Origin of the sequence: Sphingopyxis flava (genome assembly GCF_900168005.1) — a bacterium.
Classification (GTDB): Bacteria; Pseudomonadota; Alphaproteobacteria; order Sphingomonadales; family Sphingomonadaceae; genus Sphingopyxis; species Sphingopyxis flava.
Map to the genome: position 1 here is coordinate 1 of NZ_FUYP01000021.1, position 54,208 is coordinate 54,208.

At 63.2% G+C, this 54,208-nt stretch carries 60 protein-coding genes and 4 pseudogenes; 31 read left to right on the forward strand and 33 right to left on the reverse strand.

Annotated elements, in window-relative coordinates:
* A pseudogene (locus B5X69_RS21715) lies at window positions 1-214 on the forward strand (hypothetical protein); the annotation flags it as partial.
* A 332-nt stretch (window positions 215-546) separates the two neighbouring features.
* Here B5X69_RS21715 and B5X69_RS21545 read toward each other — a convergent pair.
* From B5X69_RS21545 to B5X69_RS14945, 4 genes are all read right to left on the reverse strand, one after another.
* A complete protein-coding gene (locus B5X69_RS21545; RefSeq protein ID WP_158500939.1) occupies window positions 547-1,386 on the reverse strand; it encodes a JAB domain-containing protein in 840 nt (279 codons plus the stop codon).
* A 122-nt stretch (window positions 1,387-1,508) separates the two neighbouring features.
* Window positions 1,509-1,982 (reverse strand): hypothetical protein, encoded by a 474-nt coding sequence (locus B5X69_RS21550; RefSeq protein WP_020818528.1) that lies wholly within the window; start codon window positions 1,980-1,982, stop codon window positions 1,509-1,511.
* Between the two features lie 41 nt (window positions 1,983-2,023).
* Window positions 2,024-2,332, reverse strand: coding sequence for a hypothetical protein (locus tag B5X69_RS14940; RefSeq protein ID WP_020818527.1), 309 nt, complete (start codon window positions 2,330-2,332; stop codon window positions 2,024-2,026).
* An 83-nt stretch (window positions 2,333-2,415) separates the two neighbouring features.
* Window positions 2,416-2,943 (reverse strand): helix-turn-helix transcriptional regulator, encoded by a 528-nt coding sequence (locus B5X69_RS14945; protein WP_020818526.1) that lies wholly within the window; start codon window positions 2,941-2,943, stop codon window positions 2,416-2,418.
* A 688-nt stretch (window positions 2,944-3,631) separates the two neighbouring features.
* Here B5X69_RS14945 and B5X69_RS14950 point away from each other — a divergent pair.
* The 3 genes from B5X69_RS14950 to B5X69_RS21720 all read left to right on the forward strand — a co-directional run bounded on the left by B5X69_RS14950 (window position 3,632) and on the right by B5X69_RS21720 (window position 6,870).
* Window positions 3,632-5,800: a TonB-dependent receptor gene (locus B5X69_RS14950; RefSeq protein WP_079639519.1), complete on the forward strand. Its 2,169-nt coding sequence runs from the start codon at window positions 3,632-3,634 to the stop codon at window positions 5,798-5,800.
* Between the two features lie 167 nt (window positions 5,801-5,967).
* Window positions 5,968-6,180 carry a hypothetical protein gene (locus B5X69_RS14955; protein ID WP_020818524.1) on the forward strand — a complete coding sequence of 71 codons (213 nt, stop codon included), beginning with the start codon at window positions 5,968-5,970 and terminating at the stop codon, window positions 6,178-6,180.
* Window positions 6,181-6,606: 426 nt separating this feature from the next.
* Window positions 6,607-6,870, forward strand: a complete 264-nt coding sequence (locus tag B5X69_RS21720; RefSeq protein WP_197672745.1) for a hypothetical protein — start codon at window positions 6,607-6,609, stop codon at window positions 6,868-6,870.
* Between the two features lie 10 nt (window positions 6,871-6,880).
* Here B5X69_RS21720 and B5X69_RS14965 read toward each other — a convergent pair.
* The 10 genes and pseudogenes from B5X69_RS14965 to B5X69_RS15010 all read right to left on the reverse strand — a co-directional run bounded on the left by B5X69_RS14965 (window position 6,881) and on the right by B5X69_RS15010 (window position 12,187).
* Window positions 6,881-7,854 (reverse strand): annotated as a pseudogene (locus B5X69_RS14965) (tyrosine-type recombinase/integrase).
* Entirely contained in the window at window positions 7,851-8,111 is a 261-nt protein-coding gene (locus B5X69_RS14970; RefSeq protein WP_020818521.1) for a hypothetical protein, read from the reverse strand. Before B5X69_RS14970 ends, B5X69_RS14965 begins: the two are co-directional and overlap by 4 nt.
* Window positions 8,108-8,479: an antitoxin PaaA2 family protein gene (locus B5X69_RS14975; RefSeq protein WP_020818520.1), complete on the reverse strand. Its 372-nt coding sequence runs from the start codon at window positions 8,477-8,479 to the stop codon at window positions 8,108-8,110. Before B5X69_RS14975 ends, B5X69_RS14970 begins: the two co-directional genes overlap by 4 nt.
* Before the next feature lie 37 nt (window positions 8,480-8,516).
* The gene (locus B5X69_RS14980) at window positions 8,517-8,885 is read right to left on the reverse strand and encodes a DUF7673 family protein (RefSeq protein ID WP_020818519.1); all 369 of its coding nucleotides are present in this window, start codon (window positions 8,883-8,885) and stop codon (window positions 8,517-8,519) included.
* On the reverse strand, window positions 8,882-9,064 hold the full coding sequence (locus B5X69_RS22010) for a hypothetical protein (RefSeq protein ID WP_020818518.1): 183 nt from the start codon (window positions 9,062-9,064) through the stop codon (window positions 8,882-8,884). Before B5X69_RS22010 ends, B5X69_RS14980 begins: the two co-directional genes overlap by 4 nt.
* A gap of 31 nt (window positions 9,065-9,095) precedes the next feature.
* Window positions 9,096-9,377: a type II toxin-antitoxin system YafQ family toxin gene (locus B5X69_RS14990; RefSeq protein ID WP_020818517.1), complete on the reverse strand. Its 282-nt coding sequence runs from the start codon at window positions 9,375-9,377 to the stop codon at window positions 9,096-9,098.
* A complete protein-coding gene (locus B5X69_RS14995) occupies window positions 9,364-9,627 on the reverse strand; it encodes a type II toxin-antitoxin system RelB/DinJ family antitoxin (RefSeq protein ID WP_021224639.1) in 264 nt (87 codons plus the stop codon). Before B5X69_RS14995 ends, B5X69_RS14990 begins: the two co-directional genes overlap by 14 nt.
* 280 nt (window positions 9,628-9,907) lie before the next feature.
* Window positions 9,908-9,982: pseudogene (locus B5X69_RS22445) on the reverse strand (hypothetical protein); the annotation flags it as partial.
* 284 nt (window positions 9,983-10,266) lie between these two features.
* Entirely contained in the window at window positions 10,267-10,791 is a 525-nt protein-coding gene (locus B5X69_RS15005) for a hypothetical protein (RefSeq protein WP_037485683.1), read from the reverse strand.
* A gap of 100 nt (window positions 10,792-10,891) precedes the next feature.
* Window positions 10,892-12,187: a hypothetical protein gene (locus B5X69_RS15010; protein WP_020818513.1), complete on the reverse strand. Its 1,296-nt coding sequence runs from the start codon at window positions 12,185-12,187 to the stop codon at window positions 10,892-10,894.
* Window positions 12,188-12,297: 110 nt separating this feature from the next.
* On the opposite strand from B5X69_RS15010, the gene B5X69_RS15015 reads away from it, so the two are divergent.
* The gene (locus B5X69_RS15015; protein WP_021223069.1) at window positions 12,298-13,251 is read left to right on the forward strand and encodes a lytic transglycosylase domain-containing protein; all 954 of its coding nucleotides are present in this window, start codon (window positions 12,298-12,300) and stop codon (window positions 13,249-13,251) included.
* A gap of 40 nt (window positions 13,252-13,291) precedes the next feature.
* Here the strand turns inward: B5X69_RS15015 and B5X69_RS15020 are convergent, their stop codons facing one another.
* Entirely contained in the window at window positions 13,292-13,726 is a 435-nt protein-coding gene (locus B5X69_RS15020) for an XRE family transcriptional regulator (RefSeq protein WP_226870387.1), read from the reverse strand.
* Between the two features lie 227 nt (window positions 13,727-13,953).
* A complete protein-coding gene (locus tag B5X69_RS15025; protein WP_020818510.1) occupies window positions 13,954-14,403 on the reverse strand; it encodes a hypothetical protein in 450 nt (149 codons plus the stop codon).
* A gap of 349 nt (window positions 14,404-14,752) precedes the next feature.
* Between B5X69_RS15025 and B5X69_RS15030 the strand changes: the two genes are divergently transcribed.
* From B5X69_RS15030 to B5X69_RS15120, 19 genes are all read left to right on the forward strand, one after another.
* A complete protein-coding gene (locus B5X69_RS15030; RefSeq protein WP_020818509.1) occupies window positions 14,753-15,073 on the forward strand; it encodes a TrbC/VirB2 family protein in 321 nt (106 codons plus the stop codon).
* Between the two features lie 58 nt (window positions 15,074-15,131).
* A complete protein-coding gene (traL, locus tag B5X69_RS15035) occupies window positions 15,132-15,422 on the forward strand; it encodes a type IV conjugative transfer system protein TraL (protein ID WP_020818508.1) in 291 nt (96 codons plus the stop codon).
* A gap of 1 nt (window position 15,423) precedes the next feature.
* On the forward strand, window positions 15,424-15,990 hold the full coding sequence (locus B5X69_RS15040; protein ID WP_020818507.1) for a type IV conjugative transfer system protein TraE: 567 nt from the start codon (window positions 15,424-15,426) through the stop codon (window positions 15,988-15,990).
* Window positions 15,987-16,787, forward strand: coding sequence for a type-F conjugative transfer system secretin TraK (locus B5X69_RS15045; RefSeq protein ID WP_021223067.1), 801 nt, complete (start codon window positions 15,987-15,989; stop codon window positions 16,785-16,787). Before B5X69_RS15040 ends, B5X69_RS15045 begins: the two co-directional genes overlap by 4 nt.
* Before the next feature lie 4 nt (window positions 16,788-16,791).
* A complete protein-coding gene (locus B5X69_RS15050) occupies window positions 16,792-18,117 on the forward strand; it encodes a TraB/VirB10 family protein (protein ID WP_020818505.1) in 1,326 nt (441 codons plus the stop codon).
* Entirely contained in the window at window positions 18,104-18,976 is an 873-nt protein-coding gene (locus B5X69_RS15055) for a DsbC family protein (RefSeq protein ID WP_020818504.1), read from the forward strand. The genes B5X69_RS15050 and B5X69_RS15055 overlap by 14 nt, the downstream gene beginning before the upstream one ends.
* On the forward strand, window positions 18,973-19,953 hold the full coding sequence (locus B5X69_RS15060; RefSeq protein ID WP_245798764.1) for a TraV family lipoprotein: 981 nt from the start codon (window positions 18,973-18,975) through the stop codon (window positions 19,951-19,953). Before B5X69_RS15055 ends, B5X69_RS15060 begins: the two co-directional genes overlap by 4 nt.
* Window position 19,954: 1 nt before the next feature.
* Window positions 19,955-22,546 (forward strand): type IV secretion system protein TraC, encoded by a 2,592-nt coding sequence (gene traC, locus B5X69_RS15065; RefSeq protein WP_020818502.1) that lies wholly within the window; start codon window positions 19,955-19,957, stop codon window positions 22,544-22,546.
* A gap of 3 nt (window positions 22,547-22,549) precedes the next feature.
* A complete protein-coding gene (locus B5X69_RS15070; RefSeq protein ID WP_020818501.1) occupies window positions 22,550-22,909 on the forward strand; it encodes a hypothetical protein in 360 nt (119 codons plus the stop codon).
* Complete coding sequence (locus tag B5X69_RS15075; protein WP_020818500.1) at window positions 22,902-23,555, forward strand: type-F conjugative transfer system protein TrbI; 654 nt, start codon at window positions 22,902-22,904, stop codon at window positions 23,553-23,555. The genes B5X69_RS15070 and B5X69_RS15075 overlap by 8 nt, the downstream gene beginning before the upstream one ends.
* Window positions 23,536-24,072, forward strand: a complete 537-nt coding sequence (locus tag B5X69_RS15080) for a S26 family signal peptidase (RefSeq protein ID WP_020818499.1) — start codon at window positions 23,536-23,538, stop codon at window positions 24,070-24,072. The genes B5X69_RS15075 and B5X69_RS15080 overlap by 20 nt, the downstream gene beginning before the upstream one ends.
* 47 nt (window positions 24,073-24,119) lie before the next feature.
* On the forward strand, window positions 24,120-24,725 hold the full coding sequence (traW, locus tag B5X69_RS15085) for a type-F conjugative transfer system protein TraW (RefSeq protein WP_021223066.1): 606 nt from the start codon (window positions 24,120-24,122) through the stop codon (window positions 24,723-24,725).
* A complete protein-coding gene (locus B5X69_RS15090; protein WP_020818497.1) occupies window positions 24,725-24,994 on the forward strand; it encodes a hypothetical protein in 270 nt (89 codons plus the stop codon). The genes traW and B5X69_RS15090 overlap by 1 nt, the downstream gene beginning before the upstream one ends.
* The gene (gene traU / locus B5X69_RS15095) at window positions 24,991-26,013 is read left to right on the forward strand and encodes a conjugal transfer pilus assembly protein TraU (RefSeq protein ID WP_020818496.1); all 1,023 of its coding nucleotides are present in this window, start codon (window positions 24,991-24,993) and stop codon (window positions 26,011-26,013) included. Before B5X69_RS15090 ends, traU begins: the two co-directional genes overlap by 4 nt.
* An 11-nt stretch (window positions 26,014-26,024) precedes the next feature.
* A complete protein-coding gene (gene trbC, locus B5X69_RS15100; protein WP_020818495.1) occupies window positions 26,025-26,771 on the forward strand; it encodes a type-F conjugative transfer system pilin assembly protein TrbC in 747 nt (248 codons plus the stop codon).
* A gap of 17 nt (window positions 26,772-26,788) precedes the next feature.
* A complete protein-coding gene (locus B5X69_RS15105; protein ID WP_029986356.1) occupies window positions 26,789-28,603 on the forward strand; it encodes a conjugal transfer protein TraN in 1,815 nt (604 codons plus the stop codon).
* Between the two features lie 145 nt (window positions 28,604-28,748).
* Window positions 28,749-29,570, forward strand: a complete 822-nt coding sequence (locus tag B5X69_RS15110; RefSeq protein ID WP_025160430.1) for a conjugal transfer protein TraF — start codon at window positions 28,749-28,751, stop codon at window positions 29,568-29,570.
* On the forward strand, window positions 29,570-31,036 hold the full coding sequence (locus B5X69_RS15115; RefSeq protein WP_020818492.1) for a conjugal transfer protein TraH: 1,467 nt from the start codon (window positions 29,570-29,572) through the stop codon (window positions 31,034-31,036). The genes B5X69_RS15110 and B5X69_RS15115 overlap by 1 nt, the downstream gene beginning before the upstream one ends.
* Window positions 31,037-31,052: 16 nt before the next feature.
* The gene (locus B5X69_RS15120) at window positions 31,053-33,854 is read left to right on the forward strand and encodes a conjugal transfer protein TraG N-terminal domain-containing protein (protein ID WP_020818491.1); all 2,802 of its coding nucleotides are present in this window, start codon (window positions 31,053-31,055) and stop codon (window positions 33,852-33,854) included.
* Between the two features lie 6 nt (window positions 33,855-33,860).
* On the opposite strand, the gene B5X69_RS15125 is transcribed toward B5X69_RS15120, so the two are convergent.
* The 5 genes from B5X69_RS15125 to groES all read right to left on the reverse strand — a co-directional run bounded on the left by B5X69_RS15125 (window position 33,861) and on the right by groES (window position 37,213).
* On the reverse strand, window positions 33,861-34,067 hold the full coding sequence (locus tag B5X69_RS15125) for a hypothetical protein (protein ID WP_020818490.1): 207 nt from the start codon (window positions 34,065-34,067) through the stop codon (window positions 33,861-33,863).
* 93 nt (window positions 34,068-34,160) lie between these two features.
* Entirely contained in the window at window positions 34,161-34,580 is a 420-nt protein-coding gene (locus tag B5X69_RS21035; protein WP_139375815.1) for a hypothetical protein, read from the reverse strand.
* A gap of 97 nt (window positions 34,581-34,677) precedes the next feature.
* Window positions 34,678-35,064, reverse strand: a complete 387-nt coding sequence (locus B5X69_RS15135) for a SpoIIAA family protein (RefSeq protein ID WP_020818488.1) — start codon at window positions 35,062-35,064, stop codon at window positions 34,678-34,680.
* A 158-nt stretch (window positions 35,065-35,222) separates the two neighbouring features.
* The gene (gene groL, locus B5X69_RS15140; RefSeq protein WP_020818487.1) at window positions 35,223-36,842 is read right to left on the reverse strand and encodes a chaperonin GroEL; all 1,620 of its coding nucleotides are present in this window, start codon (window positions 36,840-36,842) and stop codon (window positions 35,223-35,225) included.
* Between the two features lie 56 nt (window positions 36,843-36,898).
* A complete protein-coding gene (gene groES, locus B5X69_RS15145) occupies window positions 36,899-37,213 on the reverse strand; it encodes a co-chaperone GroES (RefSeq protein ID WP_020818486.1) in 315 nt (104 codons plus the stop codon).
* Between the two features lie 272 nt (window positions 37,214-37,485).
* Between groES and B5X69_RS22020 the strand changes: the two genes are divergently transcribed.
* From B5X69_RS22020 to B5X69_RS15160, 3 genes are read left to right on the forward strand one after another with little or no spacing between them, the layout of a single operon-like run.
* Window positions 37,486-37,722 (forward strand): hypothetical protein, encoded by a 237-nt coding sequence (locus tag B5X69_RS22020; RefSeq protein ID WP_021224284.1) that lies wholly within the window; start codon window positions 37,486-37,488, stop codon window positions 37,720-37,722.
* Window positions 37,719-37,988 (forward strand): usg protein, encoded by a 270-nt coding sequence (locus B5X69_RS15155; RefSeq protein ID WP_020818485.1) that lies wholly within the window; start codon window positions 37,719-37,721, stop codon window positions 37,986-37,988. Before B5X69_RS22020 ends, B5X69_RS15155 begins: the two co-directional genes overlap by 4 nt.
* The gene (locus B5X69_RS15160) at window positions 37,952-38,368 is read left to right on the forward strand and encodes a hypothetical protein (protein WP_100239607.1); all 417 of its coding nucleotides are present in this window, start codon (window positions 37,952-37,954) and stop codon (window positions 38,366-38,368) included. Before B5X69_RS15155 ends, B5X69_RS15160 begins: the two co-directional genes overlap by 37 nt.
* Before the next feature lie 123 nt (window positions 38,369-38,491).
* Here B5X69_RS15160 and B5X69_RS15165 read toward each other — a convergent pair whose 3' ends face one another.
* The 3 genes from B5X69_RS15165 to B5X69_RS15175 form a co-directional block, all read right to left on the reverse strand.
* Window positions 38,492-39,010 (reverse strand): Hsp20/alpha crystallin family protein, encoded by a 519-nt coding sequence (locus tag B5X69_RS15165; RefSeq protein ID WP_025160432.1) that lies wholly within the window; start codon window positions 39,008-39,010, stop codon window positions 38,492-38,494.
* Window positions 39,011-39,114: 104 nt separating this feature from the next.
* Window positions 39,115-39,588: an Hsp20 family protein gene (locus B5X69_RS15170; protein ID WP_020818482.1), complete on the reverse strand. Its 474-nt coding sequence runs from the start codon at window positions 39,586-39,588 to the stop codon at window positions 39,115-39,117.
* 282 nt (window positions 39,589-39,870) lie between these two features.
* Window positions 39,871-40,797: a hypothetical protein gene (locus B5X69_RS15175; RefSeq protein WP_217699138.1), complete on the reverse strand. Its 927-nt coding sequence runs from the start codon at window positions 40,795-40,797 to the stop codon at window positions 39,871-39,873.
* 172 nt (window positions 40,798-40,969) lie between these two features.
* Here B5X69_RS15175 and B5X69_RS15180 point away from each other — a divergent pair, with 172 nt between their 5' ends.
* Window positions 40,970-41,569 carry a hypothetical protein gene (locus tag B5X69_RS15180; RefSeq protein WP_020818480.1) on the forward strand — a complete coding sequence of 200 codons (600 nt, stop codon included), beginning with the start codon at window positions 40,970-40,972 and terminating at the stop codon, window positions 41,567-41,569.
* A 20-nt stretch (window positions 41,570-41,589) separates the two neighbouring features.
* Here the strand turns inward: B5X69_RS15180 and B5X69_RS15185 are convergent, their stop codons facing one another.
* Window positions 41,590-42,453 carry a nucleotidyl transferase AbiEii/AbiGii toxin family protein gene (locus B5X69_RS15185; RefSeq protein ID WP_020818479.1) on the reverse strand — a complete coding sequence of 288 codons (864 nt, stop codon included), beginning with the start codon at window positions 42,451-42,453 and terminating at the stop codon, window positions 41,590-41,592.
* Window positions 42,446-43,120 carry a type IV toxin-antitoxin system AbiEi family antitoxin domain-containing protein gene (locus B5X69_RS15190; protein ID WP_020818478.1) on the reverse strand — a complete coding sequence of 225 codons (675 nt, stop codon included), beginning with the start codon at window positions 43,118-43,120 and terminating at the stop codon, window positions 42,446-42,448. Before B5X69_RS15190 ends, B5X69_RS15185 begins: the two co-directional genes overlap by 8 nt.
* A gap of 132 nt (window positions 43,121-43,252) precedes the next feature.
* Here B5X69_RS15190 and B5X69_RS22025 point away from each other — a divergent pair, with 132 nt between their 5' ends.
* Both B5X69_RS22025 and B5X69_RS15205 read left to right on the forward strand, forming a co-directional pair.
* Window positions 43,253-43,783, forward strand: coding sequence for a ribbon-helix-helix domain-containing protein (locus B5X69_RS22025; protein ID WP_063619123.1), 531 nt, complete (start codon window positions 43,253-43,255; stop codon window positions 43,781-43,783).
* Window positions 43,784-43,928: 145 nt separating this feature from the next.
* A complete protein-coding gene (locus B5X69_RS15205; protein WP_079639518.1) occupies window positions 43,929-45,128 on the forward strand; it encodes a tyrosine-type recombinase/integrase in 1,200 nt (399 codons plus the stop codon).
* A gap of 20 nt (window positions 45,129-45,148) precedes the next feature.
* Here B5X69_RS15205 and B5X69_RS15210 read toward each other — a convergent pair whose 3' ends face one another.
* From B5X69_RS15210 to B5X69_RS15230, 5 genes are all read right to left on the reverse strand, one after another.
* The gene (locus B5X69_RS15210) at window positions 45,149-45,802 is read right to left on the reverse strand and encodes a hypothetical protein (protein WP_020818476.1); all 654 of its coding nucleotides are present in this window, start codon (window positions 45,800-45,802) and stop codon (window positions 45,149-45,151) included.
* Between the two features lie 71 nt (window positions 45,803-45,873).
* Window positions 45,874-46,074, reverse strand: a complete 201-nt coding sequence (locus B5X69_RS15215; RefSeq protein ID WP_020818475.1) for a hypothetical protein — start codon at window positions 46,072-46,074, stop codon at window positions 45,874-45,876.
* Between the two features lie 49 nt (window positions 46,075-46,123).
* Window positions 46,124-49,195, reverse strand: a complete 3,072-nt coding sequence (gene mobF / locus B5X69_RS15220) for a MobF family relaxase (RefSeq protein ID WP_020818474.1) — start codon at window positions 49,193-49,195, stop codon at window positions 46,124-46,126.
* Window positions 49,195-51,501 (reverse strand): type IV secretion system DNA-binding domain-containing protein, encoded by a 2,307-nt coding sequence (locus B5X69_RS15225; protein WP_020818473.1) that lies wholly within the window; start codon window positions 51,499-51,501, stop codon window positions 49,195-49,197. The genes mobF and B5X69_RS15225 overlap by 1 nt, the downstream gene beginning before the upstream one ends.
* Window positions 51,491-51,781, reverse strand: coding sequence for a hypothetical protein (locus B5X69_RS15230; RefSeq protein ID WP_025160433.1), 291 nt, complete (start codon window positions 51,779-51,781; stop codon window positions 51,491-51,493). Before B5X69_RS15230 ends, B5X69_RS15225 begins: the two co-directional genes overlap by 11 nt.
* Window positions 51,782-52,335: 554 nt before the next feature.
* On the opposite strand from B5X69_RS15230, the gene B5X69_RS15235 reads away from it, so the two are divergent.
* A complete protein-coding gene (locus B5X69_RS15235; protein WP_020818471.1) occupies window positions 52,336-52,554 on the forward strand; it encodes a hypothetical protein in 219 nt (72 codons plus the stop codon).
* 119 nt (window positions 52,555-52,673) lie between these two features.
* On the opposite strand, the pseudogene B5X69_RS22030 reads toward B5X69_RS15235, so the two are convergent.
* Window positions 52,674-52,897: pseudogene (locus tag B5X69_RS22030) on the reverse strand (hypothetical protein).
* Between the two features lie 366 nt (window positions 52,898-53,263).
* The gene (locus tag B5X69_RS15245) at window positions 53,264-53,755 is read right to left on the reverse strand and encodes a hypothetical protein (protein WP_020818469.1); all 492 of its coding nucleotides are present in this window, start codon (window positions 53,753-53,755) and stop codon (window positions 53,264-53,266) included.
* Window positions 53,756-54,208: the final 453 nt, after the last annotated feature.

Genomic DNA, 54,208 nt, shown 5'->3' on the forward strand with positions numbered 1-54,208 from the left:
CCATGGGCATGCTCAACCACCATTTCGCAGCAGCCGCCTGATCGGCGCAGAGCGACAGCCTACCTCTGACTGCCGCCAATCTTTGCAACAGAGCCGTTATCTGCTCGAATTAAGCGCGTCCATCGGTGAAAATGATACGGCGAACAGTCCAATAATCGATTGCAACCGAGGCCAGGTCGCTTTGAAGCGGCGCTTTATCCTGTCCGCCGGCTAATGCTGGTTCGTAGCGCCATTCGCCATTTGCCTGCCGACCGCTCGCCCGGACCTGGTTTGGCGATCGGTGCGCCGCGCGAGATGATTCAGCCCGGTGCGGTAGGCCCGAAGTGCGCCCGGCGCTTCGAATGATCAGTCCCTGATGTCATTGCCTGATTGGCAGGTCGCGTTACCCCCACACCGCGACCTGCCGCTGGCCCCCTTGCCTCGAAATAGGACAGGATGGTTAACAGCAATTTAACGTCGCGAGCCGGCGGCAATGCGATCGTGAACCTCTCCGGGATTCTCCTCCCCCCAACGCTGCGCCCGTCCAATCCATTTCCAGACGGCGCCTCAACCCTCCTGCATCCCTCCCTCATCCGCGCCAAAATAGTTTTCGAGACGCGCGGCCGTGTCGGGCGTCAGTTCGACAAACTGGCGCCTGCCATCGTCGGGATCGTCTATCTTCACGAGCAGCTTTGCCTCGCAAAGCTTGTTGACCAGCCGCAGCGCAGTGCTGGGAGGCGCGGTCGAAGCGAGGCAAAGGGCGCTCGTTGCCACCTTCTTGCCCTCGCTTTCGTGAATGAAGAGGTCGATCAGCATGTCCCAGGCCGGTTCGCCGAAGAGCTTTGGCGACCCGATCAGCTCTCGGCGGAACTGGCGGCGCTTATAGGCTCGGCGCGCATTTGCGAGCGCGGTTGACGCACTTTGCTGTTGTCCGCCGCCTCCCGACCCGGGATTGTCGCGCAGAACATGGGCGCAGGCGGGCGCACGATCAGATCCTATGCGCCCGCTCGCTGCGACGCGCTGGGCGTGGGTCGCCGTGACGACAATATGATCGACGATCTCGATATCGAGCGATCGACCAAGGTCGGAAAGCCTGCGCGTCGCGACGATGTCGTTTTCGCTCGGGGTCGCGTCGCCGCTCGGGTGATTGTGGACGAGAATGAGTCCGGTGGCGCCGTGCTCGATCGCGCGCCGAAAGATCGTTCTGGGATAAAGCTCGAGCTGCCGGACGGACCCATGGTGCAATTGCTCGTCCGCGATCAGGCGGTAGGAAGCGTCCAGGAAAAGGATGCGCAGCACCTCGTCCGGCAGCGATCCCATCGAGGCCATGAGATATTGGCCGAGCTTGGGGCAGGCAGGGTCGACCGGCTGCGTTGTCAGGTCGGCCTGCAGACCCTCAAGGAACATGTCCCGGGCGCCGAGCAGGATATCCGCGATCGAAGGGTGGTGACCCAGAACCCGCTCGAGCGCTTCTGGCGTTTGGGCCAGGATCCGTCCGATGCTGCGGAATTCCTGCAGCAGCGCGGCGGCTAGCCGCTCACCGTCATTCGGCTCGATGGACGCCAGAAAACGTGCCAGGACGGATCGCTGCCGCTGCGCCGCAAGCGCTGCTGGTGCCGCCAGGTTGCGAGGATGAGAAGGGGCGGGAGCAGCCAGGACGAAGCGACCTGCATCGTGAGATAGGCAATCGGGTTCATCGAGACGTCGAGCGCCCGGCTGATGTGCGCCAGCAGCGGCAGGACATGGAGGACGGCAACGATCATGGGCCAGAAGCGATGCGCCAGAAGCGCCAAGGCGATGGTCGCCGCCGAACCAATCAGGTCGATCACCAGGTAACCCAGGTCGACCGAATGATATTCCACCTGACCTGTCGAGACCAGCAGGCGATCGAGCAGGACCATCAGGATGGCAATCCCCACCATGACCCGCTCCGGAGCACCGCCCCGCCAGGCGGCGTAGCCGAGAGCCACCAACAGAAGGGCGATGAAGATTGCTATGCGCATCGTTCCCGCTTTTCATGCCAGTCGCTCCCGGTCAATCGCCGTCAGGCTACGGCCGCGAGATGCGGGGTCGTTTCCGCCGAGCCGGAGGGGCAATCGCGCAGATCGTAACTGCCCATTTCCTTGCCGATTTCGAGCAGGTCGCCATGGATCCGCAGGACGTCGCTGCTCACATCGACAAGCGACATCTGCGCCTTGGCGAGGCGCAGGATGGTCGCCTGGCCGGTCTTCGCGGGCGCACCGCTTTCGCGCCGCGCGGTCACCATGCTCGTCATCAGCGACGACAGGGCGATGATGGCGTCGTCGACCTTGGATTCAGCAGTCGGCACGTCGCGCTGCAGGCGGGCGGCCATCAGAGGTATGGATTGAGGCATAAGTTCTCCTTTGCCGGGCGCGCACCCGCGCGCCGGCGAACCGTGGGTCAAGTTGAACAGGTTCAGTTGGAGACGAGCCGCGTCAGCGCTTCCGCGATGCCGAGCCCCAGGAAAACGACGATGACCAAGGCGACGAGAATTCCCACCATGATCATGACGCGCGCCTGAATGCTGTGATCGTGTCTCCATCCGTCCCGGAACGGCAGGAAGAAGTCCCTCGATCCCTGGCCGGCGCCGAAGGTGGGCGCCGCACTGTCGCTCAGCTTCAGGACCGGTTCGGGATCGCCGTCCGGAAAGTCGGATGGCACCAGCGTCGGCGGCGAGGGAACCTGCACCGAGTCATATGTGATCCGGTCATATAGCTGTTTGAGACGCGCGTAGATGAGAGCTGCCTCGTCGCGATTGGCCGCGCCGAGGATGATCCGGGCAGCGGTGATGCGCTGGTCCACGGTCGGCTTGGAAATTCCGAGGATCCGAGCGATCTCTTTCGAGGTCTTACGCTCGATGAGCAGGTCGAGACAGGCGCGCTGCTTTTCGGTCAGGCGCAGCCAGCGTGCCAGGTCGTCATCTTCGTGCATCGTCATCGACATCACCGTCTTCGTTCTCGCCGAGGAGCGATCATAGGGGTGGCGCGAGGCTGCGCGGTCCCGCTGACGGCTTCGGGCAGGCCCGTCCGGAAGGATGCGTTCGACAAGACATGGCGGCGACGTAATCCGATTTTGCTCCTGATCGCCACCCCTTGGCATGTGAGCAAAGCCATGATGGCTCGTGCGGGTGCGCAAGAGACCGAGAACGCGCCATCGGCGGTGAGGCCTGACAAGCGGCTCCCCCGATGCACAGGCGGAAAGACCTTTTGTCGGCCATTCATCGGCTATTTCTTCCCGCCGCAAAGGCTATGGGTCGACTATTCAAGATTCCCCCCTTCGAATTCTCGGGCAATGCGACCGTCCCGGTTCGCATCATTGACGATAGTCAAGTTGCGAACAAGATTTGCTGTAGCCTCTCCAGCTACGCTCCCCAAAGCGGGTCTGGTCTCGCCGTCACCGCAAAAAGTCACGGATTGCACGGGCTGAAACACAGGTCGCGCGGGCAATCGCCGAACCTTTCATCAATCCTGTTGCAAGCGGGCGACGCCTTTATCTACTGGCGAAGGATTTGCTTTGGGGGGCCATCGTGGTGCGTTGTTTGTTGTGGGGAGTGGTGGGTCTGGCCGCTCTGTCTTGGAGTGGCTTTGCGCGTGCGCAGGAGCGCCATGTCGGCACCTACTCCGAAATCATCGTGACAGGGGAGAAAGCACGGAGATCCCTGCAGGACACGCCCAGCAGCGTGGCCGTGACCACCGCTCGGCGCATCGAGGAGGAGAATCTGTTATCACTCCAGGAGGTGTACGCGCGCACGGCGAATGTGACGGAGACGTTCAGCGCCGGCGGGTTCACTATCCGAGGCATCGCCGACCGCGGGATCATGGGCGGCGAGGGGGCAGCTCTCGCCACGATATTTGTCGATGGAGCTGCCGTGCCGGCCGCCATGGTTCATGCGTCGCCGGCGGATATGTGGGACGTCCGCCAGGTCGAGATTATGCGAGGCCCACAGTCGACCTTGCTAGGGCTGAACGCCCTGGCCGGGGCGGTCATCATGCGGACAGCCGAACCGACAATGGAATGGGAGCTGCGCGCTCGCGCCATGATAACGGACGCCGATGAGACGCAGTTCGCCGCCGCGCTGGGCGGTCCGATCGTATCCGGAGAGCTCGCATTCCGCGTCAGCGTGGAAAAGCGAGACGCCGACGGATTTACCTGGAATCCGACACGGCGCGCGCACGAGAATCCTCTTGATACGACCCAGGTCCGAGCAAAGCTCTTGTGGACGCCGACGGCCGTTCCGGGCTTCGAGGCGCGGTTCGGCTACACGCGCTATGACCGCTACAGCGGCTATTCGTTCAGCTTCACCGATACGTCTGTGCCCGACTTTTTCGACCGTCGGTGGAACTTCTCCGACAGTCCTAACGACAGTGAGGCGAGCACCGATATCGCGACCGCGGATCTGCGCTTCGATTTGGGCGCAGGTCTCTCCCTGACGGCGATCACGGCCTTCAATGAGATTAGCGAGTTCAATCGCTCCGACAACGACATGACGGCCGCCGATGGGGGCGCCTACGACCAGCAGAATCGCTATCGGACGTTCTCCCAGGAACTCCGGCTGAACTATGAGGGGGATCGCCTCAGCGGATTGATGGGGGCATTCTTCTACGATCGAAGGAACCGAAGCGCGACGGCGAGCGATGACAGCGTTCCGACGCCGGTCGACACGATAAGCGCATTGCTGCGAAGCAGTGGCATCGACGCGCCGACTGCGCAGTTGGTTGCCGGACTCTACAGCCGGGCGCTGGCAGCGATTCCGGTCGATTTCTCAGCGGATGCCTCTGGTCACGTGCGATCTTATGCCCTGTTCGGCGATGTTCAATTCAGGCTGACCGAGAGGCTCATGTTCACCGTGGGGTTTCGCTACGACCACGAAACGAACAGCTTGGGCATCGATCAGACCGCGCGGTTCGCGGGGGCCTATCCTGATCCGAGGGCTTTCGGCTCCACCGGGTCGCCGCTGTACCGCGCGGTGGTTGCAATCAACCAGGGCGTTGCCGGCATCGTAGCCCAAGCGAGCGGTTCGGCCGCCGCTACCGATCGGACCTTCGATGCGTTCTTGCCGAAGGCGGGGATCCAAATGGCCTGGACGCCGAACCTCAAGACTGGTTTCACGGTCCAACGAGGCTATCGGTCAGGCGGCTCGAGCGGCAATATCGCGCGTTCGGCGACCTTTTCCTACGATCCTGAATTCACCTGGAACTACGAGCTGTCGCTGCGTTCCGCGTGGCTCGATGGGCGGCTGACATTGAATGCCAACGCCTTCTATGTCGACTGGAAGGATCAGCAGGTTTCAGCGAACTTCGGCATGAGCATATACGACACGCATATCGTCAATGCCGGCTCGTCCCATCTCTATGGGTTCGAGATCGAGGCGACGCACAGCCCCAGCGGCGCTTTCGACTGGTACGCCTCGGTGGGCTACTCGCGCACGAGGTTCGATGAATTTGCCACGACGGTCGGCAGCGTGACGGACTATGACGGCCTTGAATTCGCTCATGCTCCGCGCTGGACGCTCGCCGGCGGCGTCAACATTCGTCCCGTCGATCGAGTGGCCATTAACTTGAACGCCAGCCATCGTTCAGCGGTTTTTACCGAGGTTCGCCTACCACAAAGCGCATCGCGGGCCAGCGGACGCACGCTGGTGAACGCGCGGGTCGCCTATGAGACAGGGCACTGGACGATGTCCGCTTTTGCCAGCAACCTTTTCGACGATCGATATTATCACTATCGCCTCGACGGGCTACCGCGTGCGGTCCTTGGAAACCCGCGCGTGCTGGGGATCGCGCTCGAGGCGCGGTGGTGATTTTGCGGCATGAGTAATGCCATAGATCGACAACCGGTCGTGGTACACGGCAGACGTACCGTTTGCTCTAGGCCGAACATCTGGATCCCCGCGCGCTGCCTCATCATCCCCTGCGCTCTGACGGCGGAATCGACGTTCAGCGCCTCGATGCTGACGGGGCCGGACATGTGCAGATAAGGCTTTACGCGAGCGGCGCGGGCAGCGTTGATCTGCTGCGCCGCCAGTTCCGGCTTCCAAACGGTCTTATTGCCAACGGAGTGGCCGAAATACGTCCCCTTGCCATCAAGGAGGTTTTCATAGCTCTGCGCGTGGCGAAGCTGTCTGACGTCGCGCGCCTCAAGCCTTGCGGTAACTTCCTCAGCGGTGAAGCGTCCATTTGATGCCTTGACCGATAATTCAATCTGGGCGGCGCGATTTTATATAGGGCATCGCGCTGGTAGCTGCACCGATCGTCGTCACTTCAAGGCCCCCGGCGAAAATAGTCTACCCGTGAACAATGCGACCGCGCGGGGCGATACTTAAGGTCCGGTCTCTCGCCGGCTCAAATCCCACGCCGTTTCACCTGAAATTAACCATGTCCTGCAATCGTCCGCGATTGGCTTGGCGGAAAGGGCGTTCTCGTGCGAATTGAAACAGCGAACAACTATCTGGCCGCGAGTCAGCGTCCATCATCGGCCGATCGCACCAGCTCGTCCTCATTCTCGGCGGCTCTCTCCACCGCGCCGGCAAGCACCGCTCAAACCGGGCCAGGCAGCGCCGCGCCGCCTGATTTCACCAGCATGACGCGCCAGGAGCTGTTCGACTGGATGAACGGCAAGATCAAAAGAGGCGAAATGTCGCTGGATGACAGCTCGGCGTTTCTCGGAATGACGGTGAAGATACCCGTTGGGACAGGGCAGGGCGCACCGATCGCGCTCGATGATTGGGAACGGGTCAACTTCGTGCAGCTCGCGCGGGACGGCATTGCAGGCGCCCAATCCCGAAACGACGCCATGACCCTGGCGATGCTACAGAGCGCCATGCAGATGATGCAAGGCGACCACGGCGCGAATATCAGCCGCCACGCCTGATCCTGCCGGCTCAAATCAACACCCGCTCCACTTCGTCCAGCGTCACGTCATCGGATCGCCGGTGGTAGAGCTGCGTCGTGCGGGTGGAGCTGTGGTTCGCCATAGTCGCGGCCGTCTCCAAGGTGCCGCCGTTCTTCAAATAGGTCGTGATGCCGGTCGCGCGGAACGAGTGGTTGCCGATCGCGGTGCCGATGCCCGCCGCGGTCGCGCGGCGGCGCACCATCAAGAAAGCATTGGCTTGGGCGAGGGGGGCATCGCTTAGGCGCTTAGTGCCGCGCGCGATCGTGCGGAACAGCGGCCCCCTGGCGCGCTCGCGCAAGCCGCAGCCGTCGATATAGGCGAGCAGATATTCCTCAAGGTTGTGGTGGCACGGCATTTCGTGCCGCTTGCCGCCCTTTTCGTGCAGGCGGACCCATAGGCGGCGGTTCTGGACGAAAGCATCGTCAACGGTCATGGCGACGGCCGCGCCGATCCGCGCGAAGCTATAGACCATGAGGCCGATAAGCGCGCGGTCGCGCAAGCCGGCATGGGTGGCAACGTCTATGGTGTCGAGTATCTGGCGCGCCTCGTCGGGGGCGAGAACGGGCGTCTTGCCGCGCCGCGCGCTGTGCGCCGGCCCGCGCACCGACGCGGCGGGGTTCACCGGCACGGCCTGGCCTGTCACCAGCCAGTCGAACAGGCGGCGCACGCCGGCGAGCTGCTGCTTGACGCTGGGCGGGGCCAGCTCGCCGCCTAGCGCCTCGATCCAGTCCGCGAAGTGGAGCGGCTGCACCTGGGCGAGCGAGGCGACACCGCGCGCCTCACACCAGGCCAGGAACTCGCCCGCCGCGCGCATATAGGCGCGGCGCGTGTGGGGATTGCGGATCGCAACGGCGAAGAACTCAAGGAATCGAAGCTGCGCGCGCTCGTCGGCCGCCGCGATCAACGCCGGCAGCGCCAGCGCAGCGACGATGCAGGCGAGGCCAGGGGGGCGAGCTGATTCATCGCGCGCGCTCCTGGCGGGCCGCGTCGATCGCCCGCTCGATCGCGCCGCGCGCCATCGGACTGTTCGACCAGCAGCTTGCGCCCAGCATCGCCGCGATGCGCCGGCACACCTCGTCCGCGCCCTGGCACGCCAGGGCTTCCATGCTGGCGATGCCAAGCGTTTCCAGGCGCTCAAGAACCGTGGGGCCGACGCCTTTCACGGCCAGCAGCACGGCGCGGTCCTCGGCGCTGAACCGGGCAGGGGAGGGCGCGGTCATTGCGCCGCCCTCTGCCACCGCGCCGGTTCGGGACGCGGCTTGGCGATCCATTGCTCTATTTTGGCGCAGACTTCTTCGTGCGGAATCCCCGGCCGCGGATCATCTATCGCGGCCTGAATACGACGCCGCAGCAACTCGTCGCGTAGATCGCCGTGCGGCTCCATTTCGATGAAGTTCTGGACGGTCAGGAACACCGCCTCGGAAGGATCGGCAAACCTGCCCCGTTCGATCTGCTCCAACAGCCAGTCGGCCTGATCTTTGGTAAGATACGCCTCGAAGCGCAAGCCCCCGGCGCGGGCCTGGTCGCGCAGCGCCGCCGCTTGGGCGCGCTCGGCCGCGTTGTCGTCCAGAAGCTCGTCGTCGGTCATATCGCCTCCCATTGATGGCGGTGGATCTCCGGCACGTTTAAACGGCCTCGGCCGGGTCGCCACGATAGCGCACCCAAAGGTCGCCCATCGCGTCGCGGTAGCCCCAGGCATCGGCGTAGGTCGTCGACTCCTGCGCCAGATAGGCCATGATCGTAAGCATATCCTCGGCAATAACGGCATCGACGTTGCACAAGTGGATGATCGGGAAATGCCCGCACTCGTCGCCGTTCCACCAGGCCAGGAGAAAATCCGCGACCTTCCATGATGCGCCGGTCTCGGCCGCGCGCGTCGGCGGCATGGCGATGGCGAGCAAGCGGCCGATCGCCGCGCCGGCCTCATCGAAGCTGACGTGCAGAATGACTGGGCGGCGCTGCGGGGGTGTCGTGGCCGAAGTGCCGGGGATCATTTCGGTAACCCGTTTTCGTCGTAGAGCAATTCGGCATGGTCAACATAGGGACGCTTCACATGCGCCGCGGCGCGGTCGGCGATAGTCAGCAGCTCGGCGCTGCGCCCACGCCGGGATGGCCTCATGCCAGCCATGAACGCTTCGTCCATCGGCGGATTGTCGGGTAGTTCATCGGTCATAGGGCCTCCATATCGGCGGCAAGCCATCTGCCTACAGATCGAGCTGCGAATGGGAGCCGAGACGGGCGAGGATCAGCCGGTCATCGTCAATGAGCCGGTAGATCAACACCAGGTCGGGCTTTACATGGCAGTCCCGATAGTCCTTCCAGTTGCCGGTCAAGGCATGATCCCGGTGCCGCGCTTCCAGCGGCGCATCCGTAGCCAGCGCCTCGATAATCCGCCGCAAATCGGTATCCAGCACATTGCGGCGCGGCCCTTTCGCCTCGCGCTTGAAGTCCCGGCGAAACGCCGTGGTGCGCTCAATCGTCCGCATGAAGATCGGCGAACAGCGCATCCACGGACGCAAACCGCTCGAGGCCGCCGCGCTCGACCTCGGCGAAGGCGGCCAGCGTTTCCGCGTTGGGCTGGAACAGCGCCGCCGGAATCTCCTTGTCCTGCGCGATCCGGGTCATCAACACGCGCACCACGTCGCTGACCGTCAGGCCCGAAGCCCGAATAACCTGACTGGCCGCATCCTGAATGTCGCCAGGAACGCGAGCCTGCACCATACGGCTTGCCGCCATGATAAACTCCTGCATCTGAAATCTGTATTTCAGTGTAATACACTTTGGGTGAAATTGCTAGAGGTGAATCCGGTTGCTGCATCGCACCCTGACATTGAGAGGCGTCCTCGCCGGCTTCGAGCTTCGCCAACCAGGCATCGGCTTCCTCAAGCGTCAGATGCAGGCCCGTCTGCTGATATTCGTCCCACACCCGTATGGCGTCCTGGCGGAATGCCTCGCGCTTTTCCTCACGTTCGACATACTGTGCGATGGCTTCGCGCATGATCCAATGCGAGCTGCGTCGACGCACTTCGGCCAGGTGCTGGACGCGCCCCTTAAGGGCGTCATCGAGTATGATTGATGTTGGCGCCACCATAGCGCGACCTCCGTAGCACCAGGCATACCTTGCGCTAAGCTACCTTATCTGGGCTGCGCCGACCAATTCTAGCGTCGACCGCGACGGCGAGTTCGATGTGTCCGCGTCAGTCTGGCTATGTCCGCTGTCAGGCTTCGTCAGGATGTTAGGGCCGGGGATTTCGGATGCTTTTCGGACCACATTCCCAGAAGGCGAGCACGTTTGCGGAATTCGTGCCCACCGAGGGTGATAGCTTTGCGCCACTCTCCGCGCCCCTTCCCTAAGCTGCCGACGCCCGCCAACCCTCAAGGTGCAGCTCGCAAGGGCAGAGGCGTTCTGCGCCAGATCACATAGCCGAATATTTCGCGCCGGTGGGCGCGCAGCTTGGGCCAAGGCCATCTCGTCTCGTGCCACCAGGCAATTCCGTGGCGATGGTCGTGCGCCTCGAGCCAGTCGCGGATCGCGGCGGGCGGCTCCGGCAGCTCCTGACCAGATTTCTCTTCGATGCGGTAGGACAGGAAAAAGGCGAGCCAGATGGCTATGGCCGCAACAGGAGCCGCGGTCCAAAGCGGAACCTCTAGGATGAAGCCCAAATAGGGCGCGAGCGCGGTCGGCTCGAGCCATAGCATCCCATGAAACACGGCGATCGTTTCAGCGATCAGCATGAGCAGCATGCCGAGGTGCCGCACGAGCTGTCCGTGGTTGCCGGGCCGGCATCGGGCACGCTGATAGGCGATGATGGTGGCATCGATCTGGCGGGCGCCGTCGCCAGGATCGTCGGGATTGAGGTGAGCGGCGAGCGCCGCATAATCGGCGGACCGGTCCTGCACAGCGTTATCCTCCAGACAGAATGCCATGAACGGGCGATGAGAAAGCGGCAGGCGCCATCGGTCCGAGGCCGCTCTCTCGAAACGGAACGAGAGGGGCCGGTCACAAGCCGAACGCCTTCCGCACGAGCGGCGCGATCCGCGCCTCTTCCACGTCGTCCGGAGAGACGCACAGAACCGGGGCGATCTGCTGCATGCGGGGGTGGGTCACGGCTTTCGCGGCGAGATAGGTTTCATCGGTGGATCCCATTGCCTCGACGATGATCTCCCGCGTTTCGCCGGTGCTGCGCGAGCGCGCTTCCAACAGAAAATCCGGGCGGCATGATCCGATTGGCGTGAGCGTGTCGAACACGGGCTTTTCGAGGAGAAGGTCGAGCCCTGCGCGATCGAAGGACCAGCGCAGCCGCAGCAGGTCACGCAGCACCGCGCGCTCGAACTCGGAATCGACAGGGATGAAGCGCTTTCCCGAGTAGATCGGCTGGGCATAGCCGCGAAGCGGCGCATAGCCATGCGCTTCGGGATATTGGCCCGCCACGACGATCGTCAGATAGGGGCCCTTGATCGTGTTCCCGCGGATCGAGGGGGACTGGACGCGGTTCGCCAGCACGACAGGATCGCTCCCGGCGACATGGATCGTCGAACCTTCGAACTTCTGCGTGAAGAGCGCGAGGAAGCCCTGGGGCGCATGCCCGGGCGGCCAGACTCGGGAGAGCTCGCGCAAGCGGGCATAGATGCGCTTGCTGTGGAGCGCCTGTGCATGCGTCCAGAGGGCACGGCCGAGCTCGATGCCCGGTGCGATTTCGACGCGCTGCGCCGCGATGGCCAGCGTCTTGAACTCGTCGCTGATCGAATGTTCCGGGTTCTCGTCGGAGAGGCAGAGCGTACGATTGAGACCGGAGAGGTTGATAAGACGCCAGAGCAATCGGGCGAGCCTTGGCACCGAGGCCTGGCGCGTTCTGTCGTCGCTGCTTTCCTCTTCGGGACGCTGCGCCAGCTTCTCGGGCGCCGGGCGCAGCACCTCGAAATAGCCGGTCGGCGGATCGGCCGGGCTCTCCTGCGTTCGCACTTCGCTCAGCCGGTTGGTGGCCTGATCGCGGAAGAACGGGCAGTCCGCCCTGTGTTCGGGACGGTTAACGCTGGTGAGACGGCGCAGATAGTAGGTTTCTGCTTCCGACAGGAACGCCGGCGTCAGGATCGGGGGCGGAGCGTCGGCCGACAAACAGTCGCAGGCGATCCACCTCTCGCCGATGCGCGCCTGCTGGACAAGCATGATCCCCGCTTCCTCGTCGGCGCGCGAACCCTGTCCGACATACCAGCGGACGAGAGCCTCTCGGACGGGCGCGGGAAGCGCAATTCTCCCTGCGCGGGTCCCGTCCGTATTGCGCGGGATCAGCCACATCGGCGCCTCCTGATCTTGATTTTTGAGGCTGACACTGCTCGGGCACGCGGATTGACAACCCGGCGGCCGCTGATCTTCCCTTGGCCTGTTTCGGTAGCAGGGAGGGTGCAATGAGGGCGTTGGGGATCGGTTTCGGCATTGTGGCGCTGGTCGTGTCGGGGGGCGCGGCAGCCCAGGGGAAAGAGGCCAAGCCCGCGCGCAGAGTGCAGCTCATCACGATGACCGCGCCCGGGCCGGAGAGCCGGCCGGATGCAGCCGCCGAACCCCCGAGCGTGCCCAACCCGGTGTCGACCGGTGCCCGTCCGCCGGACTTTCGGGTGCATGACCTCAGCCGCCGGTGGGTGGAATTCCAGATGGCGAACAGCTTCACGAACAGCGGCGTTGCGCTCGAGCAGGCAGCAAGCGGAAGCGCCGGGAGTGAAGGCTCGGCCGCCTCCGCCGAATGGTTGCCGCCGGCGCCTGCCATCCCCGTTCCTGCGTGGATGCGCGGCGGCGCGAGCTTCGATTTCGCGGCCAATCGCTTCGAGCCAGGCTGCGGCGTCCTTCCCTATCGGCCGACAGGATTCTTGAGGGCGGACGCTGAGAGCAGGCGCGCCAGCTATTATCAGCTGATGAGCGGGATCGCGTGCGAATACGGCATTCCGGTCGGGTTGTTCGATGCGATGATCATTCGCGAAAGCCGCTATCGCACCGATGCGCTGTCGCCCAAGAACGCCTTCGGCCTGACCCAGCTGATGCCCGGGACGGCTGCCTCGCTGGGAGTGAACCGCTATAGCGTCGAGGATAATCTGCGCGGCGGAGCGAGATATCTTCGCCAGCAACTCGACAGGTTCGGCCATTATCATCTGGCGCTTGCCGCATACAATGCCGGGCCTGGCCGCGTCCGTGGCGGGCTCGTGCCGCGCATCGCCGAGACGCAGGCCTATGTCGACAATGTCCTCATGAACTGGGCGCGCTTGAGCGGCGTCTACCGGCAAGCAACCGTGCTGCCGCGCCAGACCGCAAGCGTCTTCCCGCCTCGGTCGGTGCCGCCCGCGCGCGTCGCGAGCGTCTCGCTCTTCTAGGAGCGCGGCGGGGAAGGGCCCGGCGCCGAATCCGGTCGGGCTAGATCCGGAAGTCATCGCTCTCGGCCAGGCGTGCACGGCGGGCCAGCTTGGCGCTCACCTCGTCCAGCAGTTTCCGGACGACGGCTCGCCTGACCGGCACCGCCCATTCCGGGCGGACTTCCGAGCCATCGATGCCTTCGAGTTCTTCGAGCAGAACGATCAGGCCTTCCGGCATGTCGACGAATGCGTCGCAGATCATTGTGAAGAGCACGTCATGGCGCTCGATCAGGGGCTGCGGGATCGTCCCGCTTGCCTTGATGCGCACATAGGCCGCGACGATGTCGGTTCCGAGCGCGTGCAGGATGATCTGAAGCTCGTCCACAGTCATGGGCGACCGCTTCGTGGGGTCGCTGTGCAGCAGCAGTCCCAGGCGCGTCTTGCTGATGCCGGTGAGGGCGGCGAGCTTGCGTTGCGGGATGTCCTTTCGGTCCATCATGCACCGAATGAGCGGTACGAAATCGCGCAGGATCGTTTCGTCATCCGGCTCGAGCACGAACTATGATCCAGCTGTGGCGCGAGACGACATTAGCCCCCGAACCTCCCCGTTAGGGGACAAGGCAAACACGGTGAATCCCGCTTTGCAAGCGTCGTTGGAGCCAGAGTGAGCGCAATATTCCAGCGCAGATACCGCGATATAGCTCGCGAAGATCGGGCGATTTCCTAGTTTAGCCGCGTGCTCGTGCGCCCCGGTTCGCCCCCGTCAAGGCGCTGCTCAAGCGACAACCGGTCCAGTATCTGCGAGGTCTTGAGCTCGACGACATAGTCGAACAGCAGCGCCGAAAGCGCGTCGCCGATCGTCAGTGTGGTGTCGAGGCGGCGGCCGAGAGCCTGCCGCATTTCCTCAAGCGCCTGGGCATTCGCATCAGAGAGCGGAAGCCGGATTTTCACGTCGCCATGGGTCGGAATCGCCGCGAAATGCTCGCGCATCGTGCGCACTTCATGCCTGCCCGCGGCACCCGGTTCGGCGAGCCGCGCCGCGACCAGCGATACGAGCGTCTGATGCTCGTTCGTCTCATTGGAGAATAGGCGCAGGCACTCGGTGGTCAGCCGAAAGAGATATCCGGAGACATCGAGCACAAAGCCTTCGTGTTCGGCGGCCGTCGTCCCCACGTCGAGATGAATCCTTCTTCCTGAAAGGCAGCATGGCGCTGACTACTGCGACGGAGCCTGGAGTCTCGATGGTTAATATCTGCTGAGTCGTAGCCCCGAGTCTACCGGGACGCCACCAGCGCCGCAATTTCCGGGGCAAGTTGTCCCGCATTCCGGGCCAGTCTGCCCCGTAATCCGGGGCGCCATGCCCCGAATGAGCGGGCAGGCCGCCCGGCGTTCGGGGGCAGGGCCTCGATCGGCGAAAGATTCTTCCCCCGTCACCCCGGCTGCCCGTGACGACCCGGCCGCGGGTTGGTCAGCTTTCCCTGGGCGCGGTTCTCGTCGCGTCTCCAATTGAAGGGAACCCAACATGCAGTCAGTCCTGAAAGAGACCGGGCGCGCAGAGTTGGCGATCGTCGTGATCGCCGCCCTCCTGTTCGCCTCCTTCTGGTTCGCCGGTCCGGCATTCGCCGGCGCCGACACGACCTTCGACACGGCGCTCAACAAGTTCACCGATTTCCTCGAGGGCTCGGGCGGCAAGATCATCACGGTGCTTTCGCTCGCGGGCGGCATCGTCGCGCTCGCCTCCGGTCGCTTCTCCATGGGCCAGATCGCCATCCCGGTCGGTGTCGGCGTCGGCGCCGGCACGGGCATTCCCATCGTCACGTCGACGGTCACCGCGACGATCTGATCATTCCTGCGGTCGGGCGAAGTAGCAGCTTTGACCGACCCAAGGAGAGGGTGGTGCAATGGCGGCGGATAAGTACGTCATCCCGACTCATCTGGATGATCCCGAGCTGATCGGGCTGTGGACCCTGGATGAGTTCCTGGCGATGGTCATCCCCTTCGTCTGGGGGATTCTGTCTCAGCACATCCTCATCGGCATGTTGCTTTCGGGTGCGGGCTGGTGGGGTCTCAGAAAAGCGAAGGCAGGCCGGGCGACGTCATGGCTTCTCCATCTGGCCTACTGGTTTCTTCCGGCCGGCTTCACCGGTCTGAGAGCCACGCCACCCTCGTACCTTCGATTGATGGCGGGGTGATATGGAACTTTCCTACAGCCATTCGCACAGCCAGCGGGTCTTGCGGCAGCGGAATCTGCTCGCGATCGTCGCCGTCGGCCTCTGCGCACTGACGATCCTGCTGCTTATCTTCACGGTGTCGCGGGACCGCGAAATCGTGCTGCAGCCGATCCTGCGATCGCCGGTCACGGTAAGCTCCGCCGGGGTCAGCCGCGAATATCTCGAGATGATCACGCGCGACACGGTGGTGCTCACCCTCAATCGCAGCCCGCAGAACCTCGAATACTGGATGAACGCGGTGCTCGATATCACGGCGCCGGCCTCCCAGGGCAAGGTCAAGGCGGACCTGCTCAAGATCGTGAACGAACAGCGTGGATCTTCGATTTCGCAGTTCTTCACGATCGAAAAGATGGAGCTCGACACGAAGGGGCTGCGCTCGGAGGTGACGGGCAGTCTGCATACGATCGTCGGCAATCGGGTCATCTCGAACGAGCGGCGGACCTTTCGGTACGACTGGGAATATTCCGGCCTGTCCCTGAAGCTGATCGGCTTCGGCATGGTGACGGCCGAGCAGGGGAAGGATCAATGATGTCCGTCTATGTCGTCGGCAGTGCCGCTGCGGGCACCGCCTTCCTCTCGCGCGTCAACTGTCATCTGAGCCGTTGCACGGGCGCTGCGCTGATAGGCATTGCCGTTCTGCTGAGCGCGCAGCCCGCCTGGGCCGATCAGACCATCATGGCGGCGGACAGCAGCCAGGTCGACTGCCAGGCGTCCGCCAAGGACCTGACGCGTATCAGCCTGGTCGAAGACGAGTTCGCGTCGGTCTCCAAGATCTCCACCGGCAATCCGACCGATGACTTCTCGGTCGTCAACGAGCCGGTCCGCGGCGACATCTACCTGTCCGTTCCCGACGGATTTGCCCGCCCGGCGCTCTCCTTCTTCGCCACGAGCAAGCGCGGCTATGTCTACAAGTTCGTCTGCCGGATCGGCGGCGACCAGGCCGCCCAGGTCTTCGTCTCCAATCCGGCGATCGCAAACGAACGCGCAGCGGAGAACGGTCCGGCCGAGAGGCTCGGGACCCACGATGCCGCGGTCGAGCTGGTGCAGGCGATGTATTCGAATGCGGTCGCCGACGGCTACGAGATGCGCCAGCGCGCCTTGCGGCCGGTCTATGTTGGCACCCTCAAGGTGCAGATGATCGCGGAATATCGCGGTTCGGAGCTCAGCGGCAAGGTCCTGCGCATCGAGAACAAGGGTCCGTCAGAGGTCGAGCTGACCGAAGCGATGGTCGCTCCAGCGAGCGCCCTGGCCGTGTCGATCGCCGAGAGCAAGCTCGCTCCGGGCAAGGTCACCACCGCCTACCTCGTGTCCCAGAACGGAAGGTGAGGACATGGCATTATTCGATTTCCTGAATCGCAAGCGTCCCGCTCTTGATGGGGCTTCGGACGAGGGCGTATCTCCTGTCGCCAGCGATCTCACCGCGAACGAAGCCGTTCGCCGCAAGCAGCGCCTGCTGCTGGCCGGGGTGGCGGGCGCCGGCCTGATCCTCTCCTCGTTCTGGATCTTCAGCGGCGATGAGAAGGGCGACAAGCTCGCCGACGACGGCACGAGCGAGGTCACCGTTTCGACCAAGGACCTGGTGAACCGCAATCTCTCGCAGCAGGAGTGGATGGCGCTCTCGGAGAACCGCTTCCAGTCCACCGAAAATCAGTTGAAGTCGATCGACGGCCAGAACCGCCGGCTGGAGATGCTGACCGCCCAGGTGGAGGCGCTCAAGGGCCAGAACCAGGCAATGCAGGCCGACGGCCAGCGCGTGCTGTCGGCCTATCAAGCCGAGAACGAGCAGCTGCGGCGGCAGATCAATGCGCGCCCGGCCGCCACGCCGCCCGCGCCCGGCCCGGCGGCGCTCTACGGCCCGAACGGACCGCAGGCTTACCAGCGTCCCGACGGTGCCCCAGGCGCCGCGGCGCGCGGACCGGTGGGCACCGCAAGCGAGGTGAAGCTTGTCAGCTTCAACACGGCGGAGACGGGGAACGCCACGCGGGTCGCCAAAGGCAACACCACCTACACGGACAGCGTCAATTATTTGCCGCCGAACAGCTTCGCGAGGGCGAAGGTGATCGTCGGCGTCGACGCGAGCGCCGGCGTGAACAGCCAGACCGACCCGCTTCCGGTGGTGCTCCGCGTTACGGGGCCCGCGCGTTCGGTCTATCAGAACGGCCGGCTGCTTACGACCAAGATCGAAGGCTGTCTCATCAACGGCGCGGCGCGCGGCGATCTTTCGAGCGAGAAAGTCTACGTCAAGCTGCAAAAGATGACCTGCCCGCAGCCGGGCGGCCGCTACGCCGTGTCGGAGGTGAAGGGATTCATTGCCTTCGGCGGCAAGACCGGCGTGCGGGGAAGGGTGGTGTCCCGCGAGGGCTCGCTCGTCACCCAGGCGTTCCTGGCCGGGCTCGCCGGCGGCTTCGGCCGCGGCTTCTCCGCGAATGCCAACAGCGTGTTCCAGGGAACGAACATCACCACGAACGGGCAGCGCGACAAGCTTTCGACGGGCGAAATCCTCGAAGGCGGCTTTGGCGAAGGCGTCGCGCAGTCGGGCGACATGGTGTCGAAATATCTGATCGAGCGCGCCGAGCAATATCAGCCGGTGATCGAAATGCCGACCGGGATCGATGTCGAAATTGTTTTCTTGGAGGGTGTCTATGTCCGCAATTGATCGTGTCCGCTCGCTCACTCGGCGATCGCGCCTTCTGGTTGCGACCGGCGCGGCCCTGAGCGTCGCGGGCATCGCGCTGGCCGCAGATGTGGGCAGCGCCGAAAGCCAGGTGCAGGCGCTCCTGAAGGCGCGGTTACCCAAGACTGCCGTGAGTGCGATCGACTGCGGCAAAATTGCGGGCCTGTGCGAGATCACCGCGGGCGAGAACCTATTCTATGTCGACACCAGCGCCCGCTATCTGGTGATCGGGCGCGTCTATGACATGCAGACCCGTCAGGACATAACGGCGGCGCGCCTGCTCGAGATGAACCCCGACATGCTGGTCGGCTCCTCCGCGCGGGCAAACGCGCTTGCCGCCGGCGGCGAGGAGGAGGCGGGCCAGCAGCTGGCGGCAGCACCTGCACGGCTCGAGCGGCCGGCAAGTCCCGCCAAGGCGCGAACGCTTTCGCTCTCGAGCCTGCCGAAGGATGGCGCGATCGTCTGGGGGAATCCGGCGGGCCCGACCGTCACGGTCTTTTCGGATTTTCGCTGCGGCTATTGCCGGGCGCTGACTGGCGTTCTCAAGGACATGAACGTGCGCGTGGTCGAGCGGCCGATCTCGGTGCTGGGAAGCCGGGATCTCGCCGACCGGGTTTACTGCGCCAAGAACCGCGAGGCTGCGCTCCATGCCGCCTATGCCGGGCAGCCGATAAAGGGCGAGGCTTCGTGCAACACGGCCGGCCTCGATGCGAACGAGGCCTTCGCGCAGCGGAACGGCCTCAATGGCACTCCCGTCATCGTGCGTAGCGATGGCGCGATGATCGAAGGATATCGCCCCCGGGCTTTCCTTGAAGCATGGCTTCGGGAGGCGCGGTCATGAGAAACGCTGCGTTGCATAGCCCCTGGCGCCGTCTCGGCGCGCCGCTGCTGCTTTCGACCGCTCTTGCGCTTGGAGGTTGCGCAGCGCTCGGCGGAAATGTGCGCGGCGACTTTTCCTGCGCTGCTCCTGATGGCGTCTGCGCGCCGAGCGCAACGATCGATGACCGCGCGCTTGCCATGATTACGGCAGATGCAGCTGAAGGGGTCGCGCTTCCGGCTGACGCTGCCCCGCGTTCCACCAGGGATCGGAGCCGTCTTGGCTCATCGAGGCGGACCGCCGCCACTGTCCCCGCCGATCCAGCCCGGACGCGCGAGAAGGTGCTCAGGATCGTCTTCCAGCCCTCCATCGACGAGCGCGGCCGCCTGCATGAGAAAAGCGCCATACATGCGGTCGTCGCGAGCGGTGAATGGCAGCAGAGCCTTGCGCAGACCGTCCCATCCAATGCGCGTCTGGACTACGCGCTAGGGGTCCCGGAGAGTCTGGCCGATGCCGTCGACCGCGTCGACCCGCCGGGTGGGTCGCCTGGTGTTGGGGATCCTGCTGCGCCGGATCCCGATGCCGTCGCTGCCGCGCGTGCGAGGAGAGGCGACCCGCTCGAGACAATCAAGGCGGATGTCGCCGCGCGGCTCGCGCAAAAGCAAAAAAGCCCAGCAGCCGCAGCCCCCGCGGATGGTGTTGCCCACGCACCATCCGTAACCGCCTCGCCGGCGCCCTTGTCCCCCTCTGGGGCGCCGGCGGGCGGCCATGCGAGGGAGCCGGCGGCTTCTGCGGCGCCGCCGACGACGATCTCTGCGGCGGGCGAAAAGGCCGTCGAACGGGTGAAAAGCGATCCCGCCTATCGGCAGATTGCCGGGTCCGCTGCGAAGGATGCGCGTGATGCCGCCGCTGATGGCACTCCCGTCGCCTCGAAGCCGAACCTATCTGCGCCGACCGTTCGCGCCGCGGACTTCCCCGCCTCAGTGCCGGAGGATCATTGAGATGGCGGGGAAGGGCGGCTTCTTCGAGAGCCTTCTTTCAGGGATCCTCGGCGACAGCCAGCGTCCCGATGCGGATCGGCCGGAGCTTGGCGTGCCCATGCTGGCCGACTGGCTCCCTTATCGCAGCTTCGACGCAAAGACGGGCGTGTTCTACAACAGCGCGTCGCGGGGCTTTGTGATCGAGGCAGCTCCCTTGATCGGTGCAGACGAACGGACAGGGGAGATCCTCACCCAGTTCCTTTCCGAAGCGATCCCCGCGCCGGGATGCCTGCAATTCCACCAGTGGATGAGTCCGCGCGTGTCCGAGCGTCTCTCGCGCTGGTATCTTCCGCGCTACTCGGCTCGCGGCGTCTACGAGCGCATGGCGAAGCACCGCATCGACTTCCTGACCGACGGGGTGTGGCGCTCGCTCTCCGCGGATGCGCCATTCTCGCTGCGGAACCACCGTGTGGCGATCTCCTACTCGACCCCGGAATCCTCGAGCGTGTCTGTCGAGGAAATCGTGGCGGTGATGGACGGTCTGATCTCGGCCCTCGCATCGATCAATGTGCCGGCCCGCAAGATGGATCCGACCGACCTCATCGGGTGGATCGACGACATAACCTCGCCGACCACTGCGGCGGGGGAGGACGTCGTCAACTACAATCCGCTCGATCCGATTGCGGACCAGGCGGTGCGCCGGGATGTGGAGCTTCACATCGAGCCCGATCGCATGCTGCTCAGAACCGAGCGATTTCGGCCAACCGGGGCGACGGTGGACGAGGCGCCCGAGATCGGTGAGATTCTGCCGGACGTCTTCGACGTTCGCTCATTCTCGGTCCGGAACCTGCCGAGCCGCTGGGCGCCGTGGGATGTCGCCCGGCTCATTGGCGACATGTTCACCGACAAGCTCAGGATGCCATGTCCGGTCGCGACAAATCTGTGCGTCGAGTTCCCCGATCCGCTGGCATCGTCGAACAAGGCGAGCTTCAAGTTCATGCGCACCACGAGCCTTGCGGACTCCAAGTCGGCGCGCTTCCTGCCGCAGCTGCGCGAGCAAAGCCAGGAATGGCGTTACGTCAACGACGAGCTGCGCCAGGGGCGCAAGCTGGTGCGTGTCTTCTTCAGCGTGACCTCCTTCTCGCCGAAGGGCAGGGGGGACGCCAACGAACGCGTGCTCAAATCGGTTTATCGCGCAGCGGGCTGGGACCTGCTCGACGATCGGTACCTGCAGGTGATGGGCCTTTTGTGCGCCATGCCCATGACAATGGCGAACGGGCTTGCACGCGACCTCGAGCGCATGAAGCGGATGCGCACATTGCTCACGACAACGGCGGCGAACCTGGCCCCGATCCAGGGCGAGTATCTCGGCGGCCAGGTGCCGCATCTCATGCTCATCGGTCGGCGTGGACAACCCTTCTTCTGGAGTCCGTTCGAGAATGCGGCGGGCAACCACAATGTCGCCGTCTTCGGCAAATCGGGGTCGGGCAAATCCGTGACGCTGCAGGAGCTCTGTGCCTCCCTTTGCGGTGCCGGCGCGCGCGTCGTCGTGATCGACGACGGTCGCTCCTTCGAGCACTCCGCCAAGCTCCAGGGCGGCGCGTTCGTCGAATTTACGATGTCGTCCGGCTTCTGCCTCAACCCCTTCAGCATGATCGATGAGGAGCTGGCCCGCAGCGACGAGGATTACCTGCTCGACTGCATGGCGATGCTCAAAGCCATCGTGAACCAGATGTCGCGCCACATCGACCGGCTGAACGATACCGAGCGTGGCCTCATCGACGGGGCCGTTAACAGCGTCTGGAGCGAAAAGGGACGCCAGGGCTCGATCGACGACGTGATCGCTGCGCTCGAAGCCACCGGAAATGGCCTTGCCATGGATCTTGGCATCGCCATGCGCCCCTTTTCGTCGGCAGGGACGTACGGGCGATTTTTCCAGGGCGAGGTATCGTTCGAACTGTCGGCGCAGCTCACGGTGTTCGAGCTCTCCGACCTTTCATCCCGCGAGGAACTGCGCAGCGTCGTGCTGACCGCGATCATGTTCATGTCGCAGCAGATGATGCGCAAAGTCGATCGTTCGGTCCCGAAGGCGCTGCTTCTGGATGAAGCGTGGCAGATGCTGCGCGGCGGTGCGATGGCCGATTTCATCGAGACCTATGCTCGCACCTGCCGGAAATATGGCGCGGCGCTGGTGACGGCGACGCAGTCCCTGAACGATTACTATAAGTCGGCCGGGTCCGTCGCGGCGCTGGAGAACTCCGACTGGTTCGTCATTCTCCAGCAGAAGCCCGAGACAATCGCGGACTTCAAGAAGCACGACCGCTTTGAGATGGACGACTATACCGACGCGCTGCTGCGGTCCTTGAAGATCAACGGCCGCGAATATTCCGACATCCTTATCAAGGGCCCCGAGACCCTGGCCGTCGGCAGGCTGGTGCTCGATCCGTTCTCGGCCACCGTCTATTCGTCGAGCCCGGCTATCTACGCGGCGATCGAGGCGCTGGTCGCGCGAGGGCTAAGCATGGATGAGGCGATCGAACGGGTCGCCTTCCCCGGCAATCCGGAAAAGTGGGCGTCGCACGAGCAAGTCGACGTTGCCGAGGCGGCGGAGTAGGCCATGGATGCCGCAGCGCACAGGAGGAATGGCGCGGACATCGCGGTCGGGCGACAGCCCGCCCTGCGGAGCTTGCTCCATTTCTATCTGCACTTGATCGGCTTCACGGCATCGACGCTCTTGCTGACCTGGGGGCTGTTCGCGCTCTTCTTCGTGGCGCTCGGGGGTTTCTCGCTCGATGGGCTCATGCACCAGCTCAACAATTTGACGGCCCGCTACGTCGCCGCGTCTCCTGACCGCATCGCGTCATTCAAGAACATCTTCATCGCCGCACATCTCCTGATTGCCGCCGGACTGATCGTTCTGCGCCGCGAGAAGATCGTGCCTGCGGCCCTGCCCGAAGGAAAAGCTGATCATGGCTGAACAGACCGAGCTCGACCTGCCGTCCCCTGCGCCCCAACCGGCGGCCGCAGCGAAGCGCGCAATTTTCGCGGGCTTCTCGTCCGTTCAGATCGTCGCGGGCCTTCTGGTCATTGGTGTCCTGATATGGGGGATGTGGGTCACAAAGGCGCTGATCACGCCCAAGCAGGAGCGGATCGTTTCCGCGCGGCTGTCCTCGATCGTCGGCGAGTATGTCCAGGCACAAGCGCGCTCCACCTCTCCGCCGGCGCAAGTCGAGGCGGAGATGCGCAAGTTCATGGCATCGCTGGACAAGGAGCTCGAGCGGCGAAGCTCGGGCGGTGAGATCGTGCTCGTCGGGGAAGCCGTTCTCACGAAGAATGTCCCCGACATCACCGACAAGCTGAAGGAGGCGGTCTATGCATCCGGCGTTGCTCGGCCGAAGCAAGCATCGGCTCTGGAGCTTCAGCAGCTCGAGCAGCAGGCCATGCTCGCGGCACAGCCGCAGCAGCCCATGACGGCGCAGCCCGCGGCGCCGGTCGGATACCCGGATCCCATGGCACCGGCGCCTATGATGCCCGGGGCGCCGGCCGCGTCAGCGCCCCAGTACGAGCCGCCGGCTGCCACCGTTTCAACCTTTGGAGGTCCCGATGGCAGCGGCGGTCAATGACGCGGCGAAGCGGGGCTGGCGACCGAACCCGAAGCTTTGGCTTCTGCTTGGCGCCTTCGTCGGCGGAAGCGTTGCCCTGACAGGGCTGGCAGATTGGAGCGACGACCACCTTTTCCTCGTCAATACGACGGACTCCCTGCCGAACTGGGCCTTCCTCATCGAGCGGGGCCGCCTGCCTGCCAAGGGAGAGTTCATATTTTTCGATCCGCCGGCGAGCGCGCTGTTGCGCCGCCATTTTGGCGCCAGGCCAAGGATGTTTGGAAAGAAGGTCTATGCTGTCGCGGGAGACGTGATCGCGCATGACGGCATGACGGTAACGATCAACGGCGTTCCGACTGTTCGCATGAAGCCCTTCACCAAGGCGGGCGAACGCCTTGTGCCCGGTGCGACGGGGGTCGTGCCCCCAGGCTGCTATTTCGCGGCGACGCCGCACAAGGACGGCTTCGACAGTCGCTATGCCGAGATCGGCTTTGTTTGCGGCCGGCAAGTCATCGGAACCGGGGAGCCGATCCTGTGAAAGCTGTTCTGACAAGCGGTGCCGGCATCGCTTCATTCGCGGCGGCCATGCTCCTCATCGGCCCTATCCCTGGCGAAGCCAGGGATTATGGCCATGTCGGCCAGGTCTTTCCCATCATCGAGCCGGATCTGCTGGCGACGATCGAGGCGCGGCTGCGGCGGGCGGAGGGCAGCGGCGAGCTTGCCCGCATGAACGAGCAGTTTGCCAGAAGGGTCGAACAGAGAGTTCGCCGGCCCAAGCCTGTCGACGGGATCACTCCGGCGCGCATGGCGCGAAGCTGGGATTATGATCCGACCATCGCGATCGAGCGCGACATTCGGGACCAGAAGGGTAATCTGATTGCGGGTGCCGGTCATCGCATCAATCCGCTCGATTTCGTCGAGATAAAGCAGGACCTCGTCTTCGTCGACGGCGACGATGCGACGCAACTCGCGTGGGCGACCTCGCGCTATACGGATCTCAAGGCCAAGATCATCTTCGTCAACGGTTCGCCGATCGATGCGATGACGGCGAAGAAGCGGCGCTTCTATTTCGACCAGGAAGGCAAGCTCACTGCAACGTTCGGGATCGAGCATACGCCTGCGGTGGTCAGCCAAAACGGCAGGACGATGCGCGTTTCCGAGATCGTGCTGAAGCCAGGGAAGTCCGGCTGATGGCGCTGTGGCTCGACATGCTCCGAACGCCGATGGCGGCGCCCGAGACGGCGAGGCTAAGGACCATGCGCCTGTCCTGGCTCGCTCTCTGCGTCACCCTGGCCGGCGCAGTGACTCTTCTCGACCAGCTGCGCGGTCGCATCGGCCGAGCCGCGCCCTGTTTGATCGCCGTGCTGCTCGCCACAGCGCTCGTGGTCACGGTCCTTTACCTTCGGGCGAAGCGGCGCGCCGACGCGGCGTATCTCGATCAACTGGCGGAGAGAGAATGATGCGCGGACTTCGACCGATTTTCGGCACGTTTCTCGTCGTCCTGTTCGCCATCATGCTGGCGCCACGCGCCGAGGCTGCCGGTCCCACCTGCAATGGGAAGTTCGTCAACCCGATTACCGACGTCTGCTGGTCATGCCTGTTTCCGCTGTCGGTGGGCGGATTGAAGATCTGGCCGAGCGGCCGACCCGACACGAAGAACCCGGCGTCTCCCATATGCGCCTGTGCAGATCCTCTACCGCGCATCGGCATTTCCGTGGGCTTCTGGGAGCCTGCCCGCCTGGCGGACGTCACCATGAAGCCCTGGTGTTTTCCCAATCTTGGCGGAGTGCGCATCGCTCCGGGCTTCGATATCGGTCAGGGCTATCTGGCCGGCCCTTCGATGGTCGGCGGCAGGTCGCAGAGCACGGCCAAATGGCATGTGCATTGGTATGTCTATCCGCTGCTCTACTGGATGGAGATCCTTACGGATTTCGTCTGCTTCGAGCAGGCGAGCTTCGACATCGCCTATATGACCGAGGTCGATCCGCTCTGGCAGGATGACTCGCTTGCGGCGCTCATCAACCCCGAAGCGATCATTTTCGCAAATCCGCTCGCCAAGGCAGCCTGTGCGGGCGACTGCGTCGCCGGCACGGTGAACCTGCCGCTCGACCAGCTATTCTGGTGCGCAGGTTGTCAGGGGTCCATGTATCCCCTGAACGGGAACATCCCGGCGTCGATCGGCCATGTCCAGTCCTCGCGGCTCGCATTGTCGCGCTTTGCCTACAAGATGCACCGGCAGGCGCTCGCCTGGGGCACGATGGGCTCGGAAGGGCTGTGCAAGAAGTACCTCATGCCAGTCATGCGCAAACAGCAGTACCGGTTTCAGATGACCAATCCGATTCCGACGGTGAGCGGGCGCTTCGCCTGCTCGGCGATCGGAGCTTCGACAATGCCGCCGGATGCCGGTCGTGCCTATCCCGCGGGGGGCGAGGACATGGGCTATCTGGTCTGGCGCAAGCGCAACTGCTGCGTGCTGTGAAGGAGGGAGCGATGCGACTTCTCATCTTGGGCGCCGTTGGCCTCGTCGCAGCCGCCAGCATGACCGCTCTCCTGGCCCAGACCGTCGATGGCATCGATGTTCAGGCCATCAAGAAGCGATCGGCGGACCTTCAGGCGGATGCCGAGGCGTTCGTCGATCAGATCAAGGACCGCGGTGACGCGTTTCGGGAAGAGGCGGTTACCGTTCGTGACAGCGGCATGGAAAACATGCGGCGCGTCGCGGCGACGGATCTGCCGAAAGGACCTGCAGGGGCTGTCGACTTCGATGAAATCGTGCAGGGTGCTGCGACGAACGCCAAAGTCGGCGGCGGGGAGGCGCCGCAGCTCATCGCGTTCGCCAGCCTCTCGATGCCCCCCAAGGCGCTTCGCCAGCTTATCGAGGACACGGCGAGGGCAGGGGGCGTCGTCGTTTTCCGCGGCTTTCCGAACAATTCGATGAAGGAGTTCTCGCAGGCTCTGGGCAAGATCGTCGACCGGGAGGACGATTTCGCCAACATCGGCATCGACCCGAGACTGTTCCGCGCCTTCGACGTACAGGCGGTGCCGACCTACGTCGCGGTCTCATCGGATTTCGACCTTTGCGCCGGCTTTTCATGCCGAACCAAGGTCCCGCCTCACGACCGGATGATCGGCAATGTGACCGTCGAATATGCGCTGTCGTCGTTCGCCGAGGGCAACGGTCCGGGCGCGCGCGTGGCGGCGGTGGGTCTCTCCAATCTAAGGAGAGCGTTGCCGTGAGCGTCCGCTTCTCGCTGATGCTGCTTATCGCGGGTCTTGCCGCCGCCTCCCCCGCTTCTGCCCAGATGTCGGTCGAGGAGGCCCGCCAGGAAGGGCGCTCGCTCGCCAATGAGAAACGGCAGGATACGACGCTGGTGCCGACCGACAATGCCCGCGCGGAAGCGGTGCCGGGCTATGGCGGCACGGCGCTGCCGCAAGGCGCCTATTTCGACGATCCGGAAAGAATGGAAGCGGAAGCCGCGGCGACAAAGGCGTCGAACGAGCAGTATCGCATCACCACGGACGCGGACCGGACACGGCCGACGTTCAGCAATTCCGAGATCCTCGAGACAACCGCTCGCGCCACGACCGTCGAGAATGATCCATCGGCCTACCTCGCCGGGGAGAGCATGGGGGGCAGCTCCGGCTCGTGCGTCCCGCTCCCGCCGGGCTCAGGATCTGAGGGCTATTACGAGGCGACCTGCAACAGCGGCACCAAGGTCGAGGACAGGCCCGAGACCTGCACCATCCGCATGGTGCCCGAGGTGCAAACCGTCGATAGCTACAAATACTATGTGGTGCCCGACAGCGCATATGGAACCCCGTTCGCGCGCTATGCCGCCATTGCCCCTCATATTTCCTCAGGAGTCTGCAAGCCGACAGGCGTTCGGAAACAGGCCTGCGCTGCCCATCGCGACTATGGCTGGCCCTGGCCTGACAACAAATATTGCGATGATTATTATGCGACGGAATATGAATGCACGGCGGATTTGCCGGTCGCGCTCAGCGTCAGCCCGCTCACCGGGGCGTCGTGGCATGCAAAGGGCAGCACGAGCACTGTCGTAACAAGAAGGGTCGACAGCTGCGGCAGTCTTGCCGGCGATGAGATGTGTTCGTTGCAGCCTGGCGGGGATGTTTGCACGGAAGGACCTGAAACGCGGATCATCGACGGCGTTCCGGTGACGCAAGCCTGCTGGGCGTGGAAACGCGACTATGTGTGTCATCGCTTCACGCCGGCAAACGATTGCGGCGATCTAGAAGCGAACGGAAGCTGCTCCTTTCTGCGCACCGAATGCCTCGACGAGGAGCGGGATGGCGCCTGCAAGGTTGAGGAGCGGGTCTACCGCTGCCCGACACCCGGCAGCGCGGTGACCGATGCACCGCAATATATCTGCGGAGACGACGTCTATTGCATCAATGGCGACTGCGAGCCGATCGTGCGCGAGGCGTCGACCGAGTTCAAGGATGCGCTGGTCGCTCTTCACTCCATCGACCAGGCCGGCAAGGAGTTCGACGAGAACAACTTCACGGTTTTCCAGGGCACGCGAGAGACCTGCCACAAGCCGGTATTCGGGCTGATCAACTGCTGTGCCGGCAAGGTGTCCGGCTTGTTGAGCGTGGGCGCGGGCGCAGCCGCGCTTGCCGGCGGCCCAGGCGCGATCGCGGCCCTCGCCACGCCGTTCCTCGCGCTCTTCGCATGCTCTCAGGACGAGATGAAGCTCGACATCAAGGATCGTATGGGCTTCTGCCACAAGGTCGGCACTTACTGTTCGTCGAGCTTTCTCGGAATCTGCAAGACCCGGCGAACGGCCTATTGCTGCTTTGAAAGCAAGCTCAGCCGCATCCTGCAGGAGCAGGGACGAATTCAGCTCAGCAAGCCCTGGGGCGCTCCCAAGAAGGAGCAGTGCCTTGGCTTTACGATCGAGGAATTCGCCAGGCTCGACCTTTCCCTCATGGATTTCACCGAGGTCTATGCCGAGTTCGTCGATGCCGCGCGGCTTCCGGACGAAGTCGAGACGATGACCCAGATCCAGCTGAAAATTCAGGGGTACTATGACCTGCACGGCAAATAGCATGGTCAAGGACGCGATGCGCAGCGTTTCGGTGGAATCGACCGGCGCGGCGCCTACGGACGTCTCCGCCGCGGCCGACCTTTCCCGTTCCCTCCCGCGCATGAGGCTCGTGGGTGAGAGCATCTATCAGAAAGGAAGTTTGTCCATGCATCCAATCATGGCGGCGCCGCTTCTGGCGCTTTCGCTCGCTGGCCTGGCTGTTCCCGCGGCGGCCCAGCCGCGCGATGGAGCGTCGGATGGCGTCGAGCGGGCCGATGCCGGCGATGACTTTTACTGTGCAGAACGCAGGCTCGGTCAATGGTTCTATTGCAGCAAGCCGCGAGCGACGGAGCCGGAGAAGCAAGCCGTCCCGGTCCCGTCGAGCGCGGTCGAGCGCATGTCCGCCATCACCCGCCAGCTCGACGAGCTCAAGGCACGGGCGATCCTCGATCCGACCGAGGAAAATGTCATCGCTTACGTCCGATTTCAGCGCGAGCAGCTCGACCGTGCTTCGACCTTCTCAGACACCTGGCAGCGCGCGCTGTGGCAGAACCCCGATCTCGACTACACGCTGCAGCGGCCTGTTTCGACGGTGGGCAAGCGAGCCTGGCTCGATAACCGGCGCGCCGATCGCGATGCGGTTATGGCGAACCTTAGCCAACGCTACGGGCTCTTCTACTTTTATGCGCAGAGCTGCGGCGCATGCGACCTGTTTTCACCGATCCTGCGATCGGTGGCCGACAGTCACGGCATGGCGGTGATGGCGGTTTCGATGGACGGCGGGCCGAGCCGCGATTTTCCAAATTATGTCGTCGATGCGGGCCAGCGCGCGCGCATGGGCGTCCCGGGTAACGAGACGCCGGCGCTCGTACTGTTCGACACCGTCACCAAACGCACGATTCCGGTGGGATATGGGATTCTCAGCGCCGACGAGATCATGGATCGCATTTTCGCGCTGACGAACACCAAGGTGGGGAGCGACTTCTGATGGAACAGGTTCGCCGTCGCGGCTTGATCGGCCGTGTGCTTCGCTCGTCCGCTGCCTGGGCGGGAATATTGGCTATGGCCAATCTCGCGTGCACCGGGACCGCCCGGGCCGACGTCGCCTCCGAGATGAACAGCTTCTTTTCGGACGTGGGCGGCGCGGCGAACGTCACCGGCCCATCGGCGTTTCAGGGTCAATCGGCGGGCTATTACTCGCTGGGTAATGTCTGGACCCGCTTCCCGCAGAAAAGCGTCCAGCCGTTCAATCTTCAGCTTCCGAGCGCGCGTGCGGGATGTGGAGGTATCGACCTCTTCAGTGGGAGCTTCTCCTTCATCAATGCCAGCGAGATCATCGCGATGCTGAAGGCGACCGCCAACAATGCGCTCGGCTTTGCCTTCAAGCTCGCCATCGATTCTGTTTCGCCGGAGATCGGCAAGGTGATGGACGAGTTCAGCCAGAAGGCGCAGCTCCTCAATCAGATGAACATCTCGAGCTGCGAGACGGCGCAGGCGCTGGTCGGCGGAATCTGGCCGCAGATGGAGACCACGCGCGCGACGATCTGCGAAGCCGTCGGCAACAGCCAGGGCGTATTCTCGGACTGGGCGGCAGCCCGCCAGGGTTGCAACAACGGCAACAGGCGGGATTCGACCATCGCGGGAAACACAGACGCGTCGATGAAAGACCAGCTGGTCGGAGAACCGCATAACTACACATGGGAGGCCCTTAAGAAATCGGCGAAGTTCGGCGCATTCGACAAGACATTCTCCGAATATATCATGACGCTGGTGGGAACGGTCGTGACCACGCCGTCGACCGATCCGAGCGTGGGCGGGAAGGTCGTGATGTTCGGACCTGCCGAAGAAGCGGTCGTCACTGCGTTGCTCGATGGCACGGCCGACGCGCCGCCCGTCAAGATACTGAAGTGCAACGACGAGAATTGCTACGATGTGGGGGAGCAGACGCTCTCCGTCCCCGCTTCGTCCGCGCTGCGGCCGCGGATCGCCACGATGATCAGGTCGATGAGCGACAAGATCCGCTCCGATACTCCGCTGGACGCCGCCGAGAAGCAGCTCCTCAACCTCGCCACGGTTCCGATCTATAAGATCCTGGGAGTTCAGGCCTATGCGCATTATGCGTTGACGGAAGGCGAGATCGAGACGCTGTCCGAGATCGTCGCCGTCGACCTGCTTTCGGCGATGCTCGACAATATGCTCGACCGGGTCGAGCAGGCGAAGGTTCATTATCAGACCTTCGATCAAGAGACCGCGACGCAGTGGAAACAGCAAATCGCGTCTACCCGGGCGAAATTCAGCCAACGGGACGTCCGGCTGAACAACAAGCTCCAGGTGACGATGCAGATCATCAACCGAAGCATTATGCTGGAATCGACGCTCCAGAATTCCATGACGCCCGGTATGGCGGCCGCGCTGAACTTTTCGCGCGGCCTCAACGCACAGGGTCTGAACTAGGCGCGGGGGCAGACCGATGCTTGAGGTCTTCACGGTTGGTGGCGGCGAGTATCTCGTAAACATCTTCAACGCAGTCGCGGCGTGGTCGGGAGGCGGTGGCTATCGCTCGCTCATCCGCGTCGTCATGGTCATGGGCCTCATCTATTCGCTGCTCGTGGTGGCCTTCACGCTCAACTATAAGGCGTGGCTGAACTGGTTCCTGCAAGCGACGGCCATTTATCTTTGCCTGATGGTCCCGACGGTGGACATCAAGGTAACGGATCGCATCAACCCGGGCCTGACGCCATCGACGGTCGACAATGTACCGATGGGATTGGGGGTGCTTGCGAGCTTCACGACACAGGTGGGCGATTGGCTGACGCGGACGGCCGAGACCGTCTTCGTCATGCCGAGCGAGCTCAACTACTCGACGAACGGCATGGTGTATGGCGCGCGACTGTTCGATGCGACGCGCAACTTCATCATTCGCGATGCGGAGTTCTCGACCAACCTCGAAAACCATTTCAAGAACTGCCTGTTCGGCGATGTGATGCTTTATCAGAAGTCGCTGACCAATCTTGCGAAGGCGCCCGATCTCTGGGCTGCGGTCGGGCCGGGCTCGGAAGCCCGATCGCAGCAATGGCTTGAGCGACAAGGTGACGGAACGGTTAACAGCTTCATCATCACTTGCCGGCAGGCGTACCAGGCGCTCGACGCGCAATGGGGTCCAATGATCGAGGCCAACGCGCCTCTTTGGGGCAAGGAGGTCTATCCCAAGCTCAGCAACGCTCTGGCGGCGGACAAGCTCAAACACGACGTTCCCATCGTCAGTGCGGCCTTCACGGGCACGAGCAACAACTTTGCTGAGGTGATGCGCCAGAACACAGCAATCAATGCTTTCATGCAGGCCCGAAATTCGATGTCCGGCGGGACGGGCGCCGCAGAGATCGACACCTTCGCGCAGACCCGTGCCGACATTCAGGCGCGCAACACCTATAATTCGATCGCTCAGCAGGCGATGGCATGGGTTCCGATTTTGAACATCGTGCTGACGGTGGTCTTCTTCGCCATGTTCCCGGTCGTTTTCCCGCTCTTCCTGATGCCTCAGACGGGCGTCTCGACGCTGAAGGGCTATGTGACAGGGTTCTTCTATCTCGCCGCATGGGGGCCGCTTTACGTCATCCTTCACATGATCTGCATGACGCGGGCGACGTCGGCAGCGACAGGCGTCGCGGAAGGCGGCGTTACGCTCGCAAGCTATGCGGGGATCGGGGCGGTGAATGGCGAGACCGCCACGATCGCTGGCTTCATGCTTATGAGCGTGCCCTTTCTCGCGGCAGGCCTCGCGCGCGGCGCGATGTCGATTGCCGGGCATTCCATGTCCATGCTCGCGCCGGCGCAGAACGCTGCGGAAGCGGCGGCGCTGGAACAGACGACCGGCAACTATTCGTATGGCAACGTGAGCTGGGCGAATGCCACGTCGAACATGCGGCAGGCCGATCAATGGTCGACGGCGCCCACCTATATGGGCGGCGGCGCCAGCTTCGGGTGGCGTCAGGACAATGGCGCCATGGTGACGGGGTTCGGCAACGGCCAGGAGGTATATGATACATCCGCGGCCATCTCGCGCCTTGGGTTCACGCCGACGATGACATCGGGATCGGTCGCTGAATGGCGCGAAATGGCCAGCGAGGCGCATCGCCAGGCGCGTGCCTATGAGAATGCCGCCAACGAGATTCTGACCGCGACCCATGCGAACCGCAGCACGTTCGGAAGCTCAACCGAGCATACGCGGGGTTGGGAATCGAGCAGCGGCAATCAGGCGAATGCCTCTGTAGAGCAGTTCGATCGGCGCACGGGCAGCAGTACCCAGGGCCTGGAAGAGCGATCGACGATTTCGCAAAGCGAGCGCGTTTCGGGGCGGCACGATCGCCAAGCGCAGATATCCGATCAGATCGGTGGAGCACTTTCGGCCGGCCTTGGCGGCCGCCGCGGTGGCGGCAACGGAGGCTCGGGTGGGCGCGGGCTGCCGGGGCTCGGAATCAATGTGTCCAAGTCGGGTAGCCAGATGGACACCATGAATTGGACGACGGACGATTCTCGGAGCAGTGAGAGCGGCAACACCTCGTCAAGCGGGGTTCGTGACGAGCATGCGAACGGTAGCGGCGCTTCGACGTCGGAAGGCACCTATGCTCGGAGCGGTGTCTTCGCCCGTGGCTCAAGGACGGATTCGTCGTCGGTCAGCACCGAAGATTCCCTGGCTCTGGCGAAATCCTATTCGGAAACCGCGCGACGGCTCGATGAGCTGTCGCAGCAGCTCTCGCGCGACGCGAGCTATGCGGAGACGCATGGAATGCAATTGAGCGAGAACCTGAGTCAGGATCTCGCCCAATGGTATCGCCACCAGCAGGTCGCAAATCCGGGGCTCGACGCGCCGGAGCTCTGGGCGACCGACTTGACCGATCAGCAGCGAGCGGTTCGGCAGGAGATGATCACGCGCTGGATGGACGAAAAGCAGGCGTCGATCCGGTCCGAGATCGAGGGCAGGCTCCATGCGCCCGATCTCGTCGATGTGCACCATCCCTCCGTCGATAGCGCTGCCGACGTTCGGGCGGCCTACCAGCCTCGCGGGCTAGCCGGAGTGCCGGCCGGTCCCGGAGGCGGCCAGTCATCGACGGCAGCGGACATAATCGAAGAGGGCAGGGCGGATATCGACCTGACGCGTGAGGCTGCCCAATCCATGCGCGGTCAACGCATCCAAGGCGCGGTCGATGTTCAAAGCGAGGTAAACCGGGGCAGGGACCATGGCTTCTTCCATGATCCCAAGCTGCGAGAATGAGGAGCTTTAGACGAACAGGACGAAATAGCCGACGCAGCCAGCCATGAGCAGATAGGCCAATGCATAGCCGATGCGACCGCCGAGCGTAGGATTGCCATCGTGATCGACAGCCGTCCCTATTTCGCAATATTCCTCGTCAACATGCGTGCAGACCGGCGTGCCCGAAGCCTTGGTCCTATTATAGGTTTCGATGTCGAATTTCACGGTTCGCATGGTGAACTCCCAGGAAGTTCACTAGCATGTTCAATCTTTGTTCACAAGGGGCGGCACTGTCCGAACGGCCATACGGCGCGCCGCTTTGCCCGATTAGGAATGGTCAAACGCAAGGTTGCGCGGAGGGGGTTCGAGATGAAATGGATGGCAGTTGTCATTGCCGGTAGCGCCCTCCTGGCCCAAGGTGGCCTTGCGACGGCAAAGGAGAGTGCGCTGCCACCACGGGAGTGCGCCGCCAAGGCACAGGCGGCGGCGATGAAACTCCGGGATATGGCCTCTGCGATCGAAGCGGAGGCTGCTTATGCCGAGCGGCACGGCGGGGCGTTTTCGCCCGAGCTCACCCAGGAATTCGTTCAATGGTATCGCGCGCAGAGCGCGAAAGCCGGAAGCGAATTGCCGGATCTGGGAAAGACGGATCTCACAGTTGATGAGGCTCGGGCGCGGCAAGCGGCGGTTGACCGCTTTCAGCGGGAGAGAAGCGACCGCCAAAATGCCATGGTTGCCGCGATCCATCGCGAGGCTGCGAGGGGATGTCCGGTGCTTGATCGCCCCGCGTCAAGATAGCAGGGATCGTGGACCAAGCGGCCGATCTCAGTGCTGCAGCTCGTGTTCAGGCCCCGCTTTGCGTCTTCGCAGGGTCAACCCAGGCGAGTGCCTCGGCGCGCTGATCGGGCTCGAACACGCGGTAGCTGATGAACGGGAGAATTGCGCTTTCAAGGCGGCTGGCCAAGCGAATCCAGGCCTGATCTGCAACGATGGCAACGCGTCCGAAGCGGTTGAGCTTCCCGAAGAGGGGCATTGCCCGGGCGGTGTAAGCGGGCAAGCCCGACAATTCGATGCCGTCGATCGTCCGCGTCTCAACGAACATATGCACCTTTTCGTGTCGCGCCATCGCGCTGTCCAATCGGGTCATGATCGCGTCAAGATCCGAGCCGGTGATCTTGCCTGAGACTGCGAGGGCGAGCACGTCGTCCGAACTGTCGATAAACTCGTGCATTCTGATCTCCTGCCAGCACCATCCTACGAAATTTCTCGACCGAAGCTACCCTGATTCCGGTCCGGTCAGAAATGGGAGATAGTCGATGTAGCAGGCCCGCTTGCATTCGAGAGATGTGCGAGCAAGGGCGGGAAGGCCATGCCCTCCCGCCCAGGAGGTCAGTAATCCATCGCCGGCATCGGCGCGGCCTTATCTTCCTTTGGAAGCTCGGCCACGAGCGCCTCGGTAGTGATGAGCAGCGAGGCGACCGAGGCGGCGTCCTGGAGGGCGGTACGCACGACCTTGGCCGGATCGATGACGCCCGACTTCACCAGGTCTTCATATTCGCCGGTGGCGGCGTTGAAGCCCCAGTTGTAGTCGCTGCTTTCCAGAAGCTTGCCCACGATGAAGGCGCCGTCCTCGCCCGCATTGTCGGCGATCTGCCGCGCCGGCGAGCGCAGAGCCCGCCTGACGATGTCGATGCCGGACTGCTGGTCGTCGTTGGCCGCCTTGAGACCGTCGAGTGCCTTCAGCGCGCGGAGCAGAGCGATGCCGCCGCCCGGCAGGATGCCTTCCTCGACCGCGGCGCGAGTGGCGTGGAGCGCGTCATCGACACGATCCTTCTTTTCCTTGACCTCGACTTCGGTCGCACCGCCGACGCGAATGACCGCGACGCCGCCTGCTAGCTTGGCTACGCGCTCCTGCAGCTTTTCGCGGTCATAGTCGCTGGTCGTGGTCTCGATCTGAGCACGGATCTGCGCGACCCGGGCATCGATGTCCGAGCGTGCGCCTGCGCCATCGACGACGGTGGTGTTGTCCTTGTCGATGATGATCTTCTTGGCGCGGCCGAGCATCCCCAGCGTTACGTTTTCCAGCTTCGTGCCGAGTTCCTCGCTGACCACATTGCCGGCGGTGAGGATTGCGATATCCTCGAGCATCGCTTTGCGGCGATCGCCGAAGCCAGGCGCCTTGACGGCCGCGACCTTGAGCCCACCGCGGAGCTTGTTGACGACGAGCGTGGCCAGCGCCTCGCCTTCGACGTCCTCGGCGATAATGAGAAGCGGCCGGCCCGACTGAACCACCTGCTCCAGCAGCGGAATGAGGGCCTGCAGGTTGGACAGCTTCTTCTCGTGGATGAGAATATAGGGGTCCTCGAGCTCGACCTTGAGCTTCTCGGCGTTGGTCACGAAATAGGGCGAGAGATAGCCGCGATCGAACTGCATGCCCTCGACCGTTTCGAGCTCGGTCGCGAGGCTCTTCGCCTCCTCGACTGTGATGACGCCCTCATTGCCGACCTTCTCCATGGCTTCAGCGAGAATGCGGCCGACTTCAGCATCGCCATTGGCCGATATGGTGGCGACCTGGGCGATCTCGCTGTTGGCGCTGACCTTCTTGGCATGCGCAGCGAGATCCTGGACCACGGCGCCGACCGCCAGATCGATGCCGCGCTTCAGGTCCATCGGGTTCATGCCGGCGGCCACCGCCTTCGAGCCCTCGCGCACGATCGACTGGGCGAGCACAGTGGCCGTGGTGGTTCCGTCACCCGCCTTGTCGTTCTGCTTCGAGGCCACTTCGCGCAGCATCTGCGCGCCCATGTTCTCGAACTTGTCCTTGAGCTCGATCTCCTTGGCGACGGTGACGCCGTCCTTGGTAATGCGCGGAGCGCCGAAGCTCTTCTCGATCACGACATTGCGGCCCTTGGGACCGAGCGTGACCTTTACTGCATTCGCAAGCGTATCCACGCCGCGCAGCATGCGATCACGCGCGTCCGACGCAAATTTCACTTCCTTGGCAGCCATCTTGGCTTAACTCCTTTCCTTGTTCCTTCCTGAATGCTTGAGGAATGGCGGTCCTGCTAGGCCGCCTGCTTGAGCGGGACGACATTGTCGATCACGCCGAGGATGTCGCTTTCCTTCATGATGAGCAGGTCCTCGCCGTCGATCTTGACCTCGGTCCCCGACCATTTGCCGAAAAGGACCCGGTCGCCGGCTTTCACGGCGAGTTCGATGAGATTGCCGTTGTCATCGCGCGCGCCGAGACCGACGGCGACGACTTCGCCTTCCTGCGGCTTTTCCTTGGCGGTGTCGGGGATGATGATGCCGCCCGAGGTTTTTTCCTCGGCTTCAATGCGGCGGACGACCACACGGTCGTGCAAGGGGCGGAAATGCATGCATAACCTCCGGATGCAAAACAATATGTGATGGCCCTCTCGTTCATCTGAACGACAGGCTTTCCGAAGCTAGGAAAGGAGATTTTTCCGTTCAAGGGGTGCAACGAAAAATATTGGCACTCTGCGCGAGTGAGTGCCAATTGCCCTGATTTCAGTGCCTTGGTCATCGCGAATGCCCTCTTGACGCGACTCACGCGCGCACCAAGATTTGCAGCGGTGGACGTGGCGCCACGAACAACAATGGAGCGACGAGAAGGAAAGGAGGCACAGCAATGTCGCAACCATTTTCCCGTTTTCTTCATCCCTTTGAAGTTGCCCGGCATCCGAGCCTGGAACCGGAAGTGAAGCGCGCAATTCTGGCGTCCTGGGCGTCCGACAGGTCCGCGGTCAGAAACCAGCCTGGCTTGCGCAAGCCCCCTGGAGCAAGGCGTCCCATCCCAGTCGACGAAATTCTTGCGGCGATGCACACGCTTGATCAGGGCCATGAGCGGCCGCAGCCGTCGCCGTGATCGACCGGGGATTTATTGCGCAGCTGCGCGGCTATGGCCTGACGACTGCGGAAATCCACTATTATCGTCCGGACGCGCCTTCGCTTCTCCAGCTATTCGTCTGGCAGGAATATGATCTCGCTCCAGACTTTCCCGTGCTGTTCGATTTTCTCGACCACTGGCGTCGCGAGATCGAGGCGGCGCTCCATTCTGTGCGCATAGCCCATGAAGGGCTGATACGCCCTACGGAATGGAACGCCGTCGACGGCGTGATTTCGATTCAGTGAATCAAGGGGTGTTCAAGCGGATGCGACGCGGCCGCAAGGATGGTGCGCGCGTGCGCCTGCCGTTCGACGATATCATGGAGTTCGCGATCGCGTTGCTATCCATCAGTCCGCAGGAGCTCGAGGCGCTGCGCTGGACTTTTGCCGATCGTAAGCGGCTGCTCGATCATCTGCTTGCATCGGGCCGAGCCGCACAGGGTGTCGATCCCGAACGGTTGGGCATGCTACCGATCGAGATTAGCATTCCCAGAGACGATCTGACGAAGATGCAGCAATTCGCCGTTCGCGAACTTCCAAAGGCCGCGAGCAAAGCAGCAGTGATCGACCGTGTTCTCACCGCCCTCGACCTGGCAGCGCACCGCCAGGACCGTGAAGCCAGGTGACGGTCTGGTAACCAGACCCGTTTCCGCCCGCTAATCGAGAAATTGGCTCATGGTGCTTCCTGAAATTCCGGGGCAGGAGCTTCGGAGCGCCGGTGGCCGGGAGCAGAGCGCCCCCGGCCTATCTCATGACGCCGCACCGCCATTGATCGGAATTCGGCGCACACTCTCGTCGGGCTTATCGGAGCGTGGCACTGTCACAGTCAGGACGCCGTTCTTGAACGTTGCGCTCGCCCTGTCGTGTTCGACACCGTTCGGAAGGCTGATCCGACGTTCGAAGCGGCCATAGCTTCGTTCAGAATAGCCGCGGTCCTTGTCCTCGACCTCGGCCTTCTTCTCGCCGCGAAGAGTGAGCGCGCCGTCCTCGACCAGCACCTCCACATTCTTCTCATCCAGGCCGGGAAGTTCGGCCGTTACACGGATTTCCTTGTCCGTCTCGCCGAGCTCTAGGTGAGGCCAGCCGGCGCGCCGATCAAACCCGGCAAAGGCGGGCATGTTGAAGCCACGCAAGACGTCGTCGAAGAGACGGTTCACCTCGCGGTGAAGCGATTGCAGCGGATGAGTGTCCCGGTCCTGTTCGGCGCTGACCGAGACAGGCAGCCGGTTTTCCTGCCGGCTCCAGGGAATGAGATCACGAAAAGCCATGATAAGCATCTCCTTTCTGGCTGGATCCTGTCGATACCTGCCGGCACCTGCCGGCCGCCGCTGGCGGGAGGGACGAAAGCGGCGCCGGCAGGCCGGCGGCGGGATCAGGCAACTTCGCTCGCCTTCTCCTTCGCCTCGCCGATTTGGCGACCGTCCGGGGCTCCGCCGCCGATTTCGATTCGGCGCGGCTTCATTGCTTCAGGAACGACACGCCGGAGTTCGATCGAGAGCAGTCCATGTTCGAAGCTCGCCGCTCCGACCTCGATGAAGTCGGCAAGCTGGAAGCGTCGCTCGAACGATCGAGACGCGATGCCTCGGTGGAGATACTCTCCCTTGTCCGCATCATCGGCGCGCTTGCCGGTCACGGTGAGCTGGTTCTGCTGCGCCACGATCTCGATGTCGTCGGGTCTGAACCCTGCGATCGCCAAGGTGATGCGGAAGCTGTCATCGCCAAGCTTCACAATATCGAAGAGCGGATAGCCGTCGTCCTCGCGTGCTCCCGCCTCAAGCAGGTTGAAAAGACGGTCAAAGCCGACCGTTGATCGCCTGTACGGCGTAAAGTCGAAGTTGGTTCTCATTTCCAAATCCTCCAACGAAGCAATTTGGGCATGAGAAGCGTCGGTATGCGAGAGCCGACGCCCTCTATGTCCATCCGGACCCGGATGGCGTCCGGTATTGCAGAGCTAGTGAGGCCAAAGTTCGATTCAAGAGCCTGATCGCACGTTGGCGGTACCTCTGATCGAACCGCGCTGGCTTCCACGAAAAAGCGGATATTGAACCCGCTGCAGGCGGAGACGGAACCGCATCGCGATGGGGTAGCGAGGATAGTGACGCGAGCCTGCCTCTCGCGATGGGCCTGGTTATGCAATTGCGGGGATTGTTCGACCGTCAGCTATTACCGTTTGCGCGAGCCAAGCGATGAAGCTGCCGTCCCTCCAGTTCCGGTGCGTTACCACGAACCCGGGAGATGTACGCTCGGCCTGGCACCGCGTGGCCTCACGCGTCGCATCGATCGCCAGCCGCATGCGCCGGCCACCTACCGCGTTCGAGATGACCAATTCAATCAGGGTTCGTTCGTCGTCTGCACCCGGTCGGACGCGGTGGATCGCACATTCGACGCCGTGGGCATCCAGCGCCGCTTGAAGATGCTCGAGAGCGCGGAGCACATCCCGATCGAGTTCCGAACGAACGAGGATGAACCGTCGAGCATGGAAGATCGGGGCTGCGTACGCTTCGATCGCTGCGGCGCGACCGTCCGGCTCGCCTTCGAAGGCAACGAGCGCGAGGTAAGGACCCTCGATGTCGCTTTCGGTGCCGACCGTTCCTGTCACACGCAGCGGCGACATATTGGGGCCATAGAGCAATGGCGGCCGGACATCGGTGGCATAGAGGACGGCGAAACCGTGTATGGAATGCCCGTTGCGTGCGGTGCGCAGAAGGGAGGCGGCGGCCTCGCCATTATGTAGAGCGACCGGGTGCGTCCAGAAGTGTTCGGCAAGGCCCACGCCGGGAGCCACTTCGAAGCCGGCAGCGGCCGTCTTCAACGCTCCGAACAGGTCAACGATAGAGGGCTGATCGGGTGCGCGGGCGGGGGCTGGAATTTCATTGCAGCCCGCAGCGTCGATGAGTTCCTCCAGCAGGTTCGCCATGGAGTGGCGCGAGGATGCGGCCGCATGCCCGGGCAGCGGCGGCAGGTCGAGATCCGTTGTGAGCCGGAACAATGGGCGAGCGACCGGCGCGGCTATGGAGGCAGCGGAGGAGCGAAACTGGTCCAGATCCATCGCCACGCTCTAGCACAGCTTCATCCGCGCGTGAGAGAGGGAAGCGCCGAACAATGACAACTACGTCACTTTACCTTGCCCAGCGGTAAAGTGACACTGGTGGCAAAATCGCCAAATGACCGTCTTTGTGAGTAATTGGGGGATTCACATGAGTCTAACTTTGTGCTTGATTCGTTCCATGTTTCAGCAGGACCTTTTCGCACCTCCGCCCGCCCGCCGGACAATCGGAATACCCGATATCGTCCGCACGATCGCCGAACATTCAGCGCGTCCGCGCTACACCTTCATGGTGCTCGACCTTATTTCGCGGGTCGCCCGGGCGAATGGGCAGGCCGGGCCGCTCGTGCGCGATGGCGAGGCTCTGGTACCGATCCGTGAATGGCTGGCGACCGCGATCGCGCCGAGCGGGGCGCGGTACCATCAGCGTCGCGCGACCGCCGGCAAGGTGCGGGCGGCGCTCGCCGCGAAGGGCGAGCTGCCGGCCGACACGGCTGAAGCTGAACGGATCGTGGAAGCGCAAGTCAGCGAGCGCATTCGGGATACGGGCATGACGGCGATCAGCCGGGCCGTGTCCGAGCTGGTGCGGGCGGGTCTTATCGAACGCCACTATCAGGGTTTCCTGGTGGATCATGAGAACCGCGGGGCGCAGCGACATGCGGTCTATACGATAACGCCCGCCGTCCGGGCCGCGCTGCATCCCAACGTCGCCACGAGTGAGCATCAGCGAGACTTCTACATTCGCGGAATGCACGGCCAGCCTCGCGCGGCGGTGTCATGATAGCGCTGGAGGTTTGCCGCTCAAGCGTGACCAGAAGTCGACGTCAGTTTTTCCAGTTTGGCGAGGAAAAAGCGCTCACTCCACAGATCAAGCGACCTGAGTTCGGCCGGCCGCAGGAAACGCCGCACGTCGTCAGCGGCGGCCTTCCAGTCGATCTTCGCAATCGTGCTGCCCAGCGCTTCGTTCAGCCAGGGCATGTCGACGGCGATGTGATTATCTCCCGCCCAGGGACCGGCCTGGATGAGGGCATTGCGCAGGAGGGCCAGATTGAGCGTTACTCCCTTGGCGACATACCAGGAGAAATCGAACCAGTCCCGACCCTTGAGGAAACCCCGGCATAGCAAGGCATGAATCTTGAGAGCGAAATTGGACGGCAGATCCTGGTGCCGAACTTCGTGGTCCGCTGGAAAATCGAGATAGCTGGACGCCTCGCCCGAACCCGCAGGTGGGTTGACGTCGATCTCTAGCTTGATCCGGATCGTCTTTGGCTTACCAGCGCCCGCAAAAGACAGGTCGAGTTGGCTCGCGATGGAATCGTTCTTGATCAGCGCCTGGCGGATAGCCGTGTCCATCTTCGCCCTGGGCAGAGCATCGAGCTTCAGCCCGAACTGGCCGAACACCTCGATCAGGGTCTTGAGATAAGGCGTCCAGTCGAAGTCTGGGTCGGCCTGGCGCAGCAGGAAGTCGAGATCTTCCGAGAAGCGCGGTAGGCTGTTCAGGATGCGCAGGGACGTGCCGCCCTGGAATAGCGCGACGTCGAAGAAGTCGCCGCGCCAAAGGGCATAGAGCGCGATTTCCTGGAGGATTTCCTTGACCGCATTCTCTTCCTCTAGCGCATTGGCGGGATCGTAGCGGCGCAGTTTCTCCTGGATGATGTCAATCATGTGCTGAGCGGACCTTCCTGGCCATGACAGTGCTTTCGAGCGCGGCGAGGAAGCTGTTCACGGCCTTGTGCTTGTAGACCGGTTTCAGCTTGGCGAAATCCTTCCGTCGGAGCCCGAGGAGCATGTCCTCGTCGATCCGCATGCCATGGGTCAGCCACTCGATGCCCGCCCACTGCTGCTTGCGCAGGGCAACGAGGTCCAACAAGGCCCGCAGCGGCTGTGCGACGAAGGCGATGAGCTTGCCCATCTGCACGCGATCGACGCCGGCCAGGAACTGATAATCCGCGATAGCGAGCGGATGAAAGCTGAACGTGCCGAAGTCTGTCGTTTCAAAGCGGAGCGTTTTGCGGCCAGGCGTCACTCCCGCGGTCACAAAGACCGCTTCGGGGATCCAGCCATGATGGGCGAGCGCGCTTTCGAAAGAGACATAGCTACCCGGCATCAGACCTTGCGCAATGGCGAAGGGATGGATGGTTTCGGCCCGATAGCGCTTAGCCAGCAGGTAGGTGCCGCGCTTCACGCGGAGCAGGGAACCATCCTTGAGCGCCCGATTGACCAGGCCGTAGCGCCGGGCGTCTCCGCCGCCCAGCAGATTGCCGAGCTGGCGTTCGCTGAGGATATGATCGGCCAGACCCGCTGCCGTGATCTGTTGCGCCAGGGAGGACATGAAATTCCCGATACTTCCAATGTATGAAAGTTTCCAGAATTTTCTGACGAAGGGCGGGAAGCAGCGGAGGCACCCAGCATTGCTTAGTCTGCCCTTGATCCTGTCCAGAATATCAAACAGGAGGTTATCGCCATGAGCAAGCCTGTTACGCTCAATGTTCGGATCAGGGGCGCACTAGGCGATTTCGTCATGGCACATGTCGGCGCCGAAGGCTCCTACGAAAATGTCAGCGAATATGTCCGCGACCTCATCCGCCGGGACAAGGAACGGCTCAAGCCGAGCAGTTTGGTCGCCTCAAGGCAGAGCTTACGCAGGCATTCAATGCGCCGGAGGGCGGCTGGGCGAAATTTATGCCTGTACGCGACCGCTGGGGCGAGGCCCAAGGCGGATGCCTACATTCGCGGCCTCTTCGACTGCTTCGATCGGATCGCTAGGCGCGAAACGCGATGGCGCGCCATTCCGGCAGAATTCGGGGTCGAGGGCTTTTTCGGCCGCCATGAGCATCACTATGTCTTTTGGCGTTTCTGTCGGATGGATCCGTCGGGCATCGTGACCGTCCTGCACGCGCGTCGATATCGCGCTCTGATCAGCATTATCGGAAAAGCTTGTAAAACAGCCCCAAAAACCGCCCTCCCCGCGCGATCTGTCACTTACCATAATTGATCGTTATGGTAAGAACAAGTGCGCGGAAACAGCAGGGAAGGGCCAAAATGACGATCGCGAAAATGGCAGCGAAATCACGCGGCACAAATGTGCCGCGCCTTGTGCCGCATGAGCACAATGCCCGGCGCAAGGGCGCGTAGCAACGATGGCCGAAAAACCCGCCAGCCGTTCCGACGCCGAAATCGTGGTGGTCCGGACCAACGATGCCGCGCTGCCGACGCGATCGCCAAACGCGGATCCCGAGACCGTCGACATGCGGCTGCTGCGCACGATCGCCAGCATCGTTCCAGCGGATCTGCCGCCGATCAGCCAACTCGGACTCGAGACGACGCTGGCGGCCATGGCCGACGCGACAAAGGCGGCGATCGCCGCCGATCTCGACTGCTGGAGCGGCTGGCGCGGTGAGGAAGGCCGCTCACCGCTGCCCGCCGATCCCGAAGATCTGGTTCGCTATGTGAATGCGCTCGATGGCAGGGGCAAGAAGCCCGCGACGCTCGCGCGCCGGATCGCTAGCCTCGGCACGGTCCACCGCATGATGGGATTGGCGGGCGAAGCCGCGCCTACCGACGCACCGATGGTGCGCGCGGCGCTCAAGGCCGTCCGCAGGCGCAGAGGAGCCTTGCAGCGCCAGGCAGCGCCATTGCGGCTCGGCAAGGCACTGGACAGCCATGTCACCAAGGGATTCACCCTCGCTGCGCTTCTCGATGCCTGCGGCGGCGACCTGCAGGGGCTGCGCGACGCTGCCCTGCTATCGCTCGGATATGACGCGGGGCTGCGCGTAAGCGAACTCACGGTGGTCGAAGCTGTGCATATCGATCCCCAGCAGGATGGTTCGGCGACGCTGTTCATCCCCTTCTCCAAGACCGACCAGGAAGGCGAAGGCGCCTGGGCATGGCTGTCGGCCGAGACCATGCGGCGGGTCGGCGCCTGGCTGGAAGCGAGCGGTATCGAGGAAGGCCCCCTGTTCCGCAGGGTCGGAGTCGATCGGCGGCGCGTACGCGCCAGCGATTCTGAAACGGCGCTCGCCCGAACGACCTATTCCATCGGAACGGCGCCGCTGACACGCCAGGGCGTCAACGGCATCTACCGACGCGTCGCGCTTGCAGCATTCGAACTGGGATTGGTGAGTCTCCCCGCCAGCGAGTTGACCGCCGCGGTGCAGGCATTGTCCACTCACTCCCTTCGCGTCGGCCTGACCCAGGACCTTTTTGCTGCCGGAGAGGACGGCGCGGGAATAGCCCAGGCGCTGCGCTGGAGCTCGCCCGCTACGGCATTACGCTATGGCCGCAAGCTCGCGGTTCGCAGCAATGTCGCCGCCCGGGTCCTATCGCGCGTGCGCCGCTGACCACACTTACGCGTCCGGAATCACAGAGCTTCGGGGCGCGACAACATCATACGCGTTTTGAGATTGCCATCGGGCCTCCGATGAAGGTCAATGATGTGGCCGGCCCGAGGTGCAAAGATCATGAGTTCAGCGGCTGTCTCGTAGGATGTATTCGACCCGAAATAGCGCACCGGTCCGTGCCACTTCTGACCTTCGATGAGCCGGAGCCGGAATGTGCCCTGCGGCACCGGCACGCGAATCCGGTCATTTTTCGAGACATAGATCGAAATGGCGTGTCGGCCGGTGGTCGGGTCGATGAGCTGCACGACGGCATTGCTGTCCGCCGTCTCGACGGTGAGGAAGCTGCTAACGGGTTCGTGCATCGCCCAACTCGCCACAGTTACCGACCCTGATTCCGGAAATGGCATCGCCGCCTCGCGATCCGGCAGCCAGCCCGCCCGTTGAGCTTCGCCGTAGAGGGGGATCAGAATGAGGAGGAGGCTCAGGGCAAAGGGAATATATCGAACAGGGCTGGAACGCCTGGAGCCCCGCCAGCGTCCGCGTTGATAGTCGAAGCTTCGAATGGCCGGGTCGAACCAGGCGCCCTCCACGCGCCCGGCTCGGTCATTCCAGCGCGTGCTTCCGCTCCGCGCGCGCTGCCGCTCGCGCATATAGTCTCGATCGTCGATGCCCATGCGCGGTTATCCTCCGATTGCCCGAGGGGGCGCGTCGCCGCGGCGCTGAGTGAATTCCATGACCGCCTCCTTCAGCCCCACCCATCCCGCCGGCCTTCGCCATTGTCGCGCAGGTTGCGCCCGTCGAGCGCCGATCGGCGGATGCTGAGCTCCACTTCCCCGCCTTTGCGGGTGATCTGCACATCGCGCGGATCGAGATTGTTGCGCCTGGCATAATCGTCAGCCGCCTTCTCGCTGCCGAACTTGCCGGCCTGCTCAAATTCCCATGCCATCGTTTCGTCTCCTTCCTTTCGCCCCCGGCGCCGCGCCGGCGGCTTCATGCTACAAATCGAGGCCGAGGCTGCGCTCGGGCAGCGGCGGCAATTGTTCCGCCCGGTCGGGCTTCGGTTCGGGCTTCGCTGCCTGGTCCTTTCCGACCGGCGCTGCGGCGCCGGCGTCAGGGAGCGGGGGCAGGTCGTCAGGCAGCGGCGGGAGATCGGACAGGTCGACGCCGTCGATCGGGCCGGGATTGAAATCCTCGCGCGCCTTCGCGCCCTTGGCCATGTTCCCATCTATGTCGAGGCGGCCGACGGTTTCGAGCGAAGAGGTCTTGTTGCCCGGGTTCATGTCGAGCTGCCGTGCCAGCTTCTCCTTGTCGTCAACGATCATCGTCAGGCCGTCGCGCACGCGCGTCACGAGGACATTGAACAGGCGCTGGTTGGACAGGAAACGCTCGAATGAGGACATGACGCCGATCGCCCTGTCGGTTGTGATGCCTTGCGCCATATGCATGTTCAGCGAGTAGGCGAGGTCGAGGCGCGAGAGCATCGGATCGCCCATCGGCAGGGTCAGTTGCTCCTTGCCCGCCGTCTCTACCGTGACGCCGGAGCCGTCGACGCTCACCACCCGGGCGAGGGTGGCGTTGTGAAGCCCGCGGCCCTTGTCGTTCGCGGTCCAGCGGATGCGGTCGCCCTCGTGGATATCGAGCGGCTTTTTCTCGGAGAGCTGGAGCCGGTCCCGCTGCTCTGCCGGCGACAGCTTCTGCGGATCGAAGCGGATCCTGCGCCGTCCGTCTGCGAGGTCGACCTTGCCACTGGCATGGACCTTGAGGACATCGTATCGCCCGGCCTGGATGCCGACATCCTGCGCCCCGCCCCGACCCACCTCGAGGGTCTGGCCGGGGCGATAGGTCGACGCATAGCGCAATTCCTCGCGCGTCGTATTCACTCGATCATAGACTGTGAGCTGGAGCGCCTCGCCCTTGACGCTTCCTTCGGCGATCAATCCGGCTTGAATGCGCTTGTTGATAGTCTCGCGCGCGTCTCTGCCTGATGCGAATACGGCGGTCGCCTCACGCTCTTCCGGTGAAAGGCCGAGCCAACTATCGGCCGCGGCGGCGGCCGGATCCTTCTCTTCCACGATATGCTCGCCGAGCACCTTCATGGCGGCGCCCGCCTTTCCCACGTTCGCGAGTTCGGCGACAACCTTCAGCTTCTGCTGCTCTTCGGTTAGCGGCTGGCCCGGCTTCCCGATGCGGATATTCTGGGTCATCCGCACCATCGTCGCGCCGGCAGCCTGGATCATGGCGAAGGCCTTGCCCCAGTCGATCGAGGAGAGCTGCTGCCTGTCGCCGACGAGGACGAGCTTGTCGACGCCCATCGCCGCGCTGATCTGGTGAAGCTTCAGCATATCGCTTGCCGAGACCATCGAGGTCTCGTCCACGAGGAGCATGGTGCCGGCGAGCCTTTCCCGCGCCGCTTCATAGCGCGGCGTGTTCCGTTCGGCGATGAAGCGCTCGTGGGCGAGGACAAAGGAGGCGATCGTCTGGGCCTGGATGCCGGCGCCCTCGGCGAGATCGCCGACCATTTTGTTCTGGAACGCGAGACCCCGGATCGTACGGCCTTCGGCCTCCGCGACGCGCGAGACCGCCTGCAGCATCGTGGACTTGCCCGTGCCCGCCTTTCCCTGGATCGTGATCGTGCGATCGTCAGAGGAGAGGATCAGGGTCGCGGCGGCAAGCTGCCCGGGATTGAGTGGATGCTCCGCGACTGCCTGAAGGCGCGCGGGCGCGTCGGCAGCAGACAGGACGGGATTTGCGGCGCCATTGCCTTCCTTCACCAGGTCGAGGATCTTCTCCTCGATGCGCAGCGCCTCCTGGGTCGTCACCATCTTGCCGTCGCGGTCCGTGGCATGGGCAGTTCCCATCACGATCTGCCGATTCTGGACGAGCTGATCGATCCGGCGCTCGACGCTTTCGACGGTGACGCCTTTGAGACCGAGATCGAGCGCAGTCTTCGACACCATATGAAGCGGCCAGGCCGCCTCGCGTTCGGACAGGATGCGGACGGCCGATGCGACCGCGAGTTGCGTGCGGGCCTCTTCGGGTGACTTGACCGCGCGCGCGAGCGCATGGTCGACTAACGGGTCGTGTGGGCGAAGGAAATCGCCGAGCCGGCTGCGCGCGAGATCGATGGCATCGACGATCGCGCGATAGCCGCGCTCGAGCGGCCCGACCGCGGTCATCATGCCAGCACGCGCTTCCGCGGCCGCGCGCAGGTCCTTTCCGTCGAAACCGAGCGCAGCGGCCCGCTCGATCCAGCTTTGCCTGAGCGCGCCGCGATCCTCGACGTCGAGCTTGGGATCGCGGGTATTGATCGTGATCTGGTCGCGGCCCTTGTGGGATGTTATGCCGGTTTCGGCCGCCTTGTTGAGAATGTCCTCGCGCCGTTGGCTGAACTCCTCACGCGCGGCCTTTGGCACGCCGACGATCTCGAAGGTTCCGTGCTTGCCGCGAAGCTCTACAGTGTAGCCGATCTTCTCGAGCGCCGTCCGCAGGTAGCTGTGGTAAATCGCGCCGATGATGCTGTTGTGGCTCCAGATCTTGTCGGCGTGAAGGGCTTGCCACTTGCCATCGGGCATCTGCGTCATGTTGCCGATCACAGCGTGAATATGGCCCTGCGGATCGAGCGCCCGGCTGGTATCGTGCTGGAAGAGCGCATAGACGAGATTGCCGGTCTGGACCGGAACCTTGCGGCCGTCGACGTCGCGCCGGCCTTCGGCAAGGTTCTTTTCGACCCAGGCCATCGTCTGCTTGACGGCCGCCATGTTGGCGGAGAGCACGCGCTTGTCGCCGGCGACATAGGCCATCACCGACGCGGACTTCGGCATCGAAAAGGTAAGGTCGAGGCCGTGCCGGCGGTTCTCGACCTGGGCGACCCCTTCCCCGCTCGGCAGGAACCCGTTTAGAATCCCTTCGAAGGCGTCCTTCGACACCTCGCCAGAGAGACCAGCGATGTCGGCCCCTTCCCCTGCCCAGGCGCTGACCTCGGACGAATCCTCGACGGTGTAATAGTCGTCCTTCGCGAAATAATTCGCGGACCCGGCGGCCGAGCGGATCGGGGCGACGGAGAGCATCAGATGCCCATATCGAGATCGTTGTCGTCACGGCCGGCCGAGAAGTCCTGACGCAGTTCGGCGAGCGTCTGATCCTCGACCTGGGGCGTCCCCTGACCCTGCCGATGGCCATCGCTCCGATCGTCGCGATCCCGCGCCGCAACAGCCTGCTCGTCTGATCGGGCCGGTGCCGCGGGCGCCTTTTCGGCGCTTTCACCCTTTACCGATCCCTGATCACCGCGGTCGTCCGTGCCCTGCGCCGCCCGTGCCGCCGCGTTCCCCTCTTCTTCTGCTTCCGCCGACAATATCCCGGCGGCCAAATCCCGCGCGAGATTGGGAGATTCCAGAATCTCGTCGATCACCAGCAACGAGCCGTCCCGCCCGCCGGCTTCCCCTGCCCCATCCTCCTCGAACGCCCCTTCTCCGCGCCTTGATCGAACGGGTTGAACATTGGCGCGAGGCATGAAGCCCTCGGCGACAACGGGGTATCGTTTCCATTCGAGCTTGATCCGTCCTGCGGGGAATCCGTCCGGATATTTGACATATCCGTGAAGCGCCGGAAGGTTGGTGATGTCGTCGGGAAGGACAAGCGGTTCGACCTGCTTTCGCGGAGTCAGCGTCGAAGCGTCGCGCGTGTTGTTATAGCCGTAAGAATAGGCCTCATCCATCTGGCGAACCTCACGGTTTCCGATGTAGAGGGAGCATTCTTCGGCGGTCTTATATTCGCCGGTGGCGAGGATCAGCTTGGTGCGTGCTAGCGAAGCAAGATTTCGAGCGCCTTCTTCGCCGTAGACCTCGACGAGCTTCGGAAAGCTGTGGAGGCCGAGGAGCATTGCTCCGCCAAAATTGCGTGCGGTCTGAAGTCCCTTCTCGATGGCCGGCAGACGGTGGAGCGCGGCGAGTTCGTCGAACACGAACCAGGTGCGCAGACTGTTCGTCCGCGGCATCGACATGAGGCTCGTGATGGACAGGTTCGTCCAGAGCGTCAGGAGCGGACGGTTCAGCTCCAGGTCCTCATAATCGGAGGTGATGAAGAGGATGGCGCCGGGCCTTTTGTCGGCCGTCATCCACCTGCGAATGGAGTAAGGCTCGCCCTCGTCGGGGAGGAACCGCAGGACCTGCGCATTGGTATTGAAGACAGCCCGGATCGATTCCGCCATCCGTGCAGCTTCCGGGGCGGTCAGCGGGTCCGCGATTGTGTTGGCCAGATAGCGGTGCACGCGCTTCAGGTCGGCCGTCATCAGATTGTCGGAGAGAGCGAGATTGGTCGTTTGGCCGCGCTCGCGGAGCTTGATGCACATTTCGATGAAGAGAGTGCGCGCGGCGAGCGCCCAGAAGGGCTCGGACGATCCGCCGTCGGACGGAACGAGAGAGGCAGCCGCTGCCGTGAAATGACTGTAGCTCGTGCAGTCGTTGAAGATGGTCCAGGCGGGACAGCGCTGGTCCATCGGGTTGAGGATCGTGTCGCGTTCCGGGTCGTAGAACGCTTCGACGTAGGCGCCCGTGAGGTCGAAAACGACGGCGTTGTCCTGGCGCTGGCGCATCTGCACAATCAGATCGCGAAGCTGTGTCGTTTTCCCGGCGCCGGTCGTTCCGAATAGCATCGCATGCGACTGCTCGAGCCGATGGGGGAAAGGGATGTCGGCGAGCTTGTAGGGATGGTGGATTCCGGCTGCCTTGCGCACGGCGAAGGGAAGCGCGAGGACGTCCCGCGGCGACTTCCCGGGAAAGAGTTCGACCGCCTCGGTTTCGAACTTCTCGCGATTATATTCATTGATCTCGTTGAGAAGGATATCGTGGTCGACAAGCATGGCGCCGCGTTCATGCCGTTCCTGAAGGATCGCGCGGCCGCGTCGATGCGAGATGTCGATGAACCAAATGGTCAACGGAATGGTGATGAAGGCCGAGATGAGGAACGCGCCCAACAGTCCTCTCATGGCGACGGTCCATGCCCTGATCACCTCGGGGATGTAGGGGACTGCCGGCATCACGGTGCGAAGGACGTCTCCGCTGGGAAGCGTGACGTTGACGCGCTTGTTCGGATCGAGGTCGATCCAGTTCCACAAGGCCGAATAGAGCTTCATTCCGATGAGCTGGACGCCGTGCTCGTCGAGCTTCACGGCGAGGATGAGGCAGAAGGCTATGAGGAAGACAAAAAACCATAGCAGGAAGGGCAGCTTCGCGCCCGAGAACCACATCAGCATCTCGTGCGTGAGGAGCTGGCTTCCGCGCGTGAAATTGCCTGAGTTGCGCTGCACATTTCCGCGCGCGCTGTGATGAATGAGGGGGATGTTGCGCCCGTTCGATCGAATGTCCTTACGCGCCATGGTAGGTCTCCAGACGCTTGTCGGTTTCAGCGAGGATGCGATCGCGATATTCGGGGAATTGCTCGCGGATGATGATGTCGAGAGCGAGGTGCTGAAACTCGTTGATCCGCGCGAGCCGCCGCTGGCTTCCAGCGAGAATCTGGCCGGCTCCAAGGAAGGCGTCGACCGCGTGCCGGATGAGGTCTGAGGCGGTGCATTCGCGCTCGGCCGCGATCGCGACTAGACGGTCATATTTGCTGCGGTCGAGCCTGACCGTGCAATGCTTGTTGGGGGTCATCAAAACCAGGCCTCCTAGCAGGGAGGCTGGTGGGGTCTCAGAAACCTGCCCGTCTTATAGTTCAGCCATGCCCGCATGGCAAGAATTCTCGATCTGGCGAGCGGCCCGTGTTCTCGCGTAACACACTGAAATGCCCGCAAAATAGCGGTTTGCGTGTGGGCGCCACATGCGTCCCACAGGCGAACACGCGCGGTTTTCGCCTCATCTTCTTGAAAACGCGAAGAAAGCTCCTGCACCCTGGTGCGTAGGGTGTGCTGCTCTGTACCAGGGCAGATCTCCACCCTCGGGTCGTCATGTGACACAGATGGTCTGGGATGAAAAATGCCTTCGGCGGGGCGCCTCGCCGTCCTTTGGACGGAACGGCGTGCAAGGCGTGATTACGCGAAGCGAGACTGCCAGTCTGCGCGTCTTAGCGTTGTGAACGACGCTGATGGGATTTGTTTGCACGAGGAAAAGTGCACCGAAAAACATCGGCGACGTTCCGCTTTCGAGGCCGGTCGCGAGAGGCTATAGTGTCGCGGTTCATAGCCCGATCAGCGTGAACCAAGAGGCCCTTCATGGCACGCACATTGGAACAGGAAAGAGCCGCGATCGAAAAGGATGTCCGCAAGCTCGAAGAGCGGCGGCAAAGACTGGAAGAGAAGGAACGCGAGGCAGCCATTCAGGCCATCGAGAAGACCGGTCTTCTCAAACTCGAGACAAAGCGGCTGGGGAACCTTCTCGGCCGGATTCGGAGCCTCGGGATAGACGAAGTGGAAAAGCGCCTGACGGCGTGAACAGCCCCCGCCGCGAGCATGCTCGCGGCACGGACATGGAGGGCTCGATGCCCTCCATGTCCGTTCTGACCCCACAGCAAAAAAAGGGAGAGGCGCAGACGCGCCCCTCCCCATCTGTCTCAGAATTCGTCAAGCCGTCCGCCCGGCACGCTGTGGACGATCCGGTCTATGATCGTCATCGGCAGCGCGCCGTAATCGCCCTCGTCGATGGTGATGTAGCCGGCCTCCTCGTCCGCCACGACATGCTGGTCGAAGTAGCTGTGAAGCGCGCGGCGTTGGCATTCGCGATGGCGGCGAAGAAGGCGGCGTTGTCGGCGGCGGCGCTGGTCGAGATGATCTGCATGATAGGCTCCTGTCGGTCTTGAATGACAGGAGCGGCGCGTCGGGCGGCCGAGGCCGGGTCAAGGATCGCGAAGCGACCGCGTGAGCGGCGGTGGGGGTCACGATTTTCTTCGGCGGCCGCCAACGCCGAAGGAGAAGCGCCGCGCTCGATCCGCCGAAGAAAATGGTGGGGCCCCACCGTCCTTGAGGCGGTCTCGGCCGTCCGACATAATGGGAAGTCTGTGAGAGATGTTTCCCCTCGTCGGGACGCTGCGGCAAGGCGTAGCGGCGTGCGGACCGACGGGTCCGCGCGGCACGCGAGCGAGCCGGAACGAGTTCGGCGATGGATGAGAAGAAGGGGCCGAGCGGATACCCGGCCCCGATGTCGTCAGGGATGCCGGCCGCAATGGCAAAAATGCTCATCGATGCCGCTGATCGAGCATAGGCCTGGACCGAAGCCGGCCGCCATGACCTCGGTATCGGCGATATAGCCAAGCTCGCTGGCGATCGTGATTGCCTGGGGCCGGAGCACCGGATCGAGCTTGTCGATGGCAGGCCCGAGCGCTTCTGTGAACCAGCGTTCGTACATTTGGTAGCTTCCTCCGGCGGTCTGGCGCATCATGGCTTTCGAAACGCGGCCCGCCTCGTCCCGAAACTGGGCCAGACTATCTGATTGGGCGGCTGCCGACAGCGGGTCATCTTGCGGAATGTGCGGCTGTGGTGGGCGGTGTTCGGCCGCGACCTGGTATGCCCTGCAGCAGTTCGAACAGCGGGCGCATTCATCGACCTCGTCATATTGCTCAGGATCGTAGAGCGTCGCGCAGTACGGGCAGATCGGAGCGTTGAACAGCGCCCGGAGATCGTCGGAAAGGTTGTCCATAAGAGCCTCCATCAGAATGATGCCGTGCTCCCCATCTCTCATCGATGAGGATGGGCTCAGCGGGACGCGGTGTTGAGGCGGTCAGGGACGGCATGGCCGCCGCGAAGCGGGCAGCGGGGGAACCGATTTTGTTGCCGGGTAGCGCAGCGGAGCGGCGGCAAAATCGGGGGGACCGCTGATCCTTGACGGCCGAGGAACACCCAGCGTCATGCTATGGCGATGAAGCCCCGTCTGATGCCGAGATGTGCGAACGCGTGCTTGCCTCCTGCCCGGCAAGTCGAGCGGGTAACCCGGCAGTAAATCCCCGGCGCTACTCCGGCGAACGGGGTGCCGCTTGGTTGGTCCTCGTCGCTGTGCTAGGCGCTTCGGCGTGCTGCAAAAACGGCAGCGCCGGGGCTTAAGAACCCTGTCGAGAACGGCACACGGTGTGATTTCACGCCGGGGTGCCTGCGC

Bases quoted from the DNA above. Each gene is read 5' to 3' on its own strand.
- groES (WP_020818486.1), bottom strand. From the start codon at position 37,213: ATGCATTTCCGCCCCTTGCACGACCGTGTGGTCGTCCGCCGCATTGAA.
- B5X69_RS15210 (WP_020818476.1), bottom strand. From the start codon at position 45,802: ATGGGCATCGACGATCGAGACTATATGCGCGAGCGGCAGCGCGCGCGG.
- B5X69_RS14945 (WP_020818526.1), bottom strand. From the start codon at position 2,943: ATGTCGATGACGATGCACGAAGATGACGACCTGGCACGCTGGCTGCGC.
- B5X69_RS14975 (WP_020818520.1), bottom strand. From the start codon at position 8,479: ATGACCGACGACGAGCTTCTGGACGACAACGCGGCCGAGCGCGCCCAA.
- traC (WP_020818502.1), top strand. From the start codon at position 19,955: ATGGCGGGGAAGGGCGGCTTCTTCGAGAGCCTTCTTTCAGGGATCCTC.
- B5X69_RS15105 (WP_029986356.1), top strand. From the start codon at position 26,789: ATGCTGCTTATCGCGGGTCTTGCCGCCGCCTCCCCCGCTTCTGCCCAG.
- B5X69_RS15030 (WP_020818509.1), top strand. From the start codon at position 14,753: ATGCAGTCAGTCCTGAAAGAGACCGGGCGCGCAGAGTTGGCGATCGTC.
- B5X69_RS14990 (WP_020818517.1), bottom strand. From the start codon at position 9,377: ATGCGGACGATTGAGCGCACCACGGCGTTTCGCCGGGACTTCAAGCGC.
- B5X69_RS15160 (WP_100239607.1), top strand. From the start codon at position 37,952: ATGGAACGCCGTCGACGGCGTGATTTCGATTCAGTGAATCAAGGGGTG.
- traL (WP_020818508.1), top strand. From the start codon at position 15,132: ATGGCGGCGGATAAGTACGTCATCCCGACTCATCTGGATGATCCCGAG.
- B5X69_RS15045 (WP_021223067.1), top strand. From the start codon at position 15,987: ATGATGTCCGTCTATGTCGTCGGCAGTGCCGCTGCGGGCACCGCCTTC.
- B5X69_RS15185 (WP_020818479.1), bottom strand. From the start codon at position 42,453: ATGATTGACATCATCCAGGAGAAACTGCGCCGCTACGATCCCGCCAAT.
- B5X69_RS14995 (WP_021224639.1), bottom strand. From the start codon at position 9,627: ATGGCGGCAAGCCGTATGGTGCAGGCTCGCGTTCCTGGCGACATTCAG.
- B5X69_RS15165 (WP_025160432.1), bottom strand. From the start codon at position 39,010: ATGGCTTTTCGTGATCTCATTCCCTGGAGCCGGCAGGAAAACCGGCTG.
- B5X69_RS15020 (WP_226870387.1), bottom strand. From the start codon at position 13,726: ATGGACCGAAAGGACATCCCGCAACGCAAGCTCGCCGCCCTCACCGGC.
- B5X69_RS15090 (WP_020818497.1), top strand. From the start codon at position 24,725: ATGGCGCTGTGGCTCGACATGCTCCGAACGCCGATGGCGGCGCCCGAG.
- trbC (WP_020818495.1), top strand. From the start codon at position 26,025: ATGCGACTTCTCATCTTGGGCGCCGTTGGCCTCGTCGCAGCCGCCAGC.
- B5X69_RS15215 (WP_020818475.1), bottom strand. From the start codon at position 46,074: ATGGCATGGGAATTTGAGCAGGCCGGCAAGTTCGGCAGCGAGAAGGCG.
- B5X69_RS15055 (WP_020818504.1), top strand. From the start codon at position 18,104: ATGTCCGCAATTGATCGTGTCCGCTCGCTCACTCGGCGATCGCGCCTT.
- B5X69_RS15080 (WP_020818499.1), top strand. From the start codon at position 23,536: ATGGCAGCGGCGGTCAATGACGCGGCGAAGCGGGGCTGGCGACCGAAC.
- B5X69_RS15040 (WP_020818507.1), top strand. From the start codon at position 15,424: ATGGAACTTTCCTACAGCCATTCGCACAGCCAGCGGGTCTTGCGGCAG.
- mobF (WP_020818474.1), bottom strand. From the start codon at position 49,195: ATGCTCTCCGTCGCCCCGATCCGCTCGGCCGCCGGGTCCGCGAATTAT.
- B5X69_RS15070 (WP_020818501.1), top strand. From the start codon at position 22,550: ATGGATGCCGCAGCGCACAGGAGGAATGGCGCGGACATCGCGGTCGGG.
- B5X69_RS15010 (WP_020818513.1), bottom strand. From the start codon at position 12,187: ATGTGGCTGATCCCGCGCAATACGGACGGGACCCGCGCAGGGAGAATT.
- B5X69_RS15205 (WP_079639518.1), top strand. From the start codon at position 43,929: ATGGCCGAAAAACCCGCCAGCCGTTCCGACGCCGAAATCGTGGTGGTC.
- B5X69_RS15135 (WP_020818488.1), bottom strand. From the start codon at position 35,064: ATGCACGAGTTTATCGACAGTTCGGACGACGTGCTCGCCCTCGCAGTC.
- B5X69_RS15170 (WP_020818482.1), bottom strand. From the start codon at position 39,588: ATGAGAACCAACTTCGACTTTACGCCGTACAGGCGATCAACGGTCGGC.
- B5X69_RS15015 (WP_021223069.1), top strand. From the start codon at position 12,298: ATGAGGGCGTTGGGGATCGGTTTCGGCATTGTGGCGCTGGTCGTGTCG.
- B5X69_RS14980 (WP_020818519.1), bottom strand. From the start codon at position 8,885: ATGATCCCCGGCACTTCGGCCACGACACCCCCGCAGCGCCGCCCAGTC.
- B5X69_RS22025 (WP_063619123.1), top strand. From the start codon at position 43,253: ATGAGCAAGCCTGTTACGCTCAATGTTCGGATCAGGGGCGCACTAGGC.
- B5X69_RS15125 (WP_020818490.1), bottom strand. From the start codon at position 34,067: ATGCGAACCGTGAAATTCGACATCGAAACCTATAATAGGACCAAGGCT.
- groL (WP_020818487.1), bottom strand. From the start codon at position 36,842: ATGGCTGCCAAGGAAGTGAAATTTGCGTCGGACGCGCGTGATCGCATG.
- B5X69_RS22020 (WP_021224284.1), top strand. From the start codon at position 37,486: ATGTCGCAACCATTTTCCCGTTTTCTTCATCCCTTTGAAGTTGCCCGG.
- B5X69_RS22010 (WP_020818518.1), bottom strand. From the start codon at position 9,064: ATGACCGATGAACTACCCGACAATCCGCCGATGGACGAAGCGTTCATG.
- B5X69_RS15120 (WP_020818491.1), top strand. From the start codon at position 31,053: ATGCTTGAGGTCTTCACGGTTGGTGGCGGCGAGTATCTCGTAAACATC.
- B5X69_RS15060 (WP_245798764.1), top strand. From the start codon at position 18,973: ATGAGAAACGCTGCGTTGCATAGCCCCTGGCGCCGTCTCGGCGCGCCG.
- B5X69_RS15110 (WP_025160430.1), top strand. From the start codon at position 28,749: ATGCATCCAATCATGGCGGCGCCGCTTCTGGCGCTTTCGCTCGCTGGC.
- traW (WP_021223066.1), top strand. From the start codon at position 24,120: ATGCTCCTCATCGGCCCTATCCCTGGCGAAGCCAGGGATTATGGCCAT.
- B5X69_RS15050 (WP_020818505.1), top strand. From the start codon at position 16,792: ATGGCATTATTCGATTTCCTGAATCGCAAGCGTCCCGCTCTTGATGGG.
- B5X69_RS15190 (WP_020818478.1), bottom strand. From the start codon at position 43,120: ATGTCCTCCCTGGCGCAACAGATCACGGCAGCGGGTCTGGCCGATCAT.
- B5X69_RS15225 (WP_020818473.1), bottom strand. From the start codon at position 51,501: ATGGCGCGTAAGGACATTCGATCGAACGGGCGCAACATCCCCCTCATT.
- B5X69_RS21035 (WP_139375815.1), bottom strand. From the start codon at position 34,580: ATGGATCGCGGCAACCATGGCATTTTGGCGGTCGCTTCTCTCCCGCTG.
- B5X69_RS15235 (WP_020818471.1), top strand. From the start codon at position 52,336: ATGGCACGCACATTGGAACAGGAAAGAGCCGCGATCGAAAAGGATGTC.
- B5X69_RS15075 (WP_020818500.1), top strand. From the start codon at position 22,902: ATGGCTGAACAGACCGAGCTCGACCTGCCGTCCCCTGCGCCCCAACCG.
- B5X69_RS21720 (WP_197672745.1), top strand. From the start codon at position 6,607: ATGAACGGCAAGATCAAAAGAGGCGAAATGTCGCTGGATGACAGCTCG.
- B5X69_RS21550 (WP_020818528.1), bottom strand. From the start codon at position 1,982: ATGCGCATAGCAATCTTCATCGCCCTTCTGTTGGTGGCTCTCGGCTAC.
- B5X69_RS15180 (WP_020818480.1), top strand. From the start codon at position 40,970: ATGTTTCAGCAGGACCTTTTCGCACCTCCGCCCGCCCGCCGGACAATC.
- B5X69_RS21545 (WP_158500939.1), bottom strand. From the start codon at position 1,386: ATGTTCCTTGAGGGTCTGCAGGCCGACCTGACAACGCAGCCGGTCGAC.
- B5X69_RS15245 (WP_020818469.1), bottom strand. From the start codon at position 53,755: ATGGACAACCTTTCCGACGATCTCCGGGCGCTGTTCAACGCTCCGATC.
- B5X69_RS14970 (WP_020818521.1), bottom strand. From the start codon at position 8,111: ATGACCGCGCCCTCCCCTGCCCGGTTCAGCGCCGAGGACCGCGCCGTG.
- B5X69_RS14940 (WP_020818527.1), bottom strand. From the start codon at position 2,332: ATGGCCGCCCGCCTGCAGCGCGACGTGCCGACTGCTGAATCCAAGGTC.
- traU (WP_020818496.1), top strand. From the start codon at position 24,991: ATGATGCGCGGACTTCGACCGATTTTCGGCACGTTTCTCGTCGTCCTG.
- B5X69_RS15115 (WP_020818492.1), top strand. From the start codon at position 29,570: ATGGAACAGGTTCGCCGTCGCGGCTTGATCGGCCGTGTGCTTCGCTCG.